Origin of the sequence: Pseudomonas guariconensis, assembly GCF_900102675.1 — a bacterium.
Taxonomy (GTDB): Bacteria; Pseudomonadota; Gammaproteobacteria; order Pseudomonadales; family Pseudomonadaceae; genus Aquipseudomonas; species Aquipseudomonas guariconensis.
In genome coordinates, this window is sequence record NZ_FMYX01000007.1 from 1 (window position 1) to 56,652 (window position 56,652).

A 56,652-nucleotide genomic window follows, 5' to 3' on the forward strand; every position below is an offset into this window, starting at 1 on the left:
ACGGCGCGTTGGCCTCGGTCACATCGCGAATGTAGTCCCACAGCAAGGTGATGCGCTTCAACTTGCGCAGGTCCTCCCGGCAGTACATCCAGAACTGCCGAGTGATCTCCACCTCTTCAGGCAATAGATTGATCAATCGTGCATCCTGCGCAGCCAGGAAACACGGCAGGATTGCCAGGCCCCGGCCTTGCAAGGCCGCGGTGTATTGGGCGATCACGCTGGTGCTGCGCAGGTGGGCGTTGGCGTTGGGGATCAGGTTGGCCAGGTACAAAAGCTCGGAGCTGAACGCCAAGTCGTCCACATAACTGATGAACCGGTGCTGGGTCAGGTCTGCGGCCTGGCGGATTGGCGGGTGGTTGTCCAGGTATTCCTGGGTCGCGTACAGCCGCAGGCGATAGTCGCACAGCTTGCAGCACACATAGGGCCCATGCTCGGGCCGCTCCAAGGCGATGACGATGTCGGCCTCGCGCTTGGACAGGCTGATGAAGTGTGGCAGGGGCAGGATGTCCACCGAGATTGCCGGGTAGGCATCGACGAAGTGACTCAGTTGCGGAGTGACGAAGAAGCTGCCGAAGCCCTCGGTGCAGCCCATGCGAACATGGCCCGAAAGTGCCACGCCTGAGCCTGAGACCTGCTCGCAGGCCATGTGCAGCGTGCTTTCGATCGATTCGGCGTAGCCCAGCAGGCGTTGACCCTCAGAGGTCAGGACAAAGCCGTTGGTCCGGGATTTTTCGAACAGAAGCGTGCCCAGCGCGCCTTCCAGCGAGCTGATGCGTCGCGACACCGTGGTGTAGTCAACGGCCAGGCGCTTGGCCGCGCTGCTGGCCTTGCGGGTGCGCGCCACTTCAAGAAAGAACTTCAAATCGTCCCAGTTCAATGAACTCAGGGAGGTGAGGTCTTTTTGCATGATGATCCGGTTTTTTTGTGCGTTCTTGTTGGATGTTTGCACATCTATACTCGAAAAAAGCCCCACGGCGCCACCCCGCCTCGGCGCGCTGGCGATCTCGTTCCGACAATAATTCCAAGGAGAGCGCAGATGAACGCACCCCATACCCCCGACCAGGCCAAGGTCGAGCAGGTCAAGCTGCTGATCGACGGCCAGTGGGTCGAGTCCAAGACCACCGAGTGGCGCGACATCGTCAACCCGGCCACCCAGCAGGTGCTGGCGCGGGTGCCGTTCGCCACCGTAGAGGAAGTCGACGCCGCCGTGGCTGCGGCCCAGCGAGCCTTCGCCAGCTGGCGCGACACCCCCATCGGCGCGCGTATGCGCATCATGCTCAAGCTGCAGGCGCTGATCCGCGAACACACCAAGCGTATCGCCCAGACCCTCAGTGCCGAGCAGGGCAAGACCCTCGCCGATGCCGAAGGCGATATCTTCCGCGGCCTGGAGGTGGTCGAGCACGCGGCCTCGATCGGCACCCTGCAGATGGGCGAGTTCGCCGAAAACGTCGCAGGTGGCGTGGACACCTATACCCTGCGCCAACCGATCGGCGTATGCGCTGGCATCACCCCGTTCAACTTCCCGGCGATGATTCCGCTGTGGATGTTCCCGATGGCCATCGTTTGCGGCAACACTTTCGTGCTCAAGCCGTCCGAACAGGACCCACTGTCGACCATGATGCTGGTGGAACTGGCCCTGGAAGCCGGCATACCGGCCGGTGTGCTGAACGTGGTGCATGGCGGCAAGCAGGTGGTGGATGCGATCTGCACCCACAAGGACATCAAGGCGATTTCCTTTGTCGGTTCCACCGAGGTCGGCACCCACGTGTACAACCTGGCTAGCCAGCACGGCAAGCGCGTGCAGTCGATGATGGGCGCCAAGAACCACGCCGTGGTGCTGCCGGACGCCAACCGTACCCAGACGATCAATGCCCTGGTCGGTGCTGCTTTCGGCGCGGCCGGTCAGCGCTGCATGGCCACCTCGGTGGCGGTGTTGGTAGGCAAGGCCCGCGAATGGCTGCCGGACATCAAGGAAGCCGCCAGCAAGCTCAAGGTCAATGCTGGTTGCGAGCCGGGCACCGACGTCGGCCCGGTGGTTTCCAAGCGTGCCAAGGAGCGCGTGCTGGGGCTGATCGAAAGCGGAATCAAAGAAGGCGCCAAGCTCGAACTGGACGGGCGTGACGTCAAGGTGCCGGGCTATGAGCAGGGCAACTTTGTCGGCCCAACCCTGTTCTCTGGGGTACGCACCGACATGCAGATCTACACCCAGGAAATCTTCGGCCCGGTGCTGGTGACCCTGGAAGTCGACACCCTCGACGAGGCCATCGCCCTGGTCAATGCCAACCCGTTCGGCAACGGCACGGGCCTGTTCACCCAGAGCGGTGCGGCAGCGCGCAAGTTCCAGAGCGAGATCGACATCGGCCAGGTTGGCATCAACATTCCGATTCCCGTGCCGGTGCCGTTCTTCAGTTTCACAGGTTCGCGCGGCTCCAAGCTGGGCGACCTGGGCCCGTACGGCAAGCAGGTGGTGCAGTTCTACACTCAGACCAAGACCGTCACCGCCCGCTGGTTCGACGATGACAGCGTCAATGACGGTGTGAACACCACCATCAGCCTGCGCTAAGGAGTTCGTCATGCGTATCGCATTCATCGGCCTGGGCAACATGGGCGCGCCCATGGCCCGAAACCTGATCAAGGCCGGGCATCAACTGAACCTGTTCGACCTGAACAAGACCGTGCTGGCCGAGCTCGCCGAACTGGGCGGGCAGGTCAGCGCCTCGCCGAAGGAGGCGGCGGCCAGCAGTGATCTGGTGATCACCATGCTGCCGGCGGCGGCCCACGTGCGCAGTGTCTATCTGGGTGACGATGGCGTGCTGGCGGGTGTACGGCCGGGCACACCGACCGTGGACTGCAGCACCATCGATCCGCAGACCGCCCGCGAAGTGTCCAAAGCCGCAGCGGCCAAGGGCGTGGACATGGGCGATGCGCCGGTGTCCGGTGGTACCGGTGGCGCGGCAGCGGGTACCTTGACCTTCATGGTCGGTGCCAGCGCCGAGCTGTTCGCCACGCTCAAGCCGGTGCTGGAACAGATGGGGCGCAACATCGTGCACTGCGGCGAGGTGGGTACCGGACAGATCGCCAAGATCTGCAACAACCTCCTGCTGGGTATCTCGATGATCGGTGTGTCCGAAGCCATGGCCCTGGGCAATGCGCTGGGCATCGACACCAAGGTGCTGGCCGGCATCATCAACAGCTCCACCGGGCGTTGCTGGAGTTCGGATACCTACAACCCCTGGCCAGGCATCATCGAGACCGCCCCGGCTTCGCGCGGCTACACCGGCGGCTTTGGCGCCGAGCTGATGCTCAAGGACCTGGGGCTGGCCACCGAGGCTGCGCGTCTGGCGCACCAGCCGGTGATCCTCGGCGCCGTGGCGCAGCAGCTTTATCAGGCCATGAGCCTGCGTGGCGAGGGCGGCAAGGACTTTTCGGCGATCGTCGAGAGTTATCGCAAGAAGGATTGACGAGCGAGGTGAATTTTATCGCGGGCCAGGTGGCCTTCCCTCTGTAACTGCGCACCAGAGGGAAGGGCACCTGCCTCGCGATTTTTTTCGTGCTCGATTTTTCAGGTGTGGTGCAGTCTGTGGGCGCGGGTAAACCCGTTCCCACAGGGACGCGCCGTGTTGACCTGGCTGCGCCATTCAAAGCCCTGCGAAAGGGCTTTGGCATCAGGCGAAGACGAAGTACTTGCGCACGGTCTCGACCACTTCCCAGGTGCCTTTGAGACCTGGCTCGATGATGAACACGTCGCCTGCCTTCAGGTGCTTGGGCTCTTCACCTTCCGGCGTGATGATCACGTAGCCTTCGAGGAAGTGGCAGAACTCCCACTTCTCGTAGTTGATCTCGAACTTGCCGGGAGTGCAGATCCAGGTGCCCATGATCTTGCTGCCATCGGCAGAGAGATAGGCGTTCAGGTTGACGGTCTGCGGGTTGCCGCCGATGCGCTTCCACGGGGTGGCGTTCAGGGCCGGGGTCGGGCAGGTTTCGCGCAGGACGGTAATGAAGTCGGACATGGCAGGTTCCCAGGTAAGTGGCTGAATGACACGTCACCATAGGGCCTGCGCTGGCGCTGGAGTTGCCTGGGCTCGACGTCCAGGTGTCTGGATGCGCTATGTGGGCATATGCGACTTGCAATGAAGAACGAAGGCGTTGACCTGTTCCGGCCATTGGGCGAGCAGGTCCGGCGCGGTACCCAGGTAGGCGGCGCGCGCGTTGGCCAGCACCGGTTGGTGCGCGTCTGGCAAACGCTCCAGCAACCACTGGGCGGCTACATCCTTGGCTGCGATCGACCCCGTCGCCAGGCTGTACCAGATGCGCGCCAGGGCGAGCACCACGGTGTGCTCGTCGCCGGTCCAGTCCTCGGGCGTGTTCCATTGGGCCAGGGTGTCGGCAAAGGCTTGTTTCAGGTCGGCGGGCGGCACCGGGTCGAACCAGCTCGCAGCCGCTTCGCCCACCAGGCAAAGGCTGTGCTGGCGGGCCTTGGTCAGCAGAATGGCCAGGTCCGGGTCGAGCTGGGCAGGTTCGACCTCGCCTGCCAGCAGCGATGCTCGCAGCCACTCACCGAATTGCAGCTCGCGGCGGGCCGGATAGCGCCAGGGATGGATGTCGTCGCGTACCAACAGCGTCACCTCCAGGGCGCGCAGGTTGGGGTCTGCTCCCGGTGGTGCCGAAACATCCAGCAGCGCGCGCATCAACCCCTGGCGTGTGGCGTCGGACAGCGGTCGGGACACAGTCACCAGCAGGTCGAGATCGCTGTGCGGCCTCAATCCACCGGCCACGGCCGAGCCGTACAGGTGGATGGCCTGCAAGGCGTCGCCAAGGTGCTGGGCAAGCAGTTGCTGGGCAGCGAGCAGTTGTGGGTCGGTCATGGTGCGCCTCCTGAGGGCACACCATAGCAATCACCCTCAGGCGTTGGCCATTGCGTTGACTTCGACCGTGATGTGCACCAGTTCTTCATGGACCGCCAGTGCCTGGCGTACGGTGTCGGCGCTAAGACAGCCCGTCGCCGCCAGGCTGAGAATGCAGGCGTACTGGTCCTTGCCGACACGCCACACGTGCAAGTCGGTGAGGGTGGCCGGTACCGACAGTTGCGCCACGGCGTCGCGGATCTCCTGGACCACGGGCGCGTCCATCTCGGCGTCCAGCAATACCCGCCCGGTGTCACGCAGCAGGCCTTTGGCCCACACCGCCACCAGCACCGCTCCCACCAGGCCCATCACCGGGTCGAGCCAGCCGGCGCCCCAGAACTTGCCGGACAGCAGGGCAATGATCGCCAGCACCGAGGTCGCGGCGTCGGCCATCACGTGCAGGTAGGCCGATCGCAGGTTCAGGTCATGGTGGTGGTGGTGGTGGTGGTGGTGGTGGTGGTGGTGGTGGTGGTGGTGGTGGTGGTGGTGATCATGATGATGGCCATGGTGGTGATCGTGATGGTGATCGTCGCGCAGCAGCCAGGCACAGGCGAGGTTCACGGCAAGCCCGAGTGCCGCAAGGGTGATGGCTTGGTCATAGTGAATCGGCCCAGGTGTCAGCAGCCGCTCGACCGACTGGAAGGCCATGAGCCCGGCTACGCCCAGCAGAAGCAAAGCGCTGGAGTAGCCGCCGAGGATCTCGATCTTCCACGTGCCGAAGGCGAAGCGACGGTCGCGGGCGTAGCGCCGTGCGGCAGCGTACGCCAGCAGTGAGAGCCCCAGGGCCAGGGCATGGGAGCTCATGTGCCAGCCGTCGGCCAGCAGCGCCATGGAGTTGAAGTACCAGCCGCCGGCGATCTCCGCCACCATCATCACCGCCGTGAGCCACACGGCCAGGCGTGTCTTGCGCTCGGCGCCGAGGTTGCCGGTATGGAACTGATGGCTGTGCAGCCACTTGTCTGAGGTTTGCGCAACCATGGTTTATCATGCTCCGGTAGATAGGCGAAATATACTATACCCCAGTATACCTAGAGTGATGCACAACCCTATGGCACATACCATCAAGAGCAAGAAGCAACTGCTGACCCGTGTGCGCAAGATCAAGGGCCAAGCCGCAGCCCTGGAAAGCGCGTTGGAGCAGGACAAGGACTGCTTGGCGATCCTGCAGCAAATCGCCGCCGTACGAGGTGCGGTGAATGGGTTGATGGCCGAGGTGATGGAAGGGCACATTCGTGAGCATCTGGTGGCCGATGACCTGAGTGCCGAGCAGCGCCAGGAGGAGGCCGACAAGGTGGCCTCGCTGCTGCGCTCTTACCTCAAGTAACCAGTGTGGGCTGCGTTGCGGCCCATCGCAGGCTTGGCGATTCGGCAAGCCCAGGCCGCAGTTCTGAATACCCCCTGGGGGTATTTTTCTAGGCCCACCAGTACCGTACGAAGTGGAAGAACACCGGTGCCGCGAAGCACACCGAGTCCATGCGGTCCAGCATGCCGCCGTGGCCTTCGATCATGTGTCCCCAGTCCTTCACCCCGCGGTCGCGCTTGATCGCCGACATCACCAGCCCGCCAAAGAAGCCCATGGCATTGACGGTCAGCGCCATCAGCGCTGCCTGCCAGAAGTTGAACGGGGTGATCCAGCACAGCAAGGCGCCCACCAGGGTGGCCAAAGCTACGCCGCCGGCCAGCCCTTCGACGGTCTTGGAGGGCGACAGGTTAGGCGCCACCTTGCGTTTGCCGAACAGCTTGCCGCAGACGTACTGCAACACATCGCTGATCTGCACCACAAGGATCAGCCAAGCGATCAGCAACAGGTTGCGGCCTTCATAACCCGTAATGTCCAAGGTCATCAATGCCGGCACCGAGGACAGGCAGTACACCGCGATCATCAGCCCCCACTGCACCTTGGAAGCGCGCTCGAGAAAGCGCGTGGTGTCGCCACCGAAGCTCGCCAGGATCGGCAGGAACAGAAACAGGTACACCGGGATGAAGATGCTGAACAAACCGTACCAGTCCATGGCGATCAACAGGTACTGCACCGGCAGCGCCACGTAGAACGCCGCCACCAACGCCGGGTAATCGCTGCGCCGGGTGGGCGTGAGGGTCATGAACTCGCGCAGGGCATAGAACGAGACGAAGTAGAACAGTGCGATCACGCCGTACTTGCCGAACACGAAAGCGATGCCGATCACCAGCACCATCACCCACCAGGCGTTGATGCGGGCGTTGAGGTTGTCGATCACTGCGTGCGGCGCGGGGCCGGCGCGCCATTTGAGTAGACGGCCGATCACGCTGGCGAGCAGGAGCAGGGCGCCGATGCCGGCGAACAGGGAAAGGGTGTTGTCGTCCATCTCAGGCATCCTTCGGGGCCAGGTTCAGCAGGGCCTGGCGGGCCCGCTCGAGAAAGGCCTGCTTGCTCTCGTCAGGCAGCAGGTGCAGGGGTTCGCCGAAGCTCAAGGTGCACAGCAGCGGCAAGGGCAGGGCGCGGCCCTTGGGCATGACGCGGTTGAGGTTGGCGATCCACACTGGCACCAGCTCGATATCAGGGTTGGCCGAGGCCAGGTGGAACAGGCCGCTCTTGAACGGCAGCAGTGGCTCATCGCTGAGATTGCGGGTGCCTTCAGGGAAGAAGATCAGCGAATCGCCTTGGCCCAAGGCATCGAGCACCGGTTGCAGTGGGTTGTCGTTGGACTCGCCACGCTGGCGGTCGATCAGTACGGCGTCGAACACGTTACGGATCAGAAACTCCCGGATGCCCGGCTTGGCCCAATAGTCGGCCCCGGCGACCGGGCGTGTACGGCGGCGCAGTGGTTCGGGCAGCGAGGCCCAGAGCAGCACGAAGTCGCCATGGCTGCTGTGGTTGGCAAAATACAGGCGTTGCCTGGGGTGCGGCGTGCAGCCGAGCCAGAGAGCCCGGGCACCGGTGATCAGGCGTGTGGCAGAGGTGATGGCAAAGGCGGTCAAGGCGGCGAACATGGCGCGGTGGTTATCCGGTGAAAGAGAGTAACAGCAGGGTAGTCAGGGCTAGCACGACTTGCGCGGCGAAGCACAGCGCCTGGCGTCGCAGCAGGCCCAGCGCGCCCTGGCTGCGCGAGGGCCAGTCGCGTGCGTCGTGGGCGTGGGGCTTGAGGTTCAAGTCAAACAGGGCGCGATCCAAGGCTTGGGTGTCGGCGGTGAGGTCTGCGCTGCTGGCGAGCCGGGCGAACAGCGCGGCGTCCAAGGCTACGCGGATTGCCCAGTACTTGTGCAGCAGCCCCAGCCCCAGCAACACCGCGCACACCGCACTGGCCAGCGGGGGCAGGTGTGTCACCAGGGGGGCCAGGCCGTAGGCCAGGGCCAACAGGGTGATGCCATCGGACAAGCATTCGAGCTGTCGACCACGGCCCAGCAGGCTGGCCACCAGATGCAGGTTCATGGCTGGGCCTCCAGCTGTTCGAGTGCCATGCGATGGCCTGGATGTAACACGACAGAGGGTCGGGCTTTGCGGATCAGCGCTTCGGCCTGGGTAACGTTGGCGCAACGGCCACTGTGCACCAGCCAGGCGGCCACCGCGCTGGCGCTGCGGGAGTAGCCCAGGGCGCAGCAGACCAGGACCGGGCCCTGCTGACGCAGGCATTCGATGGCCTCGGCGGCCTGTCTGAGCAAGCTGGCATCCGGGACGATCAGGTCCAGGGTGGGCAGGCAGGTGTAATGTGCGGGCATCTGCATTGTCTGGCCTGGCCCATTTGCGGGTTTACCCGCGAAAGCGCCGGCACAGGCATAGCACGGCAGTTCAGCCGTCAGGTCCAGCGCGGCATTGAATGAGGAGGCCTCGCCGGCTCCGGGAATGCGCCCCAGAAATACCCCATCGCACACCTCATCGGCCTGTGGCCGTTTGCGGGTCCAGAGCCGCGAGTTGATCCAGGCCCCTAACAAATAGGGCGCCAGCAACCCAGTGGCGGCATTGGATAGCCGTCCATCCGCGCCTTTCTGGAATCCACCGGCACCGAACACGGCATAGTTCAGCGCCACCATCAGCAGCGAAACCGCCGGCCACAGCAGCCATAGCCAGGCGCCCGCCAACTGCAGCGCCAGCACCGCGCACAACAGCGCGCCGCCCCCGTAATACAGGGCAAGCCGCCAACGTCGAGGATCACGGGCCAGGCGTGCTGCCCGCAGCGGCAGCTCGCCCTCCCTCGGCCACAGCCAGACGCATACCAGCCCCGCCAGTGCCCCGGTGGGCAGATCGATGAAATGATGCTGCCAGGTGGTCAGCACCGATACCCCGATCAAAGCCATCCAGCCATGCATCAGCCCGCGCCAAGGCTGGCGATGAACATGACGGGCAAACATTGTCCAGATGATCACCAACAGCGCGATGTGCAGTGACGGGGCCTGGTTGAAGGGCTTGTCGAACCCCATCAGCACATCGAACAGCCAACCGAACAGGCCGTCCAGCGCTGGGCGTTCGAAGGTAAAGCGCAGTGGCCACAGCAAGAAGCAGCCGACGCTGATCACTTGCGCGGTCAGCAGGGCCAGGGCGTGGCGGTCCATCTCCCGGCGGGTGGTCGGCAACAGGAAGGACAACCCGTACAGCAGGTCGATCGACCAGTAGGGCACGATCGTCCACGGCCATAGTGGCGTTTGCCCTTCCCAGCCGAACACCAGGCTGCCGACGTCGTCGCGGGTAGCGGTGTGGTTGTTGACCAGCCCATAGCTGAGAAAGAAGAACGGCCCCAGCAGCAACAGCCAGAGCACGCCTCGGCGGATCAAGCCGGGTTCGCGTGTCATCAATCCACCCGTTGCGCCAGGCTGACACTGAAAATGCCCCACTCATCGATGCGCTGAGCGACCTTGCGAAAGCCTGCCGCCTCCACCAACTGGTCCATCTCCGCCTGGCTGCGCCGACGCATTACCCAGGCCTGGCCATCGCGGTGGCTGGTGAGGGCACGGGCGATCATCTCCAGTTGCGGGTGCCAGGGCTGGCCGGTGTACACAAGATAGCCGCCCGGCTGAACAGCATCGGCCAGGCCCGCCAGGGAACTGCCCACCAGGTCATTGCTGGCGAACAGCTCATACAGGCCAGACACCACTGCCAGGGTCGGGTGCGGATCGAGACTGGCCAGGCTCTGGCGGTCGAAGGCATCGCCTTGGACGAAGCGGGCCACCTCGGTCAGGCCCTTCTCGGCAATCAAGGCGCTGCCTTGCTGGACGTTCAGCTCGCTGTAGTCGCGCAGCAGGATCGAGTCGGGCATCTGCTCCTGCAGCGCTTCGAGGATGTAACGACCGTGGCCTGCCGCGATGTCGACGATGTGTACCGGGCGCTGCTGCTCGCGCAGGCGGCGGATGGCTTCGCGCAGCAGTTCCTCCACATGCAGCTTGCGCTGGCGGATGCCGCGCCAGCCGATGGCGTTGAGATAGTTCCGGTCGATCAGTTCGCCCAGCTTGCCTTTGCCGCTGGGCTGGTTGCGATACACGTAGTCCAGGGTACTGCCCGAATCGAAGCCGGTGTCGAAGCCCAGCTTCACCCCTTCCGAGAAGCCCTTGCCCAAGCGCAGTCCGGCACGGGTGGACCGCCAGTAAAGGTCGCGGGGCGAGTTGCGAGGTAGCGGCGCGGCCAGGCTTTCGGCTTCAGCGCAGCTGGCGCCGCTCTTGTCGGCATCGAGCAGCGAGGGCACCGGTAAGGGCCTGTCGAAGCAGTGCGCAACGAAGCGCTGGATCCGCACCAGGGCGTGGGCCCGGTCGCGCTCGCCGAGGGTGTCGTGGAAAAAGCCCGGCAAAACATGCATCTCTTTGCGCGCACTGCCCAGACGCTCGAAGAAGCGCTCCTGGGGCTTGCGTTCGACCACAAGGTCGGCGCCGGACACCAGCATCTGGGTCGGCACCTGGATCGCCTGGGCATCGGCGACCACTCGGTCGGCCGCTTCATACAGGCCCAGCAGCATGGTCACCGAGATCGGCCGGCTGATCAGCGGGTCGGCCAAGTAGGACATGACCCGCTCCGGGTCGTGGGTCAGCAAGCGTGGCTTGACGTAGCTGTTGACGAAGAAATTGCCGCGCAATGCCTTGAGCAGCTTCAGGCCTGGGCGAGCGAACGGCACGTAAAGCTTGACCTTGAAGGCCGGCGAGGCCAGCACAAGGCAGCGCACTTTCGGCGCGTAGTCATGGGCCCAGGTCGCCACCAGCACCGCCCCCACGCTCTGGGCCAGTACCACCATGTCCGCCTCGGCGATGCCATGGCTGTCGCGGACATGCTCGATGAAGGTCTGCACGTCCCGCACGCTGGTGGCAAAGCCTGGGCTGTCGCCACGTGCTCCGGGTGACTGGCCATGGCCCCGGGCGTCCCAGGCGAAAAAGTCGTAGCCGGGCATGTCCAGCTCATCGGCCAAATGGGCCATGCGCCCGCCGTGTTCGTGGCCGCGGTGGAACATCACCACCGCCCGGCGTGGCTGGTATTCGTTACGGGTGGCGGGCCAATAGCGGTAATGCAGCTCGACGCCATCATGGGTGCAGAAGTGCAGCGATTGCGCTTGGCGCATGGCGAAGGTCCTTGTCCGGCGGCGAAGAGGTCAGCGAGTTTCGGCCAGGCCTTGGCGAACCCGGTTGTAGAGGGTATAGAGCGAGAGTGCGAGGATGACCAGCAGCAGGCCGTCGATCCATGCTGCGCTCAGCACCCCGAAAGCGATCCCGGTGCCCAGCACACCAAAGGCGAAGGCCCGGTCGCTCTTGCCCATGGGCCCGTCGTATCGCCGCGAAGCCCCCGCCAGCGGCCCCATCACGCCAGCGTACTCGCTGATGACCGCGCTCACGACCACCAGCACCACCAGCGCCGGTGATACCCCCGGCAACAGGGCGAATGGTAGGTACAGCGCCGCATCGGCGACCACGTCGCACAGCTCGTTGAGGTAAGCCCCAAGCTTCGATTGCTGGCCGAACTCCCGCGCCAGCATGCCGTCGACGGCATTGAGGGCCATGCGCAGCAGCATCCACACCGGCACCAGGATGAACAGCCCGGTCACATCGTGCTGCCAGGCCAGCAACAGGCCCAGCAGTACCGACACCAATGCGGCTGCCACGGTGACTTGATTGGCGGTGACGCCGCGCGCATACAGGCGCTTTACGCCAGGGCGCAACAGGGCCTGGAAACGGGGTTTGAGTTGATAGATCGACGGCACGTTGAACTCCCTTTCATGGCGCGACATGACCCGATTGTGAGGAATGAGCCAGGTGGGCGGCAAGGGGGACGTTGATGACTTTCAACGGTGCGGCATGCCGTGGTATTCGTTGCCCGGCCGTTGCCTTGTCGGTTCGCTGCGTGCCCAGAACCAGGCACCTCCCTGCGCAATGACCAGGCCGCCGAAGCAAACCAGAAGGTCCGCCTCGCAGTGCTCCCAGGTACCGACCCTGAAGCCCGTATTCTCCAATGTCAGGAATTCACCTGTGGCAGGCAAGCATTGCGGGGAGCCTTTGAGGCCGCCATGGAACAGCTGCTCAGGGCTATGGCAAACCCGGGCGTGCAGCTGTTCGGGTTTTTTCTTCGCTTCATGCATGAAGCGCGAGATGAATGTCTTGCGGATATATCGCTGTGCGAACGTCTGCAGCAGGCGCGCCAGATCGTCACTGGAACACAGGCGATTGTCGTGTCGATTCATGAAGGCATCCCGTGGAAACGAAAGATCGCGTTCGCTCAGGGTTTTAACGTAGATGCCGGGCCAGGCGCGCCAGGACCGTGCCGGGTTGGTTGTAGGTTGAGTCTCGATTTCGCGGTGGGGGTGATGGTGTTGCAGCCTGCGCGGGTTTCAGCTGTCCTCCAGTTGTTTCACCAAAGCGGCGGCATACCCTGGCAATGCTCCGAAATCCCGGGCGCACAGTAACAGTCGACGGTTGGCCCAAGGCTCGGGCAATGCGATCCAGCGCAGTGGCAATACCCCTTCCCAGCGTCGCACCGATGCCAACGGCACCACCGCTACCCCGGCGCCGCCGGCAACCATGCGAATCACCCCGTCGAATCCTTCTGCCCGCACCCGTACCTGCATGCGCCGCCCTTCCCGCAGGGCTTGTTCCTCCAGATGCAGGGCCAGGGCGCTGTTGGCACCCAGCCCGACATGGCCGTGGGCAAGGCTGTCGATGAAAGTCGGCGCGGCCTGCTCGGCCAGGGGATGAGCGATGGGCATCGCCAGTACCAGCGGATCGTCGCGAAAGGGACGAGTCTGCAGGTGCTCGTTGGGTGCGGCGGTAGAGATGATGCCCAGGTCGGCCATGCCCTGGGTGATCGATTGCACGATGCGCAGACTTGGCATTTCCTGAACATCGACGCTGACACCGGGATGGCTACACAGATAGGCGGCCAGCAGCTCGGGTAGGTATTCGGTCAGCGCGGCGGTGTTGCACAACAGGCGCACCTGGCCATATTGGCCTTGGGCGTACTGGGCCAGATCGTATTGCAGGCGTTCGACCTGCTGGCTGATCAGCCGGGCATGCTGCAACAGGGCCTGGCCGGCGGGTGTGGGCAGTACGCCACGGCGATTGCGCTCCAGCAGTGCGATGCCGAGCGAGGCTTCCATGGCGCGGATGCGGGCGCTGGCGGCGGGCAGCGACAGGTGGCTGCGACGCGCGCCTGCGGTGATGTTGCCGCACTCGGCGGTGTGGCGAAACAGCTGGAGGTCGGTCAGGTCGAAATGCATCAGCCTCTGTCCTGGCAATAGTCTGGCTGAGTATATGGCAGATTTTCAGCCAGGCGCCGAGACGTCATTCTGGCGCCATGAAGACTTTCTTGGCGTTTTATCAGGATATGGGCCCGGCACTGTGGTTGCTGGTGGCGATGACCTTTTTGCTGGCCGGTGCGGTCAAGGGAGTGATTGGCCTGGGCCTTCCGACCATCGCCATTGGCCTGCTCGGTCTGGCTATGGCACCGTCGCAGGCTGCCGCACTGCTGATCCTTCCTTCCACCGTCACCAACCTCTGGCAGTTGGCCTCTGGGGGGCATTTGCGTGGATTGCTGCGTCGCCTGGGCCCGTTGTTGCTGATGATTCTGGCCGGCACCCTGATCGGCAGTGCCTGGCTGGGTATCGACAGTGGACCTTGGGCCGCTCATGCGCTGGGTGGGGCGTTGCTGCTGTATGCCGTATATGGGCTGTCGGGGCCAACGATGAAGGTGCGGCCCGCATGGGAAGTGTGGCTGGGACCGTTGTGCGGCCTGGTGACCGGCCTGGTGACGGCGGCGACGGGCGTGTTCGTGATGCCGGCGGTGCCTTACCTGCAAAGCCTGGGCTTGTCGCGTGACGAGATGGTCCAGGCCCTGGGCCTGTCGTTCACGGTGTCCACGCTGGCGCTGGCCTTGGGCCTGGCCGGTCAGGATGCCCTCGGCGGACAGACGCTTGGCGCATCACTGTTGATGTTGGTGCCCGCCCTGTTGGGGATGCTTGGCGGCCAGTGGTTGCGTCAGCGCATCAGCGCGCAGGTGTTCAAGCGCTGTTTCTTCATCGGCCTGGCGCTGCTGGGCGGGCACCTGCTGCTCAACGGCTAGCCGAGCAAGGGCTGAGCATCTCGATCAGCTGGATGTCGAAATCGCGCTCCAGGTACTCCATGCGCTGTTCGAAGAATTCGCGCATGTGCGGCAGGGCCGAATGCACATCCAGATCGGCCTTGCTGGCCCAGACCTCATAGAACACGAACAGGCTGGGATCCTGCTTGTCGCGCAGCATGTGGTACTCGATGCAGCCCGGCTCCTGGCGGCTCGGTTCGACATAGGCGCGGAACAACCGCTCGAAAGCCTCGGCTTTTTCCGGGCGGGTCTTAGCTTTGAGAATGAACGCGTATTGCTCGGTCATGGACTGGCCTCGTGGGTTAAAAGATGGGAAGAATTTTAAAGCAATAATGGGTGTTCAATTCGTGATTCGAGCGCAAATGTATTTTGCCGATCGAGCGCTTTTTCTCAGCTTCCCGGATGCCTAATCTGCCGCCATCGAACTTGACGTGACCGGTGGCCGACAGCCTCGGGTCCCCTTATCGGAGGCTCCCATGAAAAAGATTCTTCTGCTCAACGGCGGCAAACGCTTCGCCCATTCCGACGGTCGTCTCAACACGACCCTGCACGAGGTTGCCTTGGCCCATCTGGACCGCGCAGGTTTCGACGTGAAGCAGACCTTCATCGATGGTGGCTACGACGTTCAGGAAGAAGTCGACAAGTTTCTCTGGGCTGATGTCGTGATCTGGCAGATGCCCGGCTGGTGGATGGGCGCGCCGTGGACCGTCAAGCAGTACATCGATGAAGTCTTCACCGCAGGCCACGGCAGCCTGTACGCCAACGATGGCCGCACCCGCTCCGACGCCTCGCAGAAGTACGGCAGCGGCGGTCTGATCCAGGGCAAGCAGTACATGCTTTCGCTCACCTGGAATGCCCCGCAGCAAGCCTTCGACGACCCGAGCGACTTCTTCGAGGGCAAAGGTGTGGATGCGGTGTATTTCCCGTTCCACAAGGCCAACCAGTTCCTGGGCATGACCGGCCTGCCGACTTTCCTGGCAGTGGACGTGATGAAGCGTCCGGAAGTGCCGGCGGCGGTGGCAGCCTATGAAGCCCATCTGGACAAGGTGTTCGGCAAGGCCCAGTGAAGGGCTAAGGCTGTGGTGCAGCCCCTCGCAGGCTCGGTCAGCGCTCTCCACGTGCGTCGGAAGCAGCCCTGGACTGCGATGGGCGCCTTGCATGAATCTCTGTCACCCGCTATCAATCACGGCATTCTCCGATACAGGCCTGATACGTGAAAACCCGATCCGAAGAGCTCCAGGTATTCGTCGCTGTGATCGACTGCGGCTCGATTTCCGCCGCTGCCGAGCAGATCGGCCAGACGCCGTCGGCTGTCAGCCGCACGTTGTCACGGCTCGAGGGTAAGCTCGGCACCACGTTGGTCAACCGCACCACCCGGCGCATGGACCTGACCGAGGAAGGGCGCTTTTTTCTGGAGCGTTCGCGGCAGATCCTCGAGCAAATGGACGACATGGAAGAGCACCTGTCGATGCATAACCAGACGCCTTCCGGGCGTCTGCGCATCAATGCCGCGGCGCCGTTCATGCTGCATGCCATCCTGCCGTGGATTGGTGAGTTTCGTCGCCAGTACCCTGGCATCGAGCTGGAACTCAACACGGACGATCTGATCATCGACCTGCTCGAGCAAAGCACCGACGTTGCCATCCGCATCGGCGACCTTGCTGACTCCAGCCTGCATGCTCGCGCCCTGGGGTGCAGCCCGATCCAAGTGCTGGCGAGCCCCGAGTACCTGGCGCGCCATGGCACGCCAGAAAAGGTCGAGGACCTGAACGCGCATTCCCTGCTCGGTTTCAGCCAGCCGGAGTCGCTCAATCGCTGGCCGCTGCGCCATGCCCAAGGTGATTACTGGCAGATCCGTCCCAGTCTGATTGCCTCCAGCGGCGAAACCTTGCGTCAGCTGGCCTTGGCGGGAGAGGGCATTGTCAGCCTCTCGCACTTCATGACCCATGAGGACATCCGCACCGGCCGCTTGCAGGTGGTGCTGGGCGAGTTCAATAACGGTTATCGCCAGCCAATCCATGCGGTGTACTACCGCAATACCCAGTTGGCCCTGCGTATCCAATGCTTCCTGGATTTCATTCAGAAGAAGCTGGCGATGTACGCCTGCTGAGTTGCCTGAACACGACAGGACCTGTGCAGGGGCGGCGCAATCTTCCCCGGGTGTTTGCTTAGTCGAACGGCTTCGGCCTTAATGACTGATCAACAAAAACAACACCAAGGAAGTGCGCATGCGTATCGTCATGTTCCAGTCCATGGCCCTCGGGGCCGCGATCCTGAGCTGTTCGTCCGCCTTTGCGGTCACCCTGGAGGGTGGCGCGGTGGCCGCGCCCGATCAATATGGCGCACAGGTGGCCGCCGACATTCTGAAGAAGGGCGGTAATGCAGTGGATGCCGCCGTGGCCACGGCCTTCACCCTGGCGGTGACCTACCCTGAAGCCGGCAACATCGGTGGCGGCGGCTTCATGACCCTGTTCGTCGATGGCAAGCCGTATTTCCTCGATTACCGCGAAGTGGCGCCCAAGGCGGCCAGTCGCAACATGTACCTCGACGAAAAAGGCGAGGTCATCGAGAACCTCAGCCTGGTCGGAGCCCGAGCCGCTGGTGTGCCAGGTACGGTGATGGGGCTTTGGGAGGCCCACAAGAAGTTCGGCAAGCTGCCCTGGAGCGAACTGCTGACCCCCGCCATCGGCTATGCCAAGAACGGTTTCAAGGTCGCCCAGAAGCAGTACCAGTACCGCAACGATGCCCAAGGCATGTTCAAGACCGCCACCAACTTCAACGACTACTTCGGCAACATGAAGGTAGGTGAGCTGTTCAAGCAGCCTGAGCTCGCCCAGACCTTGGAGCGAATCGCCGACAAGGGCGTCAGCGAGTTCTACCAGGGCAAGACCGCCGACTTGCTGGTGGCGCAGATGCAGGCCGATAAAGGCCTGATCACCAAGGCCGACCTCAAGGACTACAAAGCCGTGTGGCGTCAGCCAATGGCGATCAGCTGGCGTGGCAATGTTGTCTACACCGCACCGCCACCTAGCTCTGGAGGTGTGGCCCTGGCCCAGTTGCTGGGCATCAAAGAAGACCGCGCGGCGGACTTCAAGGGTGTGGCGCACAACTCGGCCAAGTACATCCACCTGCTTTCGGAGATCGAGAAGCGTGTGTTCGCCGACCGTGCCGACTATCTGGGTGACCCGGCTTTCACCAAGGTGCCGGTCGACCAGTTGATCGCCAAGGACTACCTCGCCAAGCGCGCCGCCCAGGTCAACCCAAACGCCATCTCCGACACCGACAAGGTCAAGCCGGGCCTGGAGCCGCACCAGACCACGCACTTCTCCATCGTGGACAAGCAGGGCAATGCGGTGAGCAACACCTACACCCTGAACCTCGATTACGGCAGCGGCGTGGTGGTCAAGGGCGCGGGCTTCTTGCTCAACGACGAAATGGACGACTTCAGCGCCAAGCCGGGCGCAGCCAACGCCTTCGGCGTGGTAGGCGGCGATGCCAATGCCATCGAGCCGGGCAAACGCATGCTGTCGTCGATGAGTCCCAGCCTGGTGACCCGTGACGACAAGGTGGCGCTTGTGCTCGGCACACCCGGTGGTTCGCGGATCTTCACCTCGATCTTCCAGGTGATGAACAACCTGTACGACTACGACATGCCGCTTGAAAAAGCCGTGGCGGCGCAGCGCGTGCATCACCAACTGCTGCCCAAGGACACCATCTATTTCGACAGCTATGCGCCACTGACTGGCCAGGTGGCCGATGAGCTGAAGAAAATGGGTTATGTGCTGGAGGACCAAGGCTGGGAGATGGGCGACATCCAGGCGATCCGGGTGACCGGCGAGAAGCTCGAGACTGCCTCTGACCCGCGTGGGCGAGGGGTAGGGATGATCGTCAAGTAAGCCGATGGTGCGTCAGGTCATGCAAGATTGCCTGGCCTGACGCATTCGCGGGTAAACCCGCTCCCACAGGGTGCGCTGTTCTAACGACACCGCTGCCTCTGTGGAAGTGGGCTCACCCGCGAAGAGGGCTCTATGAATCTCAGGTCAGACGCGGAACTGGCTGACCAGTGTCTGCAGATGTCCGCCCAGGCGCGCCAGCTCGACACTCGAGGCGGCGGTCTCGTCACTCGCGGTAGCGGTCTGCTCCGACACATCACGCACATTCAGGATGCTGCGGCTGATTTCTTCGGCCACGGCACTCTGCTGCTCGGCGGCGGCGGCGATCTGTTGGTTCATCGACTGAATGTTCGACACCGTACGGGTGATGTTCTCAAGCGAAGCGCCAGCCTTGCGCGCCAGCTCAACGCTGCTGTCGGTCAGGCTGCGGCTGTCGTTCATCACATCAGCCACCTGCTGGGTGCCATTTTGCAGGCTTGCCACCAGCCCTTCGATTTCCTCGGTGGACTGCTGGGTACGCTGGGCCAGGCCGCGGACTTCATCGGCGACCACCGCAAAACCGCGGCCGGCTTCCCCGGCGCGTGCGGCTTCGATGGCGGCGTTCAGCGCCAGCAGGTTGGTCTGCTCGGCCACCGATTTGATCACGTCCATGACGCTGCCGATCTTCTGGCTTTCCTGCTGCAGCAGGCTCATGGCTTCGGTGGAACGGTGCACTTCCGAGGCCAGGCGTTCGATCTGGTTGATCGCCTCGCCTACCACGCGATCACCTGCGCGGGCTTCTTGATCGGCGCCAGTCGCGGCATGGGAGGCTTGCTCGGCGTTGCGTGCCACTTCCTGTACGGTGGCCGCCATTTCGTGCATGGCGGTGGCCACCTGGTCGGTCTCGACTTTCTGGCTGTTGGCGCCGGCGCTGGTCTGCTCGGTCACCGCCGACAGTTCCTCGGCAGCGCTGGCGATTTGGGTGACGCCATCGCGGATACCGGTGATCAACTCGCGCAGGGTCGTGCCCATGCGCGCGATGCCTTGCTGCAGCGCGCCAAGTTCATCGCGGCGAGTGACACGCAGGTTCTGGGTCAGATCGCCATTGGCGATTTTTTCCACCACGTCCAAGGTCTCGCGCAGGGGGCGGGTGATCTGGCGGGTGATGAGGAATGCTGCCAGCACGCCGACCAGCAGGGCCAGCAAGGTAGCGATGGTCTGCAGGCTGCGGGCCTGGGCGCTTTCGCTGTCGCGACGGTCCAGTTGGATCTGGTACAGCTGGTCGCTGCGTTTGACGATATCGGCGCCTTCTACGGTCATTTCCGCACGGGCCACGCCGACTTCGGCGTTGGCATCGCGGAACTGACGCAGTGCATCGCGGTAGCCGCTCATGGCCGACTCGAACGCCTGGATTCGGGCGGTCTCCCCAGGTAGGTGGCGCTTGAGGTTGTCGATCTCCACCAAGGTTTTTTCAACCTGACGGGTGACGGTCTGTTCGGCATCGCTGGTGAGGTCCGCGATATAGCTGCGCACGTCCAGGCGCAGCTGGACGAGCTGTTCCTTGGCCTGGCTGATGGCCAGGAACTGCTGCAGGGTGGCTGTGTCGCCCGAAGTGCGCGCCAACGCGTCGCGGCTGACGGCCTCGATGGCGGCGAGCGCCTCGCTGGCCTGGCGGGCGTTCTGGTTCAGGGCTTCTCGCGCGGCGAGGCCGGTTTTGTAGGCCTTGCGCATCTTCTCCAGCGAGACCCGGTACTTGGCGATGGTCTCGCCCTGCTCGCGCAGCAGCTTGAGGTTTTCTGGGCTTTTGAAGGTATTGACCAGATGCTGTTGCTGGGCACCGAAAGCATCGAGCTTGTCCAGCACGTTGGCGGCCGAGGTGTCGTCGCCGTTGGTCAGCATGTACTGCAGGCGCGCCACGCGCAGGTTGGTCAGGTCACTGTTGAGCTTGGTGATGTCGCTCATCCAGTTGCTGCGGTCGATCAGGCTGCCCAGGCTGGTCCAGCCGGTCAGGGCCAGAAGGCCGGTCAGAAGCAGGACCAGGCCGAAGCCCAATCCGAGTTTGAGGTTGACGCTGATATTGGCAAACCAGCCGTTCATGGCACGCTCTCCAGAAAATTGATTTCGCTCGCTTGATCTCCAATCGCTGGGCATTGTTGTTATCGGCGCCCGCTGATTCATGCCAGGGGTTATCGGCAAGATCGAGCGAAGCTGAAACGCTTTTTCAGCAGATTTGTAACCTACTGAAAACGTTTGCGTTTTGGAGATGGCAGGCGGCGACGTCGCAGCCTATCGAAGGCTTTGGCAGCTTCTACAGCGGTGAAGATGGCTGGAAGTTCGTGGGAAAGGGCGAAGCCTGAGAGGGGGCCGCAGGGCGGCCCTGTCTGTCAGAGGCTGCGTGAGCCGAAGGTATCGCAGCGGTTCACGTCCCCGCTGGAGAAGCCGGTCTTGAACCAGCGCACCCGCTGCTGCGAGGTGCCATGGGTGAAGGAGTCTGGCACCACACGGCCCTGGCCCTGCTGCTGGAGGCGGTCGTCGCCGATGGCGTTGGCGGCATTCAGGGCTTCTTCCACATCGCCAGGTTCGAGCCAGTTCAGGCGCTTTTGCGCCTGGTAGGCCCAGACGCCTGCCAGGCAGTCGGCCTGCAATTCCTGGCGCACCAGCAGGCCGTTGTCGCCTTCCATGCGTTGGCCGTTGCGCCGCGCCGCGTCGACCTTGGCCGAGACGCCCAGCAAGGTCTGCACGTGATGGCCGATCTCGTGGGCGATCACATAAGCCTGGGCGAAGTCACCGGCGGCGGCAAAACGGGTTTCCATCTCGCGGAAGAAGGTCATGTCCAGATACACCCGCTGGTCTGCCGGACAGTAGAACGGCCCGACCGCCGAGGAGGCGAAACCACAGGCGGAATTCACCTGGCCACTGAACAGCACCAGTTTGGGATCGCGGTACTGCTTGCCGGCCTGGGCGAACAAGGCCTTCCAGGTATCCTCGGTGTCGCCCAGGATCGAGGCGACGAACTCGGCCTGCTCGTCGTTGGCCGGTGGCGCCTTGCCACCCGCGCCCGACGGCGCCTGTTGCTGCTGCTCCATCTGGCCGGCGAGTTGGCCGAGGATCTGCAGCGGGTCTTGCCCTGTGATCCAGCCGATGCCGACGATCAGCAGGATGGCGCCCAGCCCCAGCCCTTTGCCACCGCCAAAACGCATGCCGCCGCCACCGCCTTCACCTCGGGCATCGACCACATTGTCGCTGCGTCGGCCTTTTCGCCATTCCATGTAATGTTCTCCGGAGCCTGAAACATGAGCACAAAGATTAGTTCAGGGCTGTTTCGGGTGTCAGCCAATCTGTAGATGCATAACCATTTGGTTAAGTAAGGTCACGTTGTTTTCAATGTTCATGCCCCGTGACCTATCTGAAACTGCATGTCCACCTGCCACGCACAGGTGCCCGACAATTCCAAGAGAGGAACACGGCATGCCCGCCCAGGACACCAGCCGCTTCGTGATCCGTGATCGCAACTGGCACCCCAAGGCCCTCACGCCTGACTACAAAACCTCCGTGGCCCGCTCGCCACGCCAGGCGCTGGTCAGCATCCCGCAGTCGATCAGCGAAAGCACCGGGCCGGACTTTTCCCACCTGGGCTTCGGCCCTCACGACAACGATCTGTTGCTCAACTTCAACCACGGCGGTCTGCCGATCGGTGAGCGCATCATCGTCGCAGGCCGGGTGGTCGACCAGTATGGCCAGCCGGTGCCCAACACCTTGGTTGAGATGTGGCAAGCCAACGCCGGTGGCCGTTACCGGCACAAGAATGACCGCTACCTGGCGCCGCTGGACCCGAACTTCGGTGGTGTCGGCCGCAGCCTGACCGACCGTGACGGCTACTACAGTTTTCGCACCATCAAGCCAGGGCCTTATCCGTGGCGCAATGGCCCCAACGACTGGCGCCCGGCGCACATCCACGTGTCGGTCAGTGGCCCGTCGATCGCCACCCGCTTGATCACCCAGCTGTACTTCGAAGGCGACCCGCTGATCCCGCTGTGCCCGATCGTCAAGTCGATCGCCAACCCCGACGCGGTGCAGCGCCTGATCGCCAAGCTCGACATGAGCAACGCCAACCCCATGGACTGCCTGGCGTATCGCTTCGACATCGTGCTGCGCGGCCAGCGCAAGACCCACTTCGAAAACTGCTGAGGACCCCGTCATGCCTATCGAACTGCTGCCGGAAACCCCTTCTCAGACCGCCGGCCCCTATGTGCACATTGGCCTGGCCCTGGAAGCGGCCGGCAACCCTACCCGCGACCAGGAAATCTGGAATCGCCTGGCCAAGCCTGACGCGCCAGGTGAGCACATCCTGTTGTTCGGTCATGTGTACGACGGCAATGGGCACCTGGTGCGCGACTCGTTTCTGGAGTTCTGGCAGGCCGATGCCAACGGTGAATACCAGGACCAGTACCACCACGAGAACGCCTTCAACAGCTTTGGCCGTACCGCCACCACCTTCGATGCCGGTGAGTGGACCCTGCACACGGTCAAGCCAGGCGTGGTGAACAATGCCGCCGGGGTGCCCATGGCGCCGCACATCAACCTCAGCCTGTTCGCGCGGGGGATCAACATCCACCTGCACACCCGGTTGTATTTCGACGATGAGGCCCAGGCCAATGTCCAGTGCCCGGTGCTCAACCTGATCGAGCAGCCGCAACGGCGCGAGACGCTGATCGCTCGGCGTTGCGAGGTGGACGGGAAGACGGCGTATCGTTTCGATATCCGTATTCAGGGGGAAGGGGAGACGGTGTTCTTCGACTTCTGAGTGAACTCTGGGGCTGCAGTGCAGCCCCAGGCCCCGAAACTCAACGCCGAACCAGCAGTACGCCGCTTTCCATGTGGTGGGTGTAAGGGAACTGGTCGAACAGCGCGCAGCGCTCGATGCGGTGAGTGTCCTGCAACTGGGCGATGTTGGCTGCCAGCGTCTCGGGGTTGCACGAGATGTACAGGATCCGCTCGAAGCGGCGAGTCAGCTCGCAGGTGTCCGGGTCCATGCCGGCGCGCGGCGGGTCGACGAACACGGTGCCGAAGTCGTAGCTTTTCAGGTCGATGCCTTCAAGACGACGGAACGGGCGCACCTCGTTCAGTGCCTGGGTCAGCTCTTCGGCCGACAAGCGCACCAGGCGCACATTTTCCACGGCGTTCTCATCCAGGTTGCTCAGCGCGGCATTGACCGAGGTCTTGCTGATTTCGGTGGCCAGCACCTGGCGCACGCGGGTGGCCAGCGGCAGGGTGAAGTTGCCGTTGCCGCAATACAGCTCCAGCAGGTCATCGTCACGCTCGCCGATAGCCTCGTAAGCCCAGCTCAGCATCTTCTGGTTCACCGCGCCGTTGGGTTGGGTGAAAGCGCCTTCTGGCTGGCGATAGCTGAACACGCGGCCGGCCACGTTGAGTTTTTCCACGGCATAGTCGCGACCGATGACCAAGCGCTTGCCCTTGGAGCGGCCGATGATGCTGACGCCCAGATCCTCGGCCAATTGCCGAGCAGCGACTTCCCAGGCGTCATCGAGCGGGCGGTGATAGCACATCGTGATCATGGCGTCGCCGGCCAACGTGGTGAGGAACTCCACTTGGAACAGTCGGTTGCCCAGTTCCTCGCTGGCCTGCCAGGCGGCCTTCAGGCGTGGCATCAATGCGTTGATCCGTTCGCTCGCGATGGGGAAGTCATCGATCAGGATCGCCTTGTGTTTTTCGCCTGGGGCGAACATCGCATAGTGGCGCTGGCCCTCTTCGCGCCACAGGCGAAACTCGGCGCGCAGGCGGTAGTGCTCGCGCGGCGAATCGAAGACGGCGGGCTCCGGCGCGCCGAACGGCGTCAATAGCTCACGCAGCCGGGCGACTTTGCCCTCGAGCTGCGTGGAATAGGCGGAAGGGTCGAAGACAGCACTCATGCGTTGAACCAGCCCAGCTTGATGACGAACAGGATGGAAAGGATCACCAATGCCGAGTTCAGGTCGCGGTAGCGACCGGAGATCAGCTTGATGGCGGTCCAGGCGATGAAGCCGAAGGCGATGCCGTTGGCGATGGAGTAGGTCAGCGGCATGGCCAGGGCGGTGACCACCACGGGCGCTGCTTCGGTGACGTCGTCCCAGTTTATTTCCGCCAGGCCCGAGGCCATCAGCACCGCGACGAACAGCAGCGCGGGGGCGGTGGCGAAGGCCGGTACGCTACCGGCCAGCGGCGCGAAGAACAACGCCAGCAGGAACAGGATGGCAACCACGATTGCGGTCAGGCCCGTGCGGCCACCGGCGCTCACGCCGGCCGCGGATTCGATGTAGCTGGTGGTGGTCGAGGTGCCCAGCAGCGAGCCGGCCATGGCGGCGGTGCTGTCGGCGATCAGGGCGCGACCCATTTTCGGCATGTGGCCGTCCTTGCCCATCAGGCCGGCGCGTTTGGCCACGCCGATCAATGTGCCGGAGTTGTCGAACAGGTCGACGAACAGGAAGGCGAAGATCACGCTGATCAGGCCGACGTCCAAGGCGCCCTTGATGTCCAGTTGCAGGAAGGTCGGGGCCAGCGATGGCGGCATGGACACCACGCCGCCGAAGGGCGTCACGCCCATCAGGATCGAGGCCAGGGTCACCGCCAGGATGCCGATCAGCACCGCGCCACGGACCTTCATGGCCTCAAGGGCCACGATCAGGAAGAAGCCCAGGGTCGCCAGGATCGGTGCAGGTTGCTTGAGGTCCCCCAGGCCCACCAGGGTGGCCGGGTTGTCCACGACGATGCCGGCGTTGTGCAGGGCGATCAGCGCCAGGAACAGGCCGATACCGGCAGCGATGGCCGAGCGCAGCGGCAGCGGGATGCTGTTCACGATCCATTCGCGGATGCGGAAGATCGACAACAGGAAGAACAGCACTGCCGAGAGGAAGACCGCGCCCAGCGCCACTTGCCAGGTGTGCCCCATGTGCAGGACCACGGTGTAGGTGAAGAACGCGTTCAGGCCCATGCCCGGTGCCAGGGCGATAGGGTAGTTGGCGATCAGGCCCATGGTCACCGAGCCGATGGCTGCGGCAAGGCAGGTGGCGACGAAGATCGCGCCCTTGTCCATGCCGGTCTCGCCGAGGATGCTCGGGTTGACGAACAGGATGTAGGCCATGGCCAGGAAGGTGGTGACGCCCGCGAGAATCTCGGTGCGCACGTTGGTGTTGTGTGCTTTTAGTTGAAACAGCCTGTCCAGCATGCCCGCTCCCCAAGGCGCCCCCGGCGCCGCGATTGAATCGTCCCCAATCAGCAAAGCACAGACCGTCGACGATGCCTGCATTTGTGTGGGGCACAAAAAAGCCGCGCATGATACCAGTATGGGGGGCGAGGGCCTATGGCCGGTGGGAAGGCCGCTGGCCGCGTTGGCCCGTTCGCGGGGGAGTCCGCTCCTAAAGAGGGCCTGCAGGGCCTCGAGACAGAAGCCGACGTAACCCGTGAGGGAGCGGGTTTACCCACGAATGGACCGTATCACTCACCGTGCAGCCTGTCGCGCTTGGCCAAGGTCGGGAACAGCTTCATCCAGGTGCCGGTCACCACCAGCGTGCCCACGCCACCGAGCACCACCGCCGGCACGGTACCGAACCAGTGGGCCGTCACGCCGGACTCGAACTCGCCGAGCTGGTTCGAGGCGCCAATGAACAGGCCGTTCACCGCGCTGACCCGGCCGCGCATCTCGTCCGGCGTCTCCAACTGCACGAAGGCGCCACGGATGACCATGCTGATCATGTCCGCCGCACCCAGTACCACCAGCACCGCGAGGGAGAACCAGAACGAGGTCGACAGGCCGAAGGCGATGGTGGCCACGCCGAACACGCCCACGGCGGTGAACATCGTCAGACCCACCTTGCGCTCCACCGGGAAGCGCGCCAGCCACAGTGACATCAGCAGCGCCCCCACCGCCGGCGCCGAGCGCAGCAGGCCCAGGCCCCAGGCGCCGGTGAGCAGGATGTCCTTGGCGAACACCGGCAGCAGGGCTGTGGCACCACCGAGCAGCACGGCGAACAGGTCCAGGGAGATCGCTCCGAAGATGTCCGGGCGGCTACGGATGAAGCGGATCCCAGCCAACAGGGACTCCAGGCTGGCGCGCCCACGTTGGGCCACTTGCTGGCGGGCATCGAGGCTCAAGGTCAGCAGGCAGGCGATGACGTAGAGCGCCACGGTCGGTCCGTACACCCAGATGCTGCCGAAGGCATAGAGAAAGCCACCCACGGCCGGAGCGACGATGGTCGCCGCCTGGGTTGCCGATGCCGATGCTGCCACGGCCCGCGGGAACAGCCCTGGCGGTACGACATTGGGCAGCAGGGCCTGGGTGGCCGGCATTTCGAAGGAGCGGGTGGCACCGAGCAGGAAGGCCAGCACGAAGATCAGCTCACGGCTGACGTTGTCGGTGGCGCTGCCCACGGCCAGGGCCAATGCGATCAGCGCCTGCAGGCTTTGGCACAGGGCGGCGACACGGCGCCGGTCATAGCGGTCGGCGACGTGGCCGGTATGCAGCATGAACAGCACCCGCGGGGCAAATTCCACCAGGCCGACCAAGCCCAAGTCCAGCACATTGCCGGTCAACTGGTAGAGGTGCCAGCCAATGGCCACGGTGAGCATCTGAAAGCCGCTGGCGGTGAACACACGGGCCAGCCAGAACGCCAAAAAGGGGCGATGCTGGCGGAGCAGAAGCGGGGTGGGGTCGGACATCGGTGAGCCTTGGCCTCGGTACGTGGAGGCGCTGCAGGGTATCACCTGTTTGTAACAAATGGTTGCTGTTTGCCGGGGCAGACAGCTTTTTCACACCCCTTCAAGACGGTGGGACAACCGGTCACGCGGCAATCAACCGCACGGCTCGCCTGTGTATTCGGGTCTATGCTTCCCAACAATCGTTGATTTGGGTCAATCGTTCCAAATGCAACGATCCGGCCATCGGCCGCAATCCCTGCGATCGAACAGAACAATTCCAAGACAGCGCACTCGATAACCGTGGGGGCAGTGGGCGTCAGGGCCACGAGCCCGGACGCCGGATTACCTGAAGAGGAAGCACTATGTTCGGTTTAGAGGCCTTGGAGCTCGCCCGAATCCAGTTTGCGTTTACCGTGTCCTTTCACATCCTGTTCCCGGCCATCACCATTGGCCTGGCGAGCTACCTGGCGGTTCTGGAGGGCCTTTGGCTCAGGACCGGCAACAACACCTACCGCGACCTTTACCACTTCTGGTCCAAGATCTTTGCCGTCAACTTCGGCATGGGCGTGGTCTCAGGCCTGGTCATGGCGTATCAGTTCGGCACCAACTGGAGCCGCTTCTCCGACTTCGCCGGCTCCATCACCGGCCCTCTGCTGACCTACGAAGTGCTCACTGCCTTCTTCCTCGAGGCGGGCTTCTTGGGTGTCATGCTGTTTGGCTGGAACCGTGTCGGCCGTGGCCTGCACTTTTTCTCCACGGTCATGGTGGCGCTCGGGACCCTGGTCTCGACCTTCTGGATCCTGGCGTCCAACAGCTGGATGCAGACGCCACAGGGCCACGAGATCATCGATGGCCGGGTGGTCCCGGTGGACTGGCTGGCGGTGATCTTCAACCCGTCCTTCCCCTTCCGCCTGATGCACATGGCCACTGCCGCGTTCGTCTCCACGGCCTTCTTCGTCGGTGCCTCGGCTGCCTGGCACCTGCTGCGCGGGCGTGACAATCCGGCTGTACGCAAGATGCTGTCGATGGCCATGTGGATGGCGCTGATCGTTGCGCCGATCCAGGCGGTGATCGGTGACTTCCATGGCTTGAATACCCTCAAGCATCAGCCGGTGAAGATCGCCGCCATCGAGGGTCACTGGGAGAACAAGCCTGGCGAGCCGACACCGTTGATCCTGTTCGGCATCCCGGACATGAAGGCCGAGACCACCCACTTCAAGATCGAGATCCCGGCACTGGGCAGCCTGATCCTCACCCATAGTCTGGACAAGCAAGTCCCGGCGATGAAGGAGTTCCCGCCCGAAGACCGCCCCAATTCGACCATCGTGTTCTGGTCGTTCCGGATCATGGTCGGCCTGGGCCTTCTGATGATCGCCGTCGGTTTCTGGAGCCTGTGGCTGCGCAAGCGCGGCACGCTGTACAGCTCGCGTCCCTTCCTGCACATGGTGTTGTGGATGGGGCCTTCGGGTCTGATCGCCTTGCTGGCGGGCTGGTTCACCACTGAAATCGGCCGCCAACCCTGGGTGGTCTACGGCCTGATGCGCACCGCCGATGGGGTTTCCAACCACAGCTACGGCCAGTTGGGCCTGACGCTGGTGATCTTCGTGGTTGTCTACTTCGCGTTGTTCGGCACCGGCCTGGGCTACATGATGCGTCTGGTGCGCAAAGGGCCGAAGACTGGCGAGGGTGACGAGCACAATCCTGGCGGGCCTGGCCAGAAACGTACGCCGGCGCGGCCGCTGTCCGCCGCCGATGAAGGCCATCCGGCCGATTCCGCCAGTCTGAGCAAGGGGAACTGAGCCATGGGTATCGACCTTCCGTTGATCTGGGCCGTGATCATCATCTTCGGCGTGATGATGTATGTAGTGATGGACGGCTTCGACCTGGGGATCGGCATGCTCTTCCCCTTCGTCAAGGCAGAGCGTGACCGGGATGTGATGATGAACACCGTTGCCCCCGTGTGGGACGGCAACGAGACCTGGCTGGTGCTGGGTGGGGCGGGGCTGTTCGGTGCCTTCCCGATGGCCTACTCGGTGGTGCTCGAAGCGCTGTACCTGCCGTTGATCCTGATGCTGGTTGGGTTGATCTTCCGGGGCGTGGCGTTCGAGTTCCGCTTCAAGGCCACGGCGCACAAGCGTCATCTTTGGGACAAGGCGTTCATCTGGGGCTCGCTGGTGGCGACCTTCTTCCAGGGCGTGGCCCTGGGCGCTTTCATCGAAGGCTTCAAGGTGGTCGATCGTCACTATGCGGGCGGGGCCTTCGACTGGTTGACCCCATTCAGTCTCTTCTCCGGGCTGGGGCTGATCGTCGCCTATAGCTTGCTCGGCTGCACCTGGCTGATCATGAAGACCGAAGGACCATTGCAAGAGCAGATGCACACGCTGGGCAAGCCCCTGGCGCTGGTGTTGCTCGCGGTGATCGGCATCGTCAGCCTGTGGACACCGCTGGCTTACCCGCAGATCGCCGACCGCTGGTTCAGCATGCCCAACCTGATTTGGTTCATGCCGGTGCCGATCCTGGTGTTGGTGACCTTCTACGGCCTGTTGCGGGCGGTGGCGCGCAATGCGCATTACACCCCGTTCCTGCTGACCTTGGTGCTGATCTTCCTGGGTTACAGCGGCCTTGGCATCAGCTTGTGGCCGAACATCATCCCGCCGTCGATTTCCATCTGGGATGCCGCGGCACCACCGCAAAGCCAGGGCTTCATGCTGGTGGGGACGCTGTTCATCCTGCCATTCATCCTGGGCTACACCTTCTGGAGCTACTACGTGTTCCGCGGCAAGGTGACCCATGACCAGGGCTATCACTAGGAGGTCGGGCAATGATGGCTGAACAGAAGAAGCCCTTGTGGCAACGCCTGGGCTGGCTGGTGCTGATCTGGGCGGGCAGCGTGGCCGCCCTCGGTGTGGTGGCCTGGCTGATGCGGATGTTCATGAGTGCGGCTGGATTGAGTACCCACTGAACCCTGGGGCCGCAAGGCGGCCCCAATCAGGTTACTTGCGTGCCTTGAGGATCACGAACTTGGGGGTCGCCGCCACTTGCTCCACCCCTCTGAACAACCGCCCCAGCTTGCTGTGATAGCCCAGGTGGCGGTTGCCGACGATGTACAGCGCCCCTCCTACCACCAACGCTTCACGGGCCTGCTGGAACATGCGCCAGGCTAGAAAGTCCCCGACCACCTGTTGCTGATGGAACGGCGGGTTGCACAGCACCACGTCCAGCGACTGTTTTTCCTGCCCCGCCAGACCGTCGGCGGCGCGGATTTCCGCGTCCCGCCCACCCAGCGCCGCCTGCCAATTCTCACGGGCAGACTGCACAGCCATGTACGACTCGTCCACCAGCGTGTAATGGGCCTCGGGATTGGCCAGGGCACTGGCGATCGCCAGCACGCCATTGCCGCAGCCAAGGTCCGCGACCCGCGCCTGCCCCAGGTTGCGCGGCAGGTGTGGAAGGAAGGCGCGCGTGCCGATGTCCAGCCCTTCGCGGCAGAAAACATTGGCGTGGTTGATCAGCTCCAGGGCCGGCGCATCCAGGCGATAACGGGTGGGATAGGGTGAGCGGGCGAGCGGGCGCTCGGCAACGGTGGCGGTCAGCAGCCGGGCTTTTTTCTGGGCCAGCGATGCCTGGACCGGGCCGATGTACTTTTCCATCAGGTCACCTGCCGCTCGCGGCAGGTGCTTGATCATGGCGCCCGCGATCACCTCCGCGCCGGGGGCCAGGTGGCCTTGCAGGCGGATCAGTTGCTCCTCGAGCAGGGCCAGGGTCTTGGGTACCCGCACCAGGACCCGGTCGAACATGCCTTGCCAGGCCTCGCTGGCGGGAATGAAGGGCACGCTGTCGAAGGGCTTGCCGTTGCGCACCAGGTTCTTCTCCAGCGCCAGGCGGCCCAGGTGGGAATCGCCGCTGCTGACTACCGGCAAACGGCCTGCCAGGCTGGCGGCCAGCGCGCCGAAGCTGTCGTTGAGCACCAGTACCCGGCAATCGGCGGCAGGCGCCTGGCTGGCCAGGTGCTCCAGCAGGTACTGGTCGGCGGCGTCGAAGGCCTGCAAGGGGTCGTTGGCCTGCTCAGGCTGGCGGATGAGGTCGAGTTCGGCGAAAGGGCTGGTCAGCAGGGGCATGGCGTAGGGCTCGGGTACCAATCTGCTCGACGCAGGCCACGTCGAGCTTCAAAGGCGCGATTCTACAGGGCTTTGTCGTCCGCTTGTACGATGGAGGCCCTACAAACCATCGGTGTTCATCCCTGGCGCTTTGCGCGACACTGGGCGCACCTGCTCGATGGAGTCCGTCATGACCGCCAGCGCCGACAAGTTCACCCGCCAGACCCTGCTTGACGTTCAGCCGCTTACCCCCAGCCTGTTCACGCTGAGGGTCACTCGCGATCCTGGATTTCGCTTCCGCTCCGGGCAGTTCGCCCGACTGGGCGTGACCAAGGCCGACGGCAGCGTGGTGTGGCGGGCGTACTCGATGGTCAGCGCACCTCATGACGAGCATCTGGACTTTTTCTCCATCGTCGTGCCAGGAGGAGAGTTCACCAGCGAGTTGAGCCGTCTGGGGGAGGGCGACACCTTGTTGATCGACCGCCAGGCCTTCGGTTACCTGACCCTCGACCGCTTCGTTGGCGGTCGCGACCTGTGGTTGCTGGCGACCGGCACTGGTATCGCGCCGTTCATGTCGATCCTGCAAGACTTCGAGGCCTGGGAGCGTTTCGAGCACATCAAGCTGGTGTACTCGGTGCGTGAAGCGAAGGAGCTGGCCTACCTGGATCTGATCGCAGGCCTCGAGCAACGGGAGTATCTTGCCGAGTTCGCGGGCAAGTTGCAGTTCATCCCTGTGGTCACTCGTGAGGCGTACCCCGGGGCGCTGAATGCGCGGATCACCACGCTGATCGAAAACGGTGAGCTGGAAAGGGCGGCGGGCTTGGCGCTGTCGCCGGAGCATTCGCGGATCATGCTGTGCGGCAACCCGCAGATGATCGATGACACGCGCAAGGCTCTGAAAGCACGGGACCTGCAGTTGAGCCTGAGCAAGCGGCCGGGGCAGGTGGCTGTGGAGAATTACTGGTAGTTGGAAGCGTCAAGCTGCAAGGTTCAAGCTGCAAGTGGGTGTGGAATCCACCCTGTTCGCTTGCAGCTTGCAGCTTGCAGCTTACTGCCGGTTCTGCGCCTTGAGCAGGTCGCGGATCTCGGTCAGCAGGGTTTCCTCGGCGCTCGGCACGGGCGGTGCGCTCGGCGCCGCGGCTTCTTCGCGCTTGAGGCGGTTGATCGCCTTGACGCCCATGAAGATGGCGAAGGCAACGATCAGGAAGTCGATCACCGTCTGGATGAACTTGCCATACGCCAGCACTACCGCCGGCACGTCACCTTCGGCCGCCTTGAGGGTGACGGCCAGGTCGCTGAAGTCCACGCCGCCAATCAACAGACCCAGCGGTGGCATGACCACGTCGCCGACGAAGGACGATACGATCTTGCCAAAGGCCGCTCCGATGATGATACCGACTGCCATGTCGACGACATTTCCCTTGACCGCGAAGGCCTTGAATTCACTGAGCATGCCCATGGTTTATTCCTTGTAACAAATGGAGAGGTAATCGCAGTGTAAGCCAGCAATGCGCTTCATGCGCTGCATCGCGATTACAGACTTCGCTTAGAGCGAATAGTTTTGTCGCCTCCCGGCGCATTCGAGACACGTCCGGCTCGGCTATCATGGCGATTTTTTCCAGGAGACTGAGCCCATGGCCAAGGCCAAGCGCTTGTATGGCTGCACTGAGTGCGGCGCAACCTTTCCCAAATGGGCTGGCCAATGCGGCGAATGCGGGGCCTGGAACACACTGGTCGAGACCATGATCGAAAGCGGTGGCGCCGCGGCCCCGGCCGGGCGTACCGGCTGGGCCGGGCAGCAGGCGCAGATCAAGACCCTGGCCGAAGTCAGCGTCGAGGAGATCCCACGCTTCACCACCAGCAGCACCGAGCTTGACCGAGTGCTGGGCGGGGGCCTGGTGGATGGCTCGGTGGTGCTCATCGGCGGCGATCCGGGCATCGGCAAGTCGACCATCCTTCTGCAGACCCTGTGCAACATCGCCACCCGCATGCCGGCCCTGTACGTCACCGGGGAGGAATCCCAGCAGCAGGTAGCCATGCGTTCGCGTCGCCTGGGGTTGCCCCAGGAGCAGCTCAAGGTGATGACCGAGACTTGTATCGAGACGATCATCGCCACCGCACGGGTGGAAAAACCCCGGGTCATGGTCATCGACTCGATCCAGACCATCTTCACCGAACAGTTGCAGTCAGCCCCCGGCGGCGTTGCCCAGGTGCGCGAAAGCACGGCCTTGCTGGTGCGCTATGCCAAGCAAAGCGGTACGGCAATCTTCCTGGTGGGCCATGTCACCAAGGAAGGCTCGCTCGCCGGCCCGAGGGTGCTGGAGCACATGGTCGATACCGTGCTGTATTTCGAGGGCGAGTCCGATGGCCGACTGCGTCTGCTGCGGGCGGTGAAGAACCGCTTCGGCGCGGTCAACGAACTGGGCGTGTTCGGCATGACCGACCGTGGGCTCAAGGAGGTCTCCAACCCGTCGGCGATCTTCCTCAACCGCACCCAGGAGGAAGTCCCGGGCAGCGTGGTGATGGCGACCTGGGAGGGCACCCGGCCGATGCTGGTGGAAGTCCAGGCGCTGGTGGACGACAGCCACCTGGCCAACCCACGGCGGGTCACCCTGGGCCTGGACCAGAACCGCCTGGCCATGTTGCTGGCGGTCCTGCATCGACACGGCGGGATTCCCACCCATGACCAGGACGTGTTCCTCAACGTAGTGGGTGGGGTGAAGGTGCTGGAGACGGCTTCTGACCTGGCGTTGCTCGCGGCAGTGATGTCCAGCCTGCGCAACCGCCCGCTGGCCCATGGGCTGCTGGTGTTCGGCGAGATCGGTCTGTCTGGCGAAGTGCGTCCGGTACCCAGCGGCCAAGAGCGCCTCAAGGAGGCGGCCAAGCATGGCTTCAAGCGCGCCATCGTGCCCAAGGGCAATGCGCCGAAGGAGGCGCCGGCGGGCTTGCAGGTCATTGCCGTGACGCGCCTGGAGCAGGCGCTGGATGCATTGTTCGAGTGACATCGCGGCGGCCCTATCGCGGGTTTACCCGCGAAGAGCACACCGCGACATCGGGCCTGTTCGCAAAGAAAAAGGGGAGCCGACGATGCGCATCGGCTCCCCTCGACCACCTCGGCGGGCGATCAGTGCTCGGCTAACGCTTTGCGCCGGGGCGCCTCGTTGCCATGTTCATCGAGCTCCATCACAGGCACTTCGTTGCCGTCGGCGTCGAACAGCTTACCGTCTTTAAAGTAGTCGCCATCACGCAGGCAGGAGATGTCAGAGTACTGGATGGTGCGTTCGTAAGCGGCGGCGAATACCGACTGCTGGTCCGAGTTGCCGGTCTTGAGGTGGTTGAACAGCAGGTTCAGCAAGATCGCCATGATCGCCGCGGAGCTGATGCCGGAGTGGAAGATGGTTTCGAACCAGCTCGGGAAGTTGTGGTAGAAGGTCGGCGCAGCGATCGGGATCATGCCGAAGCCCAGGGAGGCAGCGACGATGATCAGGTTGACGTTGTTCTTGTAGCTGACTGTCGACAGGGTGCGGATGCCGCTGGCTGCCACGGTGCCGAACAATACGATGCCGGCGCCGCCCAGGACTGGGGTCGGTACCGCAGCGATGATGCGGCCCATGATTGGCAGCAGGCCCAATATCACCAGGATGACGCCACCGGTAGCCACCACATAGCGGCTCTTGACCCCGGTCACGGCTACCAGGCCGACGTTCTGGGCGAAGGCGCTCTGGGTGAAGGAGCCGAAGATCGGCGCCAGGATGCTCGAGGCCATGTCGGCGCGCAGGCCGTTGCCCAGACGCTTGGAGTCGACCTTGGTGTCGATGATCTCACCCACGGCGAGGATGTCTGCCGAGGTTTCCACCAGGGTCACCATGATCACGATGCACATCGACAGGATCGCGGCGATGTGGAAGGTCGGCATGCCGAAGTGGAACGGGGTGGGGAAGGCGAAGATCGGACCTTCGGTGACTTTGCTGAAGTCGGTCATGCCCAGCGACCAGGCGATCAGAGTGCCGATGACCATGGCCAGCAGGATCGACAGGCGCGAGATGGTCGCGCTGCCCAGCTTGCTCAGCACCAGGACGATGGCGAAGGTCAGTGCTGCCAAGCCGATGTTGGCCACGCTGCCGAACTCCGGCGAGGCACTGTTGCCGCCCATGACCCAGCGTGCGGCGACGGGCATCAGGGTCAGGCCGATGGTGGTGATGACGATGCCGGTCACCAGCGGAGGGAAGAACTTGGTGATGCGCGAGAACACCGGCGTGATCAAGAAGCCGATGAACGACGCCGCCATGACCGCACCGAGCACCCCTGGAAGACCGCCGCCGTCCTGGCTGCTGAGAATGGCGCCCATGGTTGCCACGCCGGCGAACGAAACCCCTTGCACCAGCGGTAGCTGACAGCCGAAGAACGGCAGGCCCAGGGTCTGCAGCAAGGTCGCCAGACCGCCTGCGAACAACGATGCGGCGATCAGGATACCGATTTCCGCAGGTGCCAGGCCTGCGGCCTGTCCGAGAATCAGGGGTACGGCAACGATGCCCCCATACATGGTCAATACGTGTTGCAGACCATAAGCCAAGTTGGCACCAAGCCCGAGATTTTCGTCTTCGGGACGTTTGGTGGGAGACGTGCTAGGGGACGTAGTCATGGAGCAGGCTCACTTGTTTATTGTTGTGCCGCTACTGTAGACAATTCTTACAACCAAATACCATATGAATTGTATACAAGATTTTGATCGGAGCACGGACGCAGGTAAACGCCACATGCGCTACAAGTGAATGCAGGTTGTGTTCCAAAGTGTCAGAGGCGGTGCTAGAGGGGTGTGTACATCCTGTCCACCAGCCGACAGAAAGCTGTCTGGGTAGACAGGAAACACATTGAGGCTAGAACGTTAGCAGGCTAAGAGATATCAATATTCGATGAGTTCGCGCAGCTCGCGCATCATTTCGGTGCCGTCGGCCACGTTCAGCTCCACAAGACGGTGCAAATGCGTCATCGAGTCGATATCGATATACAGGCAGACGAAGCCCAGGCGGGTGGGCTCTTCGTGGCGCAGTTCGACCTGCATGCTCACGTGATTTTTCGGGTCGAGGTGGATGATGGCGTCGAAATCCTGGGTCAGGTCCGCATCCCAGGGTTCTGGCCTTTCGATCAACAGGCCCTTCAGCGAGAGATCGAGCAGCTTTACCGGCCAGCGTTTGAGGCCCTGGCGCAGTTCGGTGGGGGCGTCGAAATCTATGCGCAGGAAACGGCGGCGTTCGTCGTGTTCGCTCATGGGGCAGGCCCTCCGGGGGTACTTCCTGACTATAGTTGATTGTGTATGTCCTACCGGTACCTGAATCGGGCCGCAAAGGCTCTAGACCAAAGCAAGTGTGGCAATGCGCGATGACACGCCCTAGACTCGATGGGCGGTCTTTTTCCAATCCACCAGCTGGAAGTAAACCATGAACAACAATAATAGCCTGCTACGCCACATTCCGTGGCTGGCGCTGGCAGTCATAGGAGCCTGCGCGCTGGGTGTGGTCGCCCTGCGTCGCGGCGAGGCGATCAACGCCTTGTGGATCGTGGTCGCGGCAGTGGCCATCTACCTGGTCGCCTATCGCTACTACAGCCTGTTCATCGCCACCAAGGTGATGCAACTCGATCCCCGTCGGGCCACACCGGCGGTGCTCAACAACGATGGCCTGGACTACGTCCCGACCAACAAACACATTCTCTTCGGTCACCACTTCGCGGCCATTGCCGGCGCAGGCCCCTTGGTCGGTCCGGTGCTTGCCGCGCAGATGGGCTACCTGCCCGGCACGCTCTGGCTGATTGCAGGCGTCGTGCTGGCAGGTGCGGTCCAGGACTTCATGATCCTGTTCCTGTCCACTCGCCGTAACGGCCGGTCCCTTGGGGACATGGTCCGTGAGGAAATGGGCCGCATCCCCGGCACCATCGCCCTGTTCGGCTGCTTCCTGATCATGATCATCATCCTTGCGGTGCTGGCGCTGATCGTGGTCAAGGCCCTGGCCGAGAGCCCATGGGGCATGTTCACGGTGATGGCGACCATCCCGATCGCGATGTTCATGGGCGTTTACATGCGCTACATCCGTCCGGGACGCATCGGCGAGATCTCGATCATCGGCGTGGTACTGCTCTTGCTGTCGATCTGGCTGGGGGGCCAGGTGGCGGCCGATCCGGTCTGGGGCCGGGCGTTCACCTTCACCGGCGTGCAGATCACCTGGATGCTGGTCGGTTATGGTTTCGTGGCTGCCGTGCTGCCGGTATGGCTGGTGCTGGCGCCGCGTGACTACCTGTCGACTTTCCTCAAGATCGGCACCATCGTGGGCCTGGCCATCGGTATCCTGATCATCGCGCCGGAACTGAAGATGCCGGCCCTGACCCAGTTCACCGACGGTACCGGCCCTGTCTGGAAGGGCACCCTGTTCCCGTTCCTGTTCATCACCATTGCCTGTGGCGCGGTGTCCGGCTTCCATGCGCTGATCTCTTCGGGGACTACGCCCAAGCTGCTGGACAACGAAGTCAACGCTCGCTACATCGGCTACGGCGGCATGCTGATGGAGTCGTTCGTCGCCATCATGGCCATGGTCGCCGCCTCGGTGATCGAGCCGGGTGTGTACTTCGCCATGAACAGTCCGGCTGCGGTAGTCGGTGCCGACGTTGCATCGGTCGCCCAGACCGTCAGCAGTTGGGGCTTCCTGATCACTCCCGAGCAGCTCGAGGCCACCGCCCGTGACATCGGCGAGCACACTGTCCTGGCCCGTGCCGGTGGTGCGCCGACCCTGGCGGTGGGGATCGCCCAGATCCTGCACCAGGTGTTGCCGGGCGATAACACCATGGCGTTCTGGTACCACTTCGCGATCCTGTTCGAGGCGCTGTTCATCCTCACCGCGGTGGACGCCGGTACCCGTGCCGGTCGCTTCATGCTGCAGGACCTGCTGGGCAGCTTCGTTCCAGCCCTCAAGCGTACCGACTCGTGGGGTGCCAACCTGGTGGGTACCGCAGGCTGCGTGGCCTTGTGGGGCTATCTGCTGTACCAAGGGGTGATCGATCCGCTCGGTGGTATCAACACCTTGTGGCCGCTGTTCGGCATTTCCAACCAGATGCTGGCCGGTATCGCCCTGATGCTCGGCACCGTGGTGCTGATCAAGATGAAGCGCCAGCAGTACGTCTGGGTCACCCTGCTGCCGGCGGCCTGGCTGCTGATCTGCACCACCGCCGCGGGCCTGATCAAGCTGTTCGATCCGAACCCGGCAGTGGGCTTCCTGGCCCTGGCCAACAAGTACAGCGTTGCGCTGGACGCAGGCCAGGTGCTGGCGCCGGCCAAGGACATTGGCCAGATGCAGCACGTGATCTACAACGCCTACACCAACGCGGGCCTGACCGTGTTGTTCCTGGTGGTGGTGTTCAGCGTGCTGATCTTCGCGATCAAGGTCGGCATCGCCGCCCTGGGCCGCAAGGAGCGCAGCGACAAGGAAACTCCGTTCCAGGCCTTGCCTGACGCGTAACCGAAGAGGAATGCAGTGATGTTCAACGACCTGGGGCGACTGGGTAAGTACCTAGGGCAAGCAGCCCGCCTGATGGTCGGCATGCCTGACTACGACAACTATGTCGAGCACATGCAGACCAAGCACCCGGACAAACCGGTGATGAGCTACGAGGCGTTCTTCCGTGAGCGTCAGGAGGCCCGTTACGGTGGCAAGTCCGGCCCCAAGTGCTGTTGACGCAACCCTTGGGAGGTCGGCTCCGGCCTCCCATTGAACATCACGCCCCTCATTGAGTAGCAGAACCTGTGGGAGCGGGTTTACCCGCGAAAACGTCGGTGAGTTCACTGGCGCATTCGCACGCAAGCCCGCTCCCACAGGTTTATTGCTTGAGGCCTCGCGCAATTCTTATCAGCTTCAGGAGACGACCGCGTGCAAACGCCTATTCCCGTGACGGTGCTGACCGGTTTTCTCGGCGCCGGCAAGACCACCCTGCTCAAGCACATGCTCAAGGCCGAACATGGCATGAAGATCGCTGTGATCGAAAACGAGTTCAGTGAAGCAGGCATCGACAGCCAGCTGCTTGGTGACGAGCCGGTACAGGTCATGACCCTGGCCAACGGCTGCGTGTGCTGCACCATCCACACCGACCTGACCAAGGCTCTGTACTTGCTGCTTGAGCGCCTGGATGCCGGCGAGATCGCTTTCGACCGCCTGGTGATCGAATGCACGGGGCTGGCTGACCCGGCTCCGGTGGCGCAGACCTTCTTCATCGACGAAGACCTGCGCGAGCGCTACCTGCTGGACGGCATCATCACCCTGGTCGATGCCGCGCACGCCGAGGTGCACCTCACCCAGGCCATCGCGCAGGCCCAGGTCGGTTTCGCCGACCGCCTGCTACTGAGCAAGACCGACCTGGTCGAGCCTGAGAGCGTGAAAGCTTTGGAGCAGCGCCTGTCCCGCATCAACGGCCGTGCCGCGATCCGCGTGGTCGAGCATGGCCACATCGATTTGGCCGAGTTGCTGGATGTGCGCGGCTTCAACCTCAATACCGACCTGGGCGCCAACCTAAAGCCCGCATTGCGCCCGGTGCTCAAGCCCGCGACCCCGGATCGTATTTCGACCCTCGTGCTGCGTACCGACACCCCGCTGGACATCGACCGCCTCAGCGACTTCATGAACGAGCTGCTGGAAAGCCATGGCAAGCAATTGCTGCGTTACAAAGGCGTGCTGAACATCGCCGGCGAGGACCGCCGTCTGGTGTTCCAGGGCGTGCTCAAGCTGTATGGCTTCGACTGGGACGCCGAGTGGGCCGAGGGCGAGAAGCGGGAAAGCGTGATGGTGTTCATTGCCGATGAGCTGCCGGAAGAGAAGATCCGGGCGGGGTTCGAGGCGTTGAGCCAAGGCTAGCAACTGAGCCCGCAACTGATCGCTGGGCAAGCCGAAAGCATCGCCCGTCTTACGCACAATGAAAAAGCCCGGCACAAGGCCGGGCTTTTTTACATCAGGCGATTGCCGATCAGTTGCCGTACACCGGCAGCTTCTTGCAGATGGCCTTGACCTTCTCGCGAACGGCGTCGATCACCGCTTCGTTGTTCAGGTCGGCGAGGATGTCGCAGATCCAGCCGGCCAGCTCGCGGCACTCAGCTTCCTTGAAGCCACGGGTGGTGACGGCTGGGGTGCCGAAACGCAGGCCCGAGGTGACGAACGGGGAGCGTGGGTCGTTCGGGACCGAGTTCTTGTTGACGGTGATGAAGGCCTTGCCCAGGGCGGCGTCGGCGTCCTTACCGGAGATGTCCTGCTTGATCAGCGACAGCAGGAACAGGTGGTTCTGGGTGCCGCCGGAAACGACGTCGAAGCCACGTTCGATGAACACGCTGGCCATGGCCTGGGCGTTCTTCACGACCTGCTGTTGGTAAGCCTTGAACTCAGGCTGCAGTGCCTCCTTGAAGCAGATCGCCTTGGCAGCGATGACGTGCTCCAGCGGGCCGCCCTGGGCGCCTGGGAAGACAGCCGAGTTGAGCTTCTTCTCGATTTCTTCGTTCTTGCGAGCGAGGATCAGGCCGCCGCGTGGACCGCGCAGGGTCTTGTGGGTGGTGGTGGTGACCACGTCAGCGAACGGAACAGGGTTCGGGTAGACGCCAGCGGCGACCAGGCCGGCAACGTGGGCCATGTCGACGAACAGGTAGGCACCGACCTTGTCGGCGATGGCGCGGAAGCGGGCGAAGTCCAGGACCTGCGAGTAGGCCGAGAAGCCCGCGACGATCATCTTCGGCTTGTGCTCGACCGCCAGGCGCTCGACTTCGTCGTAGTCGATCAGGCCGTTGCTGTCGATGCCGTACTGGATGGCGTTGTACAACTTGCCGGAGGAGCTCACGGCGGCGCCGTGGGTCAGGTGGCCACCGTGGGCCAGGCTCATGCCCAGGATGGTGTCACCGGCAGACAGCAGGGCCAGGTAGACGGCTGCGTTGGCCTGGGAGCCGGCGTGCGGCTGGACGTTGGCGTAGTCGGCGCCGAACAGCTGCTTGGCACGGTCGATGGCCAGTTGCTCGACGACGTCGACGTACTCGCAGCCACCGTAGTAGCGCTTGCCTGGATAGCCTTCGGCGTACTTGTTGGTCAGTACCGAGCCCTGGGCTTCCATGACGGCGGGGCTTGTGTAGTTTTCCGAAGCGATCAGCTCGATGTGCTCTTCCTGGCGCAGAGCTTCTTGCTGCATGGCTTCGAAGAGCTCGGCGTCGTACTTGGCAATGGTCAAATCACGGCTGAACATGGCGGTCCTCAAGGATCGGGCTGAATTGGGTGGGCATTCTAACCGATTGATTCGCCACTGGCATATGAAGTGGTGTCACGTAGCAGACCAATGGGGTTCATGTTGCAACCCGCGCCCTGACTGGGCTGCGCACCTGTGCAGGTTGACTCGAAAGTCCGGTTTTGCCTTCGGCTGGCCTGGGGCGGTCAAGCGACGCTTTTGTGGGTAAACCTGCGAACCGCCTCGCTCACTGGAACACGAACAACGTCTCGTGGCTGAACTGCGCCTCGAACTGGTGAGCCGGCATGGGGCGACCGAACAGGTAGCCCTGCACTTCGTCGCAGTCGTGCTCACGCAGGAACTCCAACTGCTCGTGAGTCTCGACCCCCTCGGCGATGACCGCCAGGTTCAAGCTGTGGGCCATGGCGATGATCGCCCGGGCGATCTGGGCGTCCTGCTCGCCTTCCGGCAGGCCATCGACGAACGTGCGGTCGATCTTCAGCACGTCGATGGGGAACTGCTTCAGGTAGTTGAGCGACGAATAGCCGGTGCCGAAGTCGTCGACCGCGATGCTCAGGCCGAGGTTCTTCAGGCTGTCGAGAATCTGCATGGCCTCGCTGACCTCGCGCATCAGGATACTTTCGGTCAGTTCCAGCTCCAGGCATGCCGGGGGCAGTCCGGTCTCCTCGAGGATGGTGGCGATGCGCGTACCCAACTGGCCATCGGAGAACTGCCGCGCCGAGATGTTCACCGACACCTTCGGCACCCGCAGCTTGGCTTTGTGCCAAGCCTTGAGCTGGCGGCTGGCTTCTCGCAGCACCCAGTCGCCGACGTCCACCACCAGGCCCAGCTCCTCGATGACCGGAATGAAGTCGCCCGGTGGAACCAGGCCTCGGCGTGGGTGACGCCAGCGCAGCAAGGCCTCGGCTCCGGTCAGGCGTTTGCCGTCTCCGCTGAACTGCGGCTGGTAGTAGAGGATGAACTCGTTCTGCTCCAGGGCATGGCGCAGATCGCTTTCCAGCTCCAGGCGCTCCAGGGCGCTGGCGTTCATGTCGGCCTGGTAGAACTGGAAGTTGTTCTTGCCGCGCTCCTTCGCGTGGTACATCGCGGTGTCGGCGTTCTTCATCAACTGGCTCAGTTCACCGCCGTCCTGCGGGCTGAGGGCGATGCCGATACTGGCAGTGACGAAGAACTCGCGGTTTTCCAGGACGAACGGGCGCACCAGGCTGCCGAGGATGTTCTCGGCCACGTGAATAGCGCGGTTCAGGGCCATCTCGCGGCTGGCCTTGGGTTGCAGCAGCAGCGTGAACTCATCGCCGCCCATGCGCGCAACGGTATCGTCATCGTCGACGCAAGCCAGCAGGCGCTGGGCCATGTCCTTGAGCATGCGATCGCCCGCGGCGTGGCCGAGGGAGTCGTTGATCGGCTTGAAACGGTCCAGGTCCAGGAACATCAACACCACCCAGGACTTGTGGCGCTCGGCCTGTTGCAACGCGGTGAACAGGCGATCCTGGAACAGGGTCCGGTTGGGCAGGTGGGTCAGGGCATCGTAGTAGGCCAGGCGGTGGATGCGCTGTTCACTGGCCTTGCGCTCGCTGATGTCGGTGAAGAAGCACACATAGCTGGCCAGGTCGCCCTCGTCGTCGAGCACGGCGGTAATGCCGACCCAGGCCGGGTAGTGCTCGCCGTTGCGACGCTTGAGCCAGACTTCGCCTTCCCAGCTACCGCGCTGATGCAGTTGCTTGACCACATAGCGCAGGTGCGCCTCTTGCTGGGCGTCGACCGTGAGCATGCCGGGCAGTTGATCGAGCACCTCGCTGACCGCATAGCCGCTGACCCGGCTGAATGCTTCGTTGGCTTGCACGATGTAGCCGGCCGGGTCGGTGATGAGGATGGCCGAGGTGGAATGCTCGAATACCGTCGCGGCCATGCGCAGGTCTTTTTCGGCGCGGCGCTGCTGGCTGATGTCACGCCCGACACCGAGCACACCTTCGAAGTGTTCGTGCTCGTCCCAGACCAGCACCAGGCGCAGCTCGATGGGAATCTTGCGGCCATCGGCGCGCAGACAGTCGAACAGGAACAACTGAGTGGGCAGCTGGCTGCGCAGTTGGGCGAGCTGCTCGCTGTCGTGCAATGCCTTGCTGACCCGCTCGAGCAGGGTGTAGACGCCCGTGAGTTGGGCCGGGTTGGCGACGATCGATTGCCAGCCGTGCTCGAAGATCCAGTCGGCCTGATAGCCCAGCACCGCCTGCACCGACGGGCTGACATAGTTCAGTTGCAACTGGCTGTCGGTGGAGAAGATCACATCGCTGATGCTTTCTGCCAGCATGCGGTAGCGCTGCTCGCTGTCGCGCAGCGATTCACTGGCTTCGATCTGCACCGTGACGTCCTTGCCCACCCCGATGATGCGTGTCACTTGGCCATTGGCCTCGCGGGTCAGGACCTGCTCGCGGATTTCGTAGCAGCGCCAGCCGCCGTCACGGTGGCGGAAGCGCAGTTGGCAATGCAGGGTCTGGCCGTGACCGGTCTCACGCTGCTGCTGGCGTAGCGTTTCGTAGTGTTCGGCATCCTCCGGATGCAGCAGCAGTTCCCAGAAGCGGTCCCCCATCTGTGCAAGCTCGGCGCGGTCGTAGCCCAGGGTCTGGCCGAGGTGGCGATTGCTGAAGATGATCCGTTGGCTATGCACATCCTGCACGTACAACTGGTCGGGAACGGTGCGCACCACGTCCGACCAAAAGCTCTCACGTTCGAGCAGTGACAGCTCGACCTGTTTGCGGCGGGTGATGTCGCTGATGCTCAGGATCACTGCCTGGTAGTCCCGGCGCTGCTGGGGCAGGCGGGCCATCAGCCAAAGATGCAACTCGCCACTGGTGGACGTGGGCAGGCGCACTTCCAGTTCCAGCAGGCTGCGTTGTTCGATCAGCGCATCGATCAGTTGCATGCCGACGCTTTCACGGCCATCGCCGCTACCGTCGATCAGGCGCTGCCAGGCCCCCTCGTGGCAATGCACGTTGAGCAGCTGGCGTGCGACTTCGTTGATTTCGGTGATCTTCAGCTCTTGCAGCAGCGAGCGGCGCAAATTGGCATCCAGGGCCAGGCTCTGCTTGAGGGCGGCATGGTTGCGCAGGTGGTAACGGTCGAGCTGACCAGGCAGGCTGGACAGATCGAGCACGCACAATGCCACGCCAGTGCCTTCGAAGATTTCCTGGTAGCGACGGCGGTCCTCTTGCAGCGCCCGATGGCGGCGACGCATGTTGATCAGGGCCAGCACCGGCAGCAGGGCGCAGAACAGCACCAGCAAGCACTTTCCGATCAGGGGAGGGAGCAGATCGGCACGTGCCTGCTCGGCGTCGAACAGACCGCGCAGTTGCCAGGCACTGTTGTCGATGAAGGCCAGCATCACGCTTTGTAGCGGCTCGCTAGGCGGCGGTACTGCTCCGTGCCGCTCCAGAACCGTGCCGCTGCGGCTGTTTTCCAGCAGCCACAGGAGGTGGCTCGTGCCGTTTAGGTGTTCGGACAGTTGCTGGTAGTAGCGAGGGGCGAGCCGCAACAACCAGTAGCCGCGGTCGTCTGGCTGGCGCAGCAGCAGGTAGATCTGGTTATTGTCTGCAGTGTTGCTGAAGAAGTACGGGCGGCCTTGACTCAATTGCAGCAGCTCGTCAATCGATTGACGGTCCGGGCTGCCGACCAGACTGTCGGCCACCACCCTGCCGCTGTCGTCCAGCCAGGCCAGCTGTTGCAGGTTGGGAAGCCGGTCACGAACCGCGTGCAGCACCGAAGGCAATGCCGACGGTGTCGGGGCGTTGACGTAAGGTTGCAGAATGTTCCCGGCCTGTTCGGCCTTCAGGGCCATGCTCAGGCTCAAGTGATCGGCCAGCTGGGCGCTCGCTGCCAAGCTCTGGCGGTGCAGGTCGTTTTGGGTATGGCGGTATTGCGAGAACAGTTGCCACAGGAGCAACGCCAGCAGGACCAGGGCCAACAAGGCCAGGGCGCCTTTGAGCGAGCCACGCGGATTGCCAGCCGAGGCAGCTTCAGCAGGGCGCAGGGAGGGCGGTTGAGTGAGATTGGTCAAGCGTTGATCCTGCGATTGGGCTGGCGATGGCAGGGGCTGAACATGCATGGGGCGTGCCTGGGCATATCGCCGGGCGCACTATTATAGAGTGGCGCATCAAGCCGACTAGCATGCCTTGAATTATGGCAAAGTGCCACTCTTCTGTCCCCTGCCGATGGTCGACATCCTGTTCGGCAAGACCCTTCAAGCTGTGCGAGAATGCGCGCCGCTTCATAGTCAACGCTTCTGGAGATGTACGGTTTTGGTTACTCACTATTCCACCAATGGCCTCGATTCCGCCTGTGGGCGCAGCAGTCAGACCCTGGTCAGCACTGCCGTGACCGACGACGTATCCTGCAAGTCCTGCCAGCGTTCGCTGGCAAAGCCAGATGCTGCCAACGCGGCGGTGCGCAAGAGCCCTTCGCTGGCTGAGCTGCGCAAGTCGGCCAAGGCGACCGTCGAGCCGGTTGTCGAGTCGGTTGCCGTGGCTGTGCCTTCGGCAAGACCTGCCGCCAAACCGGGTGCCCAGCCAGCCGCCAAGCAAGGTGCGAGCAAGCCGGCACGCACCGGTGGTTTCAGCGTCAAGGCCGCCTGGGCTGCGCGCCTGGCCGAGCAGAACGACCGTTGCCGTCTGCCACGCGGCAAGGCCAAACAAGCTCACGTCTAAGCTTGCCTGGCCGCAGGCTGCGCCCCTCGGTCGCGGCTTCAAGGCCGCTCCCTCCGGCACAGCCCGTGTACGGATGGGAACGGCCTCGCCAGAGCACTGGCCCTTCAATGCACCCATTCGACGCCCCGCCATCTGTGAAACGCCACGACTTGGCGTAGAATGGCCCACTTTGTTCAACGACACCCCGTAAACACATCCCCCTGGCCCATGCCGGGGTCGTTGTCTTTACCTTTCTGATAGAGGGCTTGGTTTTGGCTCAATACGTCTACACCATGCATCGGCTGAGCAAGGTCGTGCCGCCGAAGCGGGAAATCCTGAAGAACATTTCCCTGTCGTTCTTCCCCGGCGCGAAGATCGGTGTGCTCGGCCTCAACGGCGCGGGCAAGTCGACCCTGCTGCGCATCATGGCCGGCGTCGACAAGGAGTTCGACGGCGAAGCCCGTCCGATGCCGGACATCAATGTCGGCTACCTGCCCCAGGAGCCGCAGCTGGACGCGAGCAAGACCGTCCGCGAGGTCGTCGAGGAAGCGGTGAGCGTGATCAAGGATGCCCAGGCACGCCTGGACGAGGTCTACGCCGCCTACGCCGAGCCGGATGCCGACTTCGACAAGCTGGCTGCCGAGCAGGCCAAGCTCGAAGCGATCCTGCAGGCCTCCGACGGCCACAACCTGGAGCGCCAGCTGGAAGTCGCCGCCGACGCCCTGCGTCTGCCGCCATGGGACGCCAAGATCGAGCACCTGTCCGGTGGTGAGAAGCGCCGTGTGGCCCTGTGCCGCCTGCTGCTGTCGGCCCCCGACATGCTGCTGCTGGACGAACCGACCAACCACCTGGATGCCGACTCGGTGGCTTGGCTGGAGCACTTCCTGCACGACTTCCCCGGGACCGTGGTGGCGATCACCCACGACCGTTACTTCCTGGACAACGTTGCAGGCTGGATTCTCGAACTGGACCGTGGCGCCGGTATTCCGTACGAAGGCAACTACTCGGGCTGGTTGGAAGCCAAGTCGGCGCGCCTGGAGCAGGAATCCAAGCAGCAGAGCGCCCACGAACGCGCCATGAAGGAAGAACTGGAGTGGGTGCGCAAAGGCGCCAAGGCCCGCCAGTCCAAGTCCAAGGCTCGTCTGGCACGCTTCGAAGAGATGCAGTCCCAAGAGTTCCAGAAGCGCAGCGAGACCAACGAGATCTACATCCCGGCCGGTCCGCGCCTGGGCGACAAAGTCATCGAGTTCAAGAACGTCACCAAGGGCTACGGCGACCGCGTGCTGATCGACAACCTGTCGTTCTCCATGCCCAAGGGCGCCATCGTCGGTGTGATCGGGGGTAACGGTGCCGGTAAGTCGACCCTGTTCCGCATGCTGATGGGCAAGGAGCAGCCGGACTCGGGCAGCATCGAGATCGGTGAGACCGTGCAACTGGCCTGCGTCGACCAGAGCCGCGAGGACCTGGACGGCAGCAAGACCGTGTTCCAGCAGATTTCCGACGGCTCGGACGTGATCCGTATCGGCAACTACGAAATCCCGTCGCGTACCTACGTTGGCCGTTTCAACTTCAAAGGTGGCGACCAGCAGAAATTCGTGAAGGACCTGTCCGGCGGTGAGCGTGGCCGTCTGCACCTGGCCCTGACCTTGAAGGAGGGTGGCAACGTCCTGCTGCTCGACGAACCGTCCAACGACCTCGACGTCGAAACCCTGCGTTCGTTGGAGGAAGCCTTGCTGGACTTCCCGGGCGCCGCGATCGTGATCTCCCACGACCGTTGGTTCCTGGACCGTGTGGCCACTCATATCCTGGCCTATGAGGACGACTCGAACGTGGTGTTCTTCGAGGGCAACTACACCGAGTACGAGGCCGACCGCAAGAAGCGCCTGGGCGATGCCGCTGCCCAACCGCACCGGGTACGGCACAAGAAGCTGGCCCAGTAAGCCGGCAAGCGCTGCACAAGAATGGGGCCCTCAGGGGCCCCATTTTTGTGCCTGGCGCGTAACGGCGCTGCGCATGAGCGCGGCAGTCGAAGAGGGCCTTTTATTGAGGTTGGGCGCGATGGCAAACCGCTCTTGAACTCACCGATTGGCAACGTGTTGTTTGTATACAGTTATAGAAATTGCACCAGAAAATTTCAAAAAAACGACATGCCGCCCTGTTCCGGTGCGATTGGTTCTTGGTAAAGTCTCGGAAAAAACCAATAAGTCCAATCCTCTTGGTGAGATGTCTACCATGATCGAATCCGTCGACGATTTCCTGGCCCGCCTGAAGCAGCGCGACCCGGCCCAGCCTGAATTCCACCAGGCCGTGGAAGAAGTTTTGCGCAGCCTGTGGCCTTTCCTCGAAGCCAACCCCCGCTACCTCAAGGCCGGTATTCTCGAACGGATGGTCGAGCCCGAGCGTGCAGTACTGTTCCGCGTTTCGTGGGTCGACGACCAAGGCAAAGTGCAAGTCAACCGCGGTTACCGCATCCAGATGAGTAGCGCTATCGGCCCTTACAAAGGCGGCCTGCGTTTCCACCCATCGGTCAACTTGGGGGTGCTCAAGTTCCTGGCCTTCGAGCAGGTGTTCAAGAATTCATTGACCTCGCTGCCCATGGGCGGCGGCAAGGGGGGCTCGGACTTCGATCCGAAAGGCAAGAGCGATGCCGAAGTCATGCGCTTCTGCCAGGCCTTCATGAGTGAGCTGTATCGTCACATCGGCGCCGACCTGGACGTGCCGGCCGGTGACATCGGGGTCGGCGCCCGTGAGATCGGCTACCTGTTCGGCCAGTACAAGCGCCTGGCCAACCAGTTCACCTCGGTACTGACCGGCAAGGGCATGACCTACGGTGGCAGCCTGATCCGCCCAGAAGCCACTGGCTACGGTTGTGTGTACTTCGCCGAAGAAATGCTCAAACGCCGCGATCTGCGTATCGATGGCCGTCGTGTGGCGATCTCCGGTTCGGGCAACGTGGCGCAGTACGCCGCGCGCAAGGTCATGGACCTGGGCGGCAAGGTCATTTCGCTGTCGGACTCCGAGGGCACCCTGTTCTGCGAAGCCGGCCTGACCGACGAGCAGTGGGATGCGCTGATGGAGCTCAAGAACGTCAAGCGCGGCCGCATCAGCGAGATGGCCAGCCTGTACGGTCTGGAGTTCCGCAAAGGCCAGACGCCTTGGAGTCTGCCATGCGACATCGCGCTGCCATGCGCCACCCAGAACGAACTCAACGCCGAAGATGCCCGCACCCTGCTGCAAAACGGCTGCATCTGCGTGGCCGAGGGCGCCAACATGCCGACCACCCTCGAGGCGGTGGATATCTTCCTGGAAGCGGGCATCCTCTATGCGCCGGGCAAAGCCTCCAACGCAGGTGGCGTGGCGGTTTCGGGCCTGGAAATGTCGCAGAACGCCATGCGCCTGCTATGGACTGCCGGGGAGGTGGACAGCAAGCTGCACAACATCATGCAGTCGATCCATCACGCTTGCGTGCACTACGGCGAAGAGGCCGATGGCACCATCAACTACGTCAAGGGCGCCAACATCGCCGGCTTCGTCAAGGTCGCCGATGCCATGCTGGCCCAGGGTGTGGTTTAAAAGCCATCACCGACCCTTTCGCGGGTAAACCTGCTCCGACAAGGATTCAGCTTGTAGGAGCGGGTCGCCCGAGAAAAGGGCGTACGCTGTTTCAGGGCTCGCCTTCGATGCTGACGACCTCGATCGACTGATCCCCCGCCGGTCGTCGCCACAGCACTTCATCCCCGGGCCCCGCACCCAGCAGCGCACGGCCCAACGGTGAGCCCCAGTTGACCAGGCCACGCGTAGCGTCGGCCTGGTCTTCCCCCACCAGTTGCACGGTGTGTTGCTGGTCATTTTCGTCGACGAAGGTCACCCGGCTGCCAATCTGCACTTTTTCGGTGGAATGGGCAGCAGGCACGACTTGGGCGCTTTGTACCCGCGCAGAGAAATACCGAAAATCCCGTTCGCTGTCGGCCAGGCGCTGCTTGTCGGCGCGCTCGCCCTGGGCCATGAGCTCGTTGCGCAGTGCGTTGAGCTCGGCCACACGCTGCTGCAGCTGGGCGAGCCCGCTGGCGGTGACGTAGTTGGGCTGGTCGCTGACCCGTCGCTCCACCGGTTGGCTGGCCTGGGCAGCGGCCTGATCCTCGTTGACAAATGCTCGACTCATGAAAGCCTCCTTGTGCAGGAGACCATGGTGGCAGCGTGCGGGTTTCAACGGTTGTCCGTTTGCGACTCATTGGCGGCGATAGGCGCGCGCGGCGTCGCGGTCTTTTTCCTGCTGCCATTGCCGGTCGCGCTCATCCCAATAGCGTTCGCGATACTGGCGTAGATCTTCGTTGGACTGCATTGCATTGCACTGGCGAAAACCGTCGTCCCAACCGGTTTCGTACTGGCGCTCGTGCAGGTACCGCGCCACGTTCTTGCGAAAGCCCCCGACCATTAGCCCGGCTGCCTGGCGACCGCTGCTACAGCCGTCCTCGAAACCATCGGCATAGGCGGGCGGATAGCCCTGGTCGATCATGTGCTGGTGGGCTGACTGGCAGCCGGTGAGCGACAACGTTATCCACAACCCGACCCCACACCAACGCATGACCACATACCCTCTGACCGATACGGGAAAGTCTAGGCGGCGATTTGTCGGTGGGGCGTCAAAACCGTGTCAATGACTCGCACAGCGATCCTGTTTGCTGAGGTGTCAGCGGGTAAACCCGCTAACACGGACAGGGGCGACTCAGTAGTGGTACCACTTCAACTCCAGCATCACCTCGTTCTGCGCCGTCGCCAGCTGGCTGAACTGGCGGCTGGCACTTAACCGCAACCCGAGGTTCTGGCTGATTTCCCACTGCTGGTTGAGGCTCAGCGTACGGCGTACCTCGCCATTGGTGAAGTAGTCGCCCTTGGCTTCCAGGGTCAGATTGCCCAGGCCGTTGCGCCACAACAGCCCGCCGTTGAAACCTGCCGCCGGGGCGATGAACTGGGCAAAGTCGTTGTGGTGCTCGATCCGCGCGGTGCCCAGGGCGAAGCCCAAGAGGCCGTCGGCCAGCTGCCAGGTGGCACCGGCGCCACCGTTGACATGACTGACCAGGACCTCGTCATCATGCTTGCCCGGCACCCGCTCGAGCCCTCCCGCTACCTGCCAGGACCAGGGCTGGAGCAGTTCGTTGCGTGGTGTCAGGGAACGGATGGTCGCAAGGTCCAGGCGTTGCACCTGCCAGTCGTTGTTTTCGTACTGGCGCAGCTTGAGCTGCAGGATCTCGATCTGCGCGCCCAGCGGGAAACCGTAGGCATTGTCGTTGAGGTCATGGTAGGCCATGCGCAGGCCGTATTCGGCGTAGGCGCGGTCGTCGCGGGTGCCGACGCCCAGTTGCCAGGTGCGTGACTGATGACCGTCCTCGGGCAAGCCCGGCCGCTCGATTGCCAGTGGCGGTGGCGGGTTGCGGTTGATCGCCTGCAACAGTTCGAAGCTGCGCCGGGCCTGGGCCGGGTCGCGGACCTGGCCATTGGCGCGGTAACGCTCCAATCGGTAGGCGGCGTCCTGCACGAGGGCTTGGCGTTCGTGGGGCAGGGCGGTGAAGGCGGGAGCCTTTAGTTCTGCGGTATCGGCACTGACGGCCAGCACCTGCTGCTTTTCGTCGTGATCCAGTGATTCGGCGCGGGCCAGCAGTTCACGCTCGCGGGAGGGGCGGTAATGGACACTGGCGACCAACCCGGACTGCTTGACCGCCTTGACCGTGTCGGTGGGGATGGCGGTCAGCGGGAACTGCGAGGTGAGGTCCAGGCTGGGGCGGGCCACCTGCAACAACTCCAGCAGGCGGTAGGAGCAGTTCTCATCGAAGAAGAAGTAATCGAACTGGATCTGCTTGAGTTCCCACACATGTTCGACCATGCGTCCGGTCTCTTCGGGTGTCAGGTCCAGCTGGTATTCCCACAGGTCGCGATTTTCCAGGCTGCGGTACTCGGAGAGTTTTTCCTGGTAGGGCATCAGGGCGAACAGGCCGGGATAACCGCCCATCAGCCCCTTCCAGGCATAGAGAATGCTGTTGTCGCTGCCTTCGATATAAGCACCGAAGTTGATCGCGTAGCTCAGCAGCGTGGTGTCGTCGCTGCGGGTATTGGACTGGTCGATGCGCAGCAAGGTATGGCCGAACATCGACGAAGGGCTGTTCAGGTAGGCCGCCGGAAACACCAGCACGGCGCTGTGCGGGTCGATGGATTTGTACCAGGTGGCGAATTCCTGGCAGTTCGGTTGAGGCAAGTCCGTGAGCTGCAGTTGCTCACGCAGCCAGCGGGTGCGCGCAGGGAAGACGCATTGGGCATGTTTGTCACCCAGGCTGGCCGGGGCATACAGCGCTTGGACCGTGGCCTCGAGCTCCTGATCGGGATGATGGGCGCCATCGGGGGCCAGGAAGAACGCGTCATCGTCCACATAGCTGCGCCAGCCACCGAGCTTGGCCGTCTCGTAGTGGCCCAGGGCAATCCAGTAAGGGGTCGAGGCCAGTTGTTGGACTCGCGCCTGATCGAGCTGTGGCGCGGCATGAAGTGGAGCACTGGCGACCAGCGCCAGGGAAGCGAGGCGTTTGAGCATATCGGGCAACTACGTCTGGATGATGCCGAAGGTAAAAGTGACCGAACCCGCCCCGAAACCGGGGCGGGAAAGGGCAGGCCTCAAGCCTCGGTGGCGTATTTGGCCAGGCGTGGATCGCTCTTGAGAACAGCGAGCGTGTTGCTGTGCACGGTCTCGGCAGTGACGTCGGCGCTGCTGAAGATTTCACTGAAGTGCTGGTGGGTGACAGCGGCGAAATGCGCGCGGTCTTCAGGTGCCACACCAAGAACCACGGCATAGGTGGTCAGGGCTTCGCCCTGGCCCTGGGCCATGTCCTCGGAGAGCTCGTTCATCATGCCGTTCATGGCGAACCAGGACTTGCCGCCATAAGTGAGCGCTGCCTTGGTCGAGCAGCCGTTGGTACCAGAGGTCATGCCGAAGGTCGCGTTGCCGGAAGTGCCGTTGGTGGTGGAAGCCAGGAAGTGGGCCGGTGTACCGCGCTGGCCCTCGAACAGCAAGTTGCCCCAGCCGCAGTTCGGGCCGCCCGGCGCTTCCGCCATGGCATTGATCGAAACAGCGGCGAACAGAGTACCCAGAAGAATCCGTTTCATAGCTTTGTTCTCTTTTTCGGTTTCAGTAGACGTACCAATGGTCAGGGTTCTGGCAACGCGGTTGCCAGGTCGGGAAAGCAAATACGCCCACCCGCGCAGGTTGGAGTTTAGGCACGATCCAAAGGTTGCGTTATTTATTGCGAAAAATTGCTTGCGCATTCGCATTGGCTGGGCTGCGACATAAAGTCCCGCCAAGCCTTGCAAGCAGCGCGCGGGCAGCGCCAGAATGCCTTTCATCCGCCCCGCCGAAGTAAGGAAACCCCATGCCCGATTCTGTCGCCTCGCGCCTGCGTCTCGCGCCCGAAGCCCTGACCCGGCGTTTCTCCGCTGAGCAGTTTGCCTTTTCCACCACCGACGATCTGGAGCCGTTTCGAGGGGTCCTGGGCCAGGAGCGTGCCGTAGAGGCCCTGCAGTTCGGCGTGGCCATGCCGCGCCCAGGTTACAACGTGTATGTCATGGGCGAGCCGGGCACCGGCCGCTTCTCGTTCGTCAAGCGTTACCTCAAGGCTGAGGGCAAACGCCAGCAGACGCCGTCTGACTGGCTCTACGTCAACAACTTCGACGACACCCGCGAGCCACGGGCACTGGAGCTGCCGGCTGGCAGCGCCAACGAATTCATCACCGACATGAACGGCCTGATCGACAACCTGCTGGCCACGTTCCCGGCAGTGTTCGAGCATCCGTCCTACCAACAGAAGAAAGGCGCGATCGACCGGGCCTTCAACCAGCGCTACGACCGTGCCCTGGATGTGATCGAGCGGGCGTCTTTGGAAAAGGACGTGGCCCTGTACCGCGACGCCAGCAACGTCGCCTTCACGCCCATGGCCGATGGCAAGGCCCTGGACGAGGCCGAGTTCGCTCAACTGCCCGAGGAGGTGCGCGAGCAGTTCCACGAGGACATCGCCGCACTCGAGGAGCGTCTCAACGAGGAGCTGGCCAGCCTGCCTCAGTGGAAGCGCGAATCGAACAACCAGTTGCGTCAACTCAATGAAGAAACCATCACCCTGGCCCTTCAGCCACTGCTGGCGCCGCTGTCTGAAAAATACGCAGAGAATGCGGCCGTCTGCGCCTACCTGCAGTCCATGCAACTGAACCTGCTGCGTACCGTGGTGGAGCAACTGGTCGACGACAGCAAGACCGATGCCGTGGCGCGCAAGATGCTCGAGGAGCAATACGCCCCGAGCCTGGTGGTCGGTCATCACGTCAGCGGCGGAGCGCCGATGGTGTTCGAGCCGCACCCGACCTACGACAACCTGTTCGGCCGAATCGAGTACAGCACCGACCAGGGCGCGCTCTACACCTCCTATCGCCAGCTGCGCCCGGGTGCGCTGCACCGGGCCAATGGTGGCTTCCTGATCCTCGAAGCGGAGAAGATGCTCGGCGAGCCGTTCGTCTGGGACGCCCTCAAGCGCGCCCTGCAATCGCGCAAGCTGAAGATGGAATCGCCGCTGGGCGAACTGGGGCGGGTCGCCAGCGTGACCCTCACGCCGCAGATGATCCCGCTCACCATCAAATTGGTCATCATCGGTTCTCGCCAGCTGTACTACGCGCTGCAGGACCACGACTCGGACTTCCAGGAGATGTTCCGGGTGCTGGTGGACTTTGACGAAGACATGCCGATGGTCGACGAGAACCTCGAGCAGTTCGCCCAGTTGCTGCGCACCCGCACCAACGAGGAAGGCATGGCCCCGCTGACCAGCGATGCCGTGGCCCGGCTGGCCACCTACAGCGCCCGTCTTGCAGAGAACCAGTCGCGCCTGTCGGCGCGTATCGGTGACCTGTTCCAGTTGGTCAGTGAGGCGGACTTCATCCGTCAGTTGGCCAGCGAGGACATGACCGATGCCGGGCACATCGAACGCGCCCTCAAGGCCAAGGCCACACGCACCGGGCGAGTGTCGCAGCGAGTGCTCGACGACATGCTCGCCGGCATCATCCTGATCGACACCGAGGGTGCCGCCATCGGCAAGTGCAACGGCCTGACCGTGCTCGAGGTCGGGGATTCGGCGTTCGGCATGCCGGCGCGGATCTCCGCGACTGTCTACCCGGGCGGCAGCGGCATCGTCGATATCGAACGTGAGGTCAACCTAGGCCAGCCGATTCACTCCAAAGGCGTGATGATCCTCACCGGTTATCTGGGGAGCCGCTATGCCCAGGAGTTCCCGCTGGCGATCTCGGCGAGCATCGCGCTGGAGCAGTCCTATGGATATGTGGACGGGGACAGCGCATCGCTCGGCGAAGTCTGTACCTTGATCTCGGCCTTGTCCCGGACCCCGCTCAAGCAGTGCTTCGCCATCACCGGTTCGATCAACCAGTTCGGTGAAGTGCAGGCGGTGGGAGGGGTCAACGAGAAGATCGAAGGCTTCTTCCGTCTCTGTGAGGCACGCGGGCTGACCGGTGAGCAAGGCGTGATCATTCCGCGCGCCAACGTCGCTACGCTGATGCTCGATGAGCGGGTGGTTCAGGCGGTCGAGGCCGGACGGTTCCACGTCTATGCCGTCAGCCAGGCCGACGAGGCCCTGAGCCTACTGGTGGGCGAGGAGGCCGGGGCACCTGACGAGAAGGGCCAATTCCCTGAAGGCAGCGTCAATGCGCGGGTGGTCGAGCGCTTGCGTGTGATTGCCGAGATGATCAGCGAGGAAGACATCAAGGAAGCCGAGAAAGAGCGCATGGAGGAGGTCGTGGCCCAAGCGAATCCCGCTTGAGTCAATAAACCGGCGCTGGAGGCAAATGGCTACCGTTCAGCGCCGGTTTTCCATCTTTTTTTGTGGGTCTTCTATGCTGGAACTTAGGACGGCATCAGCGTTCAGGATGGAAACAGCCTGAAGTTTTCGGGCTGAACAAGGCTTCACAGAGGGGACGCCGCCATGCGCAACCTCAGCCTCACCCGCCAGTGCCTGGGCCTGGTGACGCGTATCGAATGCAGTATCCGTCCGCTGGCCGGCGACACCGGGATGTGGACCTTGCTCTTCGCTGCCGGGATGGAGGGAGAGCAACCTTCGGCCATCAAGGCTCAAGGACCATTCCATGGTCCACTGGTCGCCGAGTCGGTGCTCAATGCCATTGTCGACAGCCTGACCTTGCATGGTTATCAGGTCGCTGATGACCCGCAGATCTGGTGCCTGCACCTGCAAGCGCAGTTGCGGCGGATCAATGGCGAGCGCTGTCGCAACCTGGGGGATTATCAGTTCCATCCCGAGACCTGATTGCTCGGCAGTCGTTGCGTTCGGCTGCCTGGAGCATGGGGCGCCGCCTCCACCGGTGGAGGCGGTTAACCCGCGACGCTCTGGGCTCCAGGCTTTTGCTGTCCCGGAGGGGTAGCTATACTCGCGCTCGCTTTTTCGCCATCTGACGAGTCTCTATCTCCCCATGGAACGTATCCTTGAAAATGCGATGTATGCCTCGCGCTGGCTGCTCGCTCCGATCTATTTCGGCCTGTCCCTGGGCCTGCTGGCCCTGGCGCTGAAGTTCTTCCAGGAAGTCATCCACGTCCTG

The 56,652-nt window shown here is 63.1% G+C and carries 51 protein-coding genes and 1 pseudogene (1 of these 52 only partly in view); 23 read left to right on the plus strand and 29 right to left on the minus strand.

The annotated features are described in order from the left end of the window. Window positions 1-907: LysR family transcriptional regulator (locus tag BLS27_RS13005; protein ID WP_090345115.1), on the minus strand; the 907-nt coding region annotated here is incomplete at its 3' end. A 129-nt stretch (window positions 908-1,036) separates the two neighbouring features. Here BLS27_RS13005 and BLS27_RS13010 point away from each other — a divergent pair. Next, window positions 1,037-2,563, plus strand: a complete 1,527-nt coding sequence (locus BLS27_RS13010; protein ID WP_090345117.1) for a CoA-acylating methylmalonate-semialdehyde dehydrogenase — start codon at window positions 1,037-1,039, stop codon at window positions 2,561-2,563. A 10-nt stretch (window positions 2,564-2,573) separates the two neighbouring features. Continuing rightward, window positions 2,574-3,461, plus strand: a complete 888-nt coding sequence (mmsB, locus tag BLS27_RS13015; protein ID WP_043215258.1) for a 3-hydroxyisobutyrate dehydrogenase — start codon at window positions 2,574-2,576, stop codon at window positions 3,459-3,461. Between the two features lie 204 nt (window positions 3,462-3,665). On the opposite strand, the gene BLS27_RS13020 is transcribed toward mmsB, so the two are convergent. From BLS27_RS13020 to dmeF, 3 genes are all read right to left on the minus strand, one after another. After that, entirely contained in the window at window positions 3,666-4,010 is a 345-nt protein-coding gene (locus BLS27_RS13020; protein ID WP_043215260.1) for a cupin domain-containing protein, read from the minus strand. Between the two features lie 96 nt (window positions 4,011-4,106). Further along, complete coding sequence (locus tag BLS27_RS13025) at window positions 4,107-4,865, minus strand: aminoglycoside adenylyltransferase family protein (protein WP_090345119.1); 759 nt, start codon at window positions 4,863-4,865, stop codon at window positions 4,107-4,109. Between the two features lie 36 nt (window positions 4,866-4,901). Further along, on the minus strand, window positions 4,902-5,882 hold the full coding sequence (gene dmeF, locus BLS27_RS13030; protein WP_090345121.1) for a CDF family Co(II)/Ni(II) efflux transporter DmeF: 981 nt from the start codon (window positions 5,880-5,882) through the stop codon (window positions 4,902-4,904). A gap of 70 nt (window positions 5,883-5,952) precedes the next feature. Between dmeF and BLS27_RS13035 the strand changes: the two genes are divergently transcribed. Continuing rightward, a complete protein-coding gene (locus BLS27_RS13035; RefSeq protein WP_043208377.1) occupies window positions 5,953-6,228 on the plus strand; it encodes a metal/formaldehyde-sensitive transcriptional repressor in 276 nt (91 codons plus the stop codon). Between the two features lie 88 nt (window positions 6,229-6,316). Here BLS27_RS13035 and BLS27_RS13040 read toward each other — a convergent pair whose 3' ends face one another. The 8 genes from BLS27_RS13040 to BLS27_RS13075 all read right to left on the minus strand — a co-directional run bounded on the left by BLS27_RS13040 (window position 6,317) and on the right by BLS27_RS13075 (window position 13,561). Further along, window positions 6,317-7,249: a phosphatidate cytidylyltransferase gene (locus BLS27_RS13040; protein WP_090345123.1), complete on the minus strand. Its 933-nt coding sequence runs from the start codon at window positions 7,247-7,249 to the stop codon at window positions 6,317-6,319. A 1-nt stretch (window position 7,250) separates the two neighbouring features. Continuing rightward, window positions 7,251-7,874: a lysophospholipid acyltransferase family protein gene (locus BLS27_RS13045; protein WP_090345125.1), complete on the minus strand. Its 624-nt coding sequence runs from the start codon at window positions 7,872-7,874 to the stop codon at window positions 7,251-7,253. 10 nt (window positions 7,875-7,884) lie between these two features. Further along, window positions 7,885-8,313, minus strand: coding sequence for a hypothetical protein (locus BLS27_RS13050; protein ID WP_090345126.1), 429 nt, complete (start codon window positions 8,311-8,313; stop codon window positions 7,885-7,887). Then, on the minus strand, window positions 8,310-9,668 hold the full coding sequence (locus BLS27_RS13055) for a phosphatase PAP2/dual specificity phosphatase family protein (RefSeq protein WP_043208385.1): 1,359 nt from the start codon (window positions 9,666-9,668) through the stop codon (window positions 8,310-8,312). Before BLS27_RS13055 ends, BLS27_RS13050 begins: the two co-directional genes overlap by 4 nt. After that, window positions 9,668-11,416, minus strand: a complete 1,749-nt coding sequence (locus tag BLS27_RS13060; RefSeq protein ID WP_090345129.1) for a bifunctional alpha/beta hydrolase/class I SAM-dependent methyltransferase — start codon at window positions 11,414-11,416, stop codon at window positions 9,668-9,670. The genes BLS27_RS13055 and BLS27_RS13060 overlap by 1 nt, the downstream gene beginning before the upstream one ends. A 30-nt stretch (window positions 11,417-11,446) precedes the next feature. Continuing rightward, on the minus strand, window positions 11,447-12,052 hold the full coding sequence (locus BLS27_RS13065) for a CDP-alcohol phosphatidyltransferase family protein (protein WP_090345315.1): 606 nt from the start codon (window positions 12,050-12,052) through the stop codon (window positions 11,447-11,449). An 81-nt stretch (window positions 12,053-12,133) separates the two neighbouring features. Then, complete coding sequence (locus tag BLS27_RS13070) at window positions 12,134-12,529, minus strand: hypothetical protein (protein WP_090345131.1); 396 nt, start codon at window positions 12,527-12,529, stop codon at window positions 12,134-12,136. A gap of 147 nt (window positions 12,530-12,676) precedes the next feature. Beyond that, window positions 12,677-13,561: a LysR substrate-binding domain-containing protein gene (locus tag BLS27_RS13075; protein WP_090345133.1), complete on the minus strand. Its 885-nt coding sequence runs from the start codon at window positions 13,559-13,561 to the stop codon at window positions 12,677-12,679. Window positions 13,562-13,638: 77 nt separating this feature from the next. Between BLS27_RS13075 and BLS27_RS13080 the strand changes: the two genes are divergently transcribed. Next, window positions 13,639-14,403, plus strand: coding sequence for a sulfite exporter TauE/SafE family protein (locus BLS27_RS13080; protein WP_090345136.1), 765 nt, complete (start codon window positions 13,639-13,641; stop codon window positions 14,401-14,403). Here BLS27_RS13080 and BLS27_RS13085 read toward each other — a convergent pair. Further along, window positions 14,393-14,707: a putative quinol monooxygenase gene (locus BLS27_RS13085; RefSeq protein WP_090345138.1), complete on the minus strand. Its 315-nt coding sequence runs from the start codon at window positions 14,705-14,707 to the stop codon at window positions 14,393-14,395. The genes BLS27_RS13080 and BLS27_RS13085 overlap by 11 nt on opposite strands. 190 nt (window positions 14,708-14,897) lie before the next feature. On the opposite strand from BLS27_RS13085, the gene mdaB reads away from it, so the two are divergent. The 3 genes from mdaB (at window position 14,898) to ggt (ending at window position 18,317) form a co-directional block, all read left to right on the plus strand. Beyond that, window positions 14,898-15,488, plus strand: coding sequence for an NADPH:quinone oxidoreductase MdaB (mdaB, locus tag BLS27_RS13090; RefSeq protein ID WP_090345140.1), 591 nt, complete (start codon window positions 14,898-14,900; stop codon window positions 15,486-15,488). Between the two features lie 146 nt (window positions 15,489-15,634). Continuing rightward, window positions 15,635-16,531 (plus strand): LysR family transcriptional regulator, encoded by an 897-nt coding sequence (locus BLS27_RS13095; RefSeq protein WP_043208400.1) that lies wholly within the window; start codon window positions 15,635-15,637, stop codon window positions 16,529-16,531. Between the two features lie 118 nt (window positions 16,532-16,649). Continuing rightward, on the plus strand, window positions 16,650-18,317 hold the full coding sequence (gene ggt, locus BLS27_RS13100) for a gamma-glutamyltransferase (protein WP_043208402.1): 1,668 nt from the start codon (window positions 16,650-16,652) through the stop codon (window positions 18,315-18,317). A 144-nt stretch (window positions 18,318-18,461) separates the two neighbouring features. Here ggt and BLS27_RS24215 read toward each other — a convergent pair whose 3' ends face one another. The 3 genes and pseudogenes from BLS27_RS24215 to ypfJ all read right to left on the minus strand — a co-directional run bounded on the left by BLS27_RS24215 (window position 18,462) and on the right by ypfJ (window position 21,562). Continuing rightward, on the minus strand, window positions 18,462-19,325 hold the full coding sequence (locus tag BLS27_RS24215) for a methyl-accepting chemotaxis protein (protein WP_371906718.1): 864 nt from the start codon (window positions 19,323-19,325) through the stop codon (window positions 18,462-18,464). Further along, window positions 19,317-20,471: pseudogene (locus tag BLS27_RS24220) on the minus strand (methyl-accepting chemotaxis protein); the annotation flags it as partial. The gene BLS27_RS24215 and the pseudogene BLS27_RS24220, both read right to left, overlap by 9 nt. A gap of 206 nt (window positions 20,472-20,677) precedes the next feature. After that, a complete protein-coding gene (gene ypfJ / locus BLS27_RS13110) occupies window positions 20,678-21,562 on the minus strand; it encodes a KPN_02809 family neutral zinc metallopeptidase (RefSeq protein WP_090345142.1) in 885 nt (294 codons plus the stop codon). A 199-nt stretch (window positions 21,563-21,761) separates the two neighbouring features. On the opposite strand from ypfJ, the gene pcaH reads away from it, so the two are divergent. Next, on the plus strand, window positions 21,762-22,481 hold the full coding sequence (gene pcaH, locus BLS27_RS13115; protein ID WP_070576805.1) for a protocatechuate 3,4-dioxygenase subunit beta: 720 nt from the start codon (window positions 21,762-21,764) through the stop codon (window positions 22,479-22,481). A 10-nt stretch (window positions 22,482-22,491) separates the two neighbouring features. Beyond that, the gene (gene pcaG, locus BLS27_RS13120; protein WP_090345144.1) at window positions 22,492-23,097 is read left to right on the plus strand and encodes a protocatechuate 3,4-dioxygenase subunit alpha; all 606 of its coding nucleotides are present in this window, start codon (window positions 22,492-22,494) and stop codon (window positions 23,095-23,097) included. A gap of 40 nt (window positions 23,098-23,137) precedes the next feature. On the opposite strand, the gene trmA is transcribed toward pcaG, so the two are convergent. From trmA to BLS27_RS13135, 3 genes are all read right to left on the minus strand, one after another. Then, window positions 23,138-24,223 carry a tRNA (uridine(54)-C5)-methyltransferase TrmA gene (gene trmA, locus BLS27_RS13125; RefSeq protein ID WP_090345146.1) on the minus strand — a complete coding sequence of 362 codons (1,086 nt, stop codon included), beginning with the start codon at window positions 24,221-24,223 and terminating at the stop codon, window positions 23,138-23,140. Continuing rightward, entirely contained in the window at window positions 24,220-25,515 is a 1,296-nt protein-coding gene (locus BLS27_RS13130) for an NCS2 family permease (protein WP_043208412.1), read from the minus strand. The genes trmA and BLS27_RS13130 overlap by 4 nt, the downstream gene beginning before the upstream one ends. A gap of 269 nt (window positions 25,516-25,784) precedes the next feature. Beyond that, window positions 25,785-27,005 carry an MFS transporter gene (locus BLS27_RS13135; protein WP_090345148.1) on the minus strand — a complete coding sequence of 407 codons (1,221 nt, stop codon included), beginning with the start codon at window positions 27,003-27,005 and terminating at the stop codon, window positions 25,785-25,787. A 341-nt stretch (window positions 27,006-27,346) separates the two neighbouring features. Between BLS27_RS13135 and BLS27_RS13140 the strand changes: the two genes are divergently transcribed. Genes BLS27_RS13140 through BLS27_RS13150 form a run of 3 tightly spaced genes read left to right on the plus strand, consistent with a single transcriptional unit; the run spans window position 27,347 to window position 29,946 of the window. Next, window positions 27,347-28,783, plus strand: coding sequence for a cytochrome ubiquinol oxidase subunit I (locus tag BLS27_RS13140; RefSeq protein WP_090345150.1), 1,437 nt, complete (start codon window positions 27,347-27,349; stop codon window positions 28,781-28,783). Window positions 28,784-28,786: 3 nt separating this feature from the next. Next, window positions 28,787-29,794, plus strand: coding sequence for a cytochrome d ubiquinol oxidase subunit II (cydB, locus tag BLS27_RS13145; protein WP_043208417.1), 1,008 nt, complete (start codon window positions 28,787-28,789; stop codon window positions 29,792-29,794). 11 nt (window positions 29,795-29,805) lie between these two features. Then, a complete protein-coding gene (locus BLS27_RS13150) occupies window positions 29,806-29,946 on the plus strand; it encodes a DUF2474 domain-containing protein (RefSeq protein ID WP_043208419.1) in 141 nt (46 codons plus the stop codon). Between the two features lie 31 nt (window positions 29,947-29,977). Here BLS27_RS13150 and BLS27_RS13155 read toward each other — a convergent pair whose 3' ends face one another. Further along, the gene (locus BLS27_RS13155; RefSeq protein ID WP_090345152.1) at window positions 29,978-31,102 is read right to left on the minus strand and encodes a methyltransferase; all 1,125 of its coding nucleotides are present in this window, start codon (window positions 31,100-31,102) and stop codon (window positions 29,978-29,980) included. A 169-nt stretch (window positions 31,103-31,271) separates the two neighbouring features. Here BLS27_RS13155 and BLS27_RS13160 point away from each other — a divergent pair, with 169 nt between their 5' ends. Next, window positions 31,272-32,048, plus strand: a complete 777-nt coding sequence (locus tag BLS27_RS13160) for a ferredoxin--NADP reductase (RefSeq protein WP_090345155.1) — start codon at window positions 31,272-31,274, stop codon at window positions 32,046-32,048. A gap of 81 nt (window positions 32,049-32,129) precedes the next feature. Here BLS27_RS13160 and mscL read toward each other — a convergent pair whose 3' ends face one another. After that, window positions 32,130-32,540, minus strand: coding sequence for a large-conductance mechanosensitive channel protein MscL (gene mscL, locus BLS27_RS13165; protein WP_043208423.1), 411 nt, complete (start codon window positions 32,538-32,540; stop codon window positions 32,130-32,132). A 175-nt stretch (window positions 32,541-32,715) separates the two neighbouring features. On the opposite strand from mscL, the gene radA reads away from it, so the two are divergent. Then, window positions 32,716-34,083, plus strand: a complete 1,368-nt coding sequence (gene radA / locus BLS27_RS13170; protein WP_043208425.1) for a DNA repair protein RadA — start codon at window positions 32,716-32,718, stop codon at window positions 34,081-34,083. A gap of 122 nt (window positions 34,084-34,205) precedes the next feature. On the opposite strand, the gene BLS27_RS13175 is transcribed toward radA, so the two are convergent. Then, window positions 34,206-35,723, minus strand: a complete 1,518-nt coding sequence (locus tag BLS27_RS13175) for a nucleobase:cation symporter-2 family protein (protein ID WP_043208427.1) — start codon at window positions 35,721-35,723, stop codon at window positions 34,206-34,208. A 261-nt stretch (window positions 35,724-35,984) separates the two neighbouring features. Next, entirely contained in the window at window positions 35,985-36,350 is a 366-nt protein-coding gene (locus BLS27_RS13180) for a PilZ domain-containing protein (protein ID WP_043208430.1), read from the minus strand. 169 nt (window positions 36,351-36,519) lie between these two features. Between BLS27_RS13180 and BLS27_RS13185 the strand changes: the two genes are divergently transcribed. From BLS27_RS13185 to yjiA, 3 genes are all read left to right on the plus strand, one after another. Beyond that, the gene (locus BLS27_RS13185; RefSeq protein WP_090345157.1) at window positions 36,520-38,586 is read left to right on the plus strand and encodes a carbon starvation CstA family protein; all 2,067 of its coding nucleotides are present in this window, start codon (window positions 36,520-36,522) and stop codon (window positions 38,584-38,586) included. Window positions 38,587-38,604: 18 nt separating this feature from the next. After that, window positions 38,605-38,802, plus strand: coding sequence for a YbdD/YjiX family protein (locus BLS27_RS13190; protein WP_008094130.1), 198 nt, complete (start codon window positions 38,605-38,607; stop codon window positions 38,800-38,802). Between the two features lie 192 nt (window positions 38,803-38,994). Then, window positions 38,995-39,972, plus strand: coding sequence for a GTPase (gene yjiA / locus BLS27_RS13195; RefSeq protein ID WP_090345159.1), 978 nt, complete (start codon window positions 38,995-38,997; stop codon window positions 39,970-39,972). Between the two features lie 109 nt (window positions 39,973-40,081). Here the strand turns inward: yjiA and glyA are convergent, their stop codons facing one another. Both glyA and BLS27_RS13205 read right to left on the minus strand, forming a co-directional pair. After that, on the minus strand, window positions 40,082-41,335 hold the full coding sequence (glyA, locus tag BLS27_RS13200) for a serine hydroxymethyltransferase (protein WP_043208438.1): 1,254 nt from the start codon (window positions 41,333-41,335) through the stop codon (window positions 40,082-40,084). Window positions 41,336-41,561: 226 nt separating this feature from the next. Beyond that, window positions 41,562-45,386, minus strand: coding sequence for a sensor domain-containing protein (locus tag BLS27_RS13205; RefSeq protein WP_090345317.1), 3,825 nt, complete (start codon window positions 45,384-45,386; stop codon window positions 41,562-41,564). A gap of 241 nt (window positions 45,387-45,627) precedes the next feature. Between BLS27_RS13205 and BLS27_RS13210 the strand changes: the two genes are divergently transcribed. The 3 genes from BLS27_RS13210 (at window position 45,628) to gdhA (ending at window position 49,584) form a co-directional block, all read left to right on the plus strand. After that, the gene (locus BLS27_RS13210) at window positions 45,628-46,032 is read left to right on the plus strand and encodes a hypothetical protein (RefSeq protein WP_043208440.1); all 405 of its coding nucleotides are present in this window, start codon (window positions 45,628-45,630) and stop codon (window positions 46,030-46,032) included. 251 nt (window positions 46,033-46,283) lie between these two features. Continuing rightward, complete coding sequence (gene ettA, locus BLS27_RS13215) at window positions 46,284-47,951, plus strand: energy-dependent translational throttle protein EttA (RefSeq protein WP_043208442.1); 1,668 nt, start codon at window positions 46,284-46,286, stop codon at window positions 47,949-47,951. 292 nt (window positions 47,952-48,243) lie between these two features. Further along, on the plus strand, window positions 48,244-49,584 hold the full coding sequence (gdhA, locus tag BLS27_RS13220) for an NADP-specific glutamate dehydrogenase (RefSeq protein ID WP_043208443.1): 1,341 nt from the start codon (window positions 48,244-48,246) through the stop codon (window positions 49,582-49,584). Window positions 49,585-49,675: 91 nt separating this feature from the next. On the opposite strand, the gene BLS27_RS13225 is transcribed toward gdhA, so the two are convergent. The 4 genes from BLS27_RS13225 to BLS27_RS13240 all read right to left on the minus strand — a co-directional run bounded on the left by BLS27_RS13225 (window position 49,676) and on the right by BLS27_RS13240 (window position 53,160). After that, the gene (locus BLS27_RS13225; protein WP_090345161.1) at window positions 49,676-50,173 is read right to left on the minus strand and encodes a GreA/GreB family elongation factor; all 498 of its coding nucleotides are present in this window, start codon (window positions 50,171-50,173) and stop codon (window positions 49,676-49,678) included. 66 nt (window positions 50,174-50,239) lie between these two features. Then, window positions 50,240-50,596: a hypothetical protein gene (locus BLS27_RS13230; RefSeq protein ID WP_043208447.1), complete on the minus strand. Its 357-nt coding sequence runs from the start codon at window positions 50,594-50,596 to the stop codon at window positions 50,240-50,242. Window positions 50,597-50,737: 141 nt separating this feature from the next. Further along, a complete protein-coding gene (locus BLS27_RS13235) occupies window positions 50,738-52,591 on the minus strand; it encodes an Lnb N-terminal periplasmic domain-containing protein (RefSeq protein WP_090345163.1) in 1,854 nt (617 codons plus the stop codon). An 80-nt stretch (window positions 52,592-52,671) separates the two neighbouring features. Then, window positions 52,672-53,160 carry a DUF3015 domain-containing protein gene (locus BLS27_RS13240; protein ID WP_043208451.1) on the minus strand — a complete coding sequence of 163 codons (489 nt, stop codon included), beginning with the start codon at window positions 53,158-53,160 and terminating at the stop codon, window positions 52,672-52,674. 263 nt (window positions 53,161-53,423) lie between these two features. Here BLS27_RS13240 and BLS27_RS13245 point away from each other — a divergent pair, with 263 nt between their 5' ends. From BLS27_RS13245 to BLS27_RS13255, 3 genes are all read left to right on the plus strand, one after another. After that, window positions 53,424-55,862, plus strand: a complete 2,439-nt coding sequence (locus BLS27_RS13245) for a Lon protease family protein (RefSeq protein ID WP_090345165.1) — start codon at window positions 53,424-53,426, stop codon at window positions 55,860-55,862. Between the two features lie 162 nt (window positions 55,863-56,024). Then, window positions 56,025-56,363 carry a PA4575 family protein gene (locus BLS27_RS13250; protein ID WP_043208458.1) on the plus strand — a complete coding sequence of 113 codons (339 nt, stop codon included), beginning with the start codon at window positions 56,025-56,027 and terminating at the stop codon, window positions 56,361-56,363. Between the two features lie 163 nt (window positions 56,364-56,526). Beyond that, window positions 56,527-56,652: the beginning of a TIGR00645 family protein gene (locus BLS27_RS13255; protein ID WP_043208460.1), read on the plus strand. 363 nt of this gene lie beyond the right edge of the window; only the first 126 of its 489 coding nucleotides appear in the window; its start codon is at window positions 56,527-56,529; its stop codon lies beyond the right edge, outside the window.

Coding starts and splice junctions, on each gene's coding strand:
- BLS27_RS13070 (WP_090345131.1), bottom strand. CDS start 12,529: ATGAATCGACACGACAATCGCCTGTGTTCCAGTGACGATCTGGCGCGC.
- pcaH (WP_070576805.1), top strand. CDS start 21,762: ATGCCCGCCCAGGACACCAGCCGCTTCGTGATCCGTGATCGCAACTGG.
- BLS27_RS13040 (WP_090345123.1), bottom strand. CDS start 7,249: ATGGACGACAACACCCTTTCCCTGTTCGCCGGCATCGGCGCCCTGCTC.
- BLS27_RS13185 (WP_090345157.1), top strand. CDS start 36,520: ATGAACAACAATAATAGCCTGCTACGCCACATTCCGTGGCTGGCGCTG.
- BLS27_RS13085 (WP_090345138.1), bottom strand. CDS start 14,707: ATGACCGAGCAATACGCGTTCATTCTCAAAGCTAAGACCCGCCCGGAA.
- BLS27_RS13175 (WP_043208427.1), bottom strand. CDS start 35,723: ATGACTACGTCCCCTAGCACGTCTCCCACCAAACGTCCCGAAGACGAA.
- BLS27_RS13225 (WP_090345161.1), bottom strand. CDS start 50,173: ATGAGTCGAGCATTTGTCAACGAGGATCAGGCCGCTGCCCAGGCCAGC.
- ypfJ (WP_090345142.1), bottom strand. CDS start 21,562: ATGGAATGGCGAAAAGGCCGACGCAGCGACAATGTGGTCGATGCCCGA.
- BLS27_RS13035 (WP_043208377.1), top strand. CDS start 5,953: ATGGCACATACCATCAAGAGCAAGAAGCAACTGCTGACCCGTGTGCGC.
- BLS27_RS13140 (WP_090345150.1), top strand. CDS start 27,347: ATGTTCGGTTTAGAGGCCTTGGAGCTCGCCCGAATCCAGTTTGCGTTT.
- BLS27_RS13250 (WP_043208458.1), top strand. CDS start 56,025: ATGCGCAACCTCAGCCTCACCCGCCAGTGCCTGGGCCTGGTGACGCGT.
- BLS27_RS13230 (WP_043208447.1), bottom strand. CDS start 50,596: ATGCGTTGGTGTGGGGTCGGGTTGTGGATAACGTTGTCGCTCACCGGC.
- BLS27_RS13245 (WP_090345165.1), top strand. CDS start 53,424: ATGCCCGATTCTGTCGCCTCGCGCCTGCGTCTCGCGCCCGAAGCCCTG.
- BLS27_RS13045 (WP_090345125.1), bottom strand. CDS start 7,874: ATGTTCGCCGCCTTGACCGCCTTTGCCATCACCTCTGCCACACGCCTG.
- BLS27_RS13135 (WP_090345148.1), bottom strand. CDS start 27,005: ATGTCCGACCCCACCCCGCTTCTGCTCCGCCAGCATCGCCCCTTTTTG.
- BLS27_RS13050 (WP_090345126.1), bottom strand. CDS start 8,313: ATGAACCTGCATCTGGTGGCCAGCCTGCTGGGCCGTGGTCGACAGCTC.
- BLS27_RS13235 (WP_090345163.1), bottom strand. CDS start 52,591: ATGCTCAAACGCCTCGCTTCCCTGGCGCTGGTCGCCAGTGCTCCACTT.
- cydB (WP_043208417.1), top strand. CDS start 28,787: ATGGGTATCGACCTTCCGTTGATCTGGGCCGTGATCATCATCTTCGGC.
- BLS27_RS13025 (WP_090345119.1), bottom strand. CDS start 4,865: ATGACCGACCCACAACTGCTCGCTGCCCAGCAACTGCTTGCCCAGCAC.
- BLS27_RS13060 (WP_090345129.1), bottom strand. CDS start 11,416: ATGCGCCAAGCGCAATCGCTGCACTTCTGCACCCATGATGGCGTCGAG.
- BLS27_RS13075 (WP_090345133.1), bottom strand. CDS start 13,561: ATGCATTTCGACCTGACCGACCTCCAGCTGTTTCGCCACACCGCCGAG.
- BLS27_RS13155 (WP_090345152.1), bottom strand. CDS start 31,102: ATGCCCCTGCTGACCAGCCCTTTCGCCGAACTCGACCTCATCCGCCAG.
- BLS27_RS24215 (WP_371906718.1), bottom strand. CDS start 19,325: ATGGGCACGACCCTGCGCGAGTTGATCACCGGTATCCGCGATGGCGTC.
- mmsB (WP_043215258.1), top strand. CDS start 2,574: ATGCGTATCGCATTCATCGGCCTGGGCAACATGGGCGCGCCCATGGCC.
- gdhA (WP_043208443.1), top strand. CDS start 48,244: ATGATCGAATCCGTCGACGATTTCCTGGCCCGCCTGAAGCAGCGCGAC.
- ggt (WP_043208402.1), top strand. CDS start 16,650: ATGCGTATCGTCATGTTCCAGTCCATGGCCCTCGGGGCCGCGATCCTG.
- mdaB (WP_090345140.1), top strand. CDS start 14,898: ATGAAAAAGATTCTTCTGCTCAACGGCGGCAAACGCTTCGCCCATTCC.
- BLS27_RS13180 (WP_043208430.1), bottom strand. CDS start 36,350: ATGAGCGAACACGACGAACGCCGCCGTTTCCTGCGCATAGATTTCGAC.
- radA (WP_043208425.1), top strand. CDS start 32,716: ATGGCCAAGGCCAAGCGCTTGTATGGCTGCACTGAGTGCGGCGCAACC.
- BLS27_RS13150 (WP_043208419.1), top strand. CDS start 29,806: ATGATGGCTGAACAGAAGAAGCCCTTGTGGCAACGCCTGGGCTGGCTG.
- dmeF (WP_090345121.1), bottom strand. CDS start 5,882: ATGGTTGCGCAAACCTCAGACAAGTGGCTGCACAGCCATCAGTTCCAT.
- pcaG (WP_090345144.1), top strand. CDS start 22,492: ATGCCTATCGAACTGCTGCCGGAAACCCCTTCTCAGACCGCCGGCCCC.
- trmA (WP_090345146.1), bottom strand. CDS start 24,223: ATGAGTGCTGTCTTCGACCCTTCCGCCTATTCCACGCAGCTCGAGGGC.
- BLS27_RS13240 (WP_043208451.1), bottom strand. CDS start 53,160: ATGAAACGGATTCTTCTGGGTACTCTGTTCGCCGCTGTTTCGATCAAT.
- BLS27_RS13190 (WP_008094130.1), top strand. CDS start 38,605: ATGTTCAACGACCTGGGGCGACTGGGTAAGTACCTAGGGCAAGCAGCC.
- BLS27_RS13055 (WP_043208385.1), bottom strand. CDS start 9,668: ATGACACGCGAACCCGGCTTGATCCGCCGAGGCGTGCTCTGGCTGTTG.
- mscL (WP_043208423.1), bottom strand. CDS start 32,540: ATGGGCATGCTCAGTGAATTCAAGGCCTTCGCGGTCAAGGGAAATGTC.
- glyA (WP_043208438.1), bottom strand. CDS start 41,335: ATGTTCAGCCGTGATTTGACCATTGCCAAGTACGACGCCGAGCTCTTC.
- BLS27_RS13020 (WP_043215260.1), bottom strand. CDS start 4,010: ATGTCCGACTTCATTACCGTCCTGCGCGAAACCTGCCCGACCCCGGCC.
- BLS27_RS13080 (WP_090345136.1), top strand. CDS start 13,639: ATGAAGACTTTCTTGGCGTTTTATCAGGATATGGGCCCGGCACTGTGG.
- BLS27_RS13010 (WP_090345117.1), top strand. CDS start 1,037: ATGAACGCACCCCATACCCCCGACCAGGCCAAGGTCGAGCAGGTCAAG.
- BLS27_RS13130 (WP_043208412.1), bottom strand. CDS start 25,515: ATGCTGGACAGGCTGTTTCAACTAAAAGCACACAACACCAACGTGCGC.
- BLS27_RS13160 (WP_090345155.1), top strand. CDS start 31,272: ATGACCGCCAGCGCCGACAAGTTCACCCGCCAGACCCTGCTTGACGTT.